At 61.4% G+C, this 57,671-nt stretch carries 48 protein-coding genes (1 of these 48 cut by a window edge); 39 read left to right on the top strand and 9 right to left on the bottom strand.

From position 1 onward, the window contains the following. Positions 1–156 precede the first annotated feature (156 nt). The 4 genes from yajC (at position 157) to ACP7B9_RS06005 (ending at position 5,982) form a co-directional block, all read left to right on the top strand. A complete protein-coding gene (gene yajC / locus ACP7B9_RS06020; protein WP_425861652.1) occupies positions 157–591 on the top strand; it encodes a preprotein translocase subunit YajC in 435 nt (144 codons plus the stop codon). A 100-nt stretch (positions 592–691) separates the two neighbouring features. Then, positions 692–2,461, top strand: a complete 1,770-nt coding sequence (secD, locus tag ACP7B9_RS06015) for a protein translocase subunit SecD (RefSeq protein WP_425861650.1) — start codon at positions 692–694, stop codon at positions 2,459–2,461. After that, positions 2,461–3,468: a protein translocase subunit SecF gene (gene secF, locus ACP7B9_RS06010; RefSeq protein ID WP_425861648.1), complete on the top strand. Its 1,008-nt coding sequence runs from the start codon at positions 2,461–2,463 to the stop codon at positions 3,466–3,468. Before secD ends, secF begins: the two co-directional genes overlap by 1 nt. Positions 3,469–3,720: 252 nt before the next feature. Further along, complete coding sequence (locus tag ACP7B9_RS06005) at positions 3,721–5,982, top strand: RelA/SpoT family protein (RefSeq protein ID WP_425861786.1); 2,262 nt, start codon at positions 3,721–3,723, stop codon at positions 5,980–5,982. Between the two features lie 20 nt (positions 5,983–6,002). On the opposite strand, the gene ACP7B9_RS06000 is transcribed toward ACP7B9_RS06005, so the two are convergent. From ACP7B9_RS06000 to ACP7B9_RS05990, 3 genes are all read right to left on the bottom strand, one after another. After that, positions 6,003–6,593 carry a hypothetical protein gene (locus ACP7B9_RS06000; RefSeq protein ID WP_425861647.1) on the bottom strand — a complete coding sequence of 197 codons (591 nt, stop codon included), beginning with the start codon at positions 6,591–6,593 and terminating at the stop codon, positions 6,003–6,005. A gap of 104 nt (positions 6,594–6,697) precedes the next feature. Next, positions 6,698–8,197: a DUF349 domain-containing protein gene (locus ACP7B9_RS05995; RefSeq protein WP_425861645.1), complete on the bottom strand. Its 1,500-nt coding sequence runs from the start codon at positions 8,195–8,197 to the stop codon at positions 6,698–6,700. Positions 8,198–8,319: 122 nt separating this feature from the next. Then, positions 8,320–9,090, bottom strand: a complete 771-nt coding sequence (locus tag ACP7B9_RS05990; protein WP_425861643.1) for a peptidylprolyl isomerase — start codon at positions 9,088–9,090, stop codon at positions 8,320–8,322. Between the two features lie 234 nt (positions 9,091–9,324). Here ACP7B9_RS05990 and hisS point away from each other — a divergent pair, with 234 nt between their 5' ends. From hisS to ACP7B9_RS05975, 3 genes are all read left to right on the top strand, one after another. Continuing rightward, positions 9,325–10,671, top strand: a complete 1,347-nt coding sequence (hisS, locus tag ACP7B9_RS05985; protein WP_425861641.1) for a histidine--tRNA ligase — start codon at positions 9,325–9,327, stop codon at positions 10,669–10,671. Positions 10,672–10,929: 258 nt separating this feature from the next. Further along, positions 10,930–12,741, top strand: a complete 1,812-nt coding sequence (gene aspS / locus ACP7B9_RS05980; RefSeq protein ID WP_425861639.1) for an aspartate--tRNA ligase — start codon at positions 10,930–10,932, stop codon at positions 12,739–12,741. A gap of 93 nt (positions 12,742–12,834) precedes the next feature. After that, positions 12,835–13,632 carry a GNAT family N-acetyltransferase gene (locus tag ACP7B9_RS05975; RefSeq protein WP_425861637.1) on the top strand — a complete coding sequence of 266 codons (798 nt, stop codon included), beginning with the start codon at positions 12,835–12,837 and terminating at the stop codon, positions 13,630–13,632. 63 nt (positions 13,633–13,695) lie between these two features. On the opposite strand, the gene ACP7B9_RS05970 is transcribed toward ACP7B9_RS05975, so the two are convergent. Next, positions 13,696–14,295, bottom strand: coding sequence for a Vms1/Ankzf1 family peptidyl-tRNA hydrolase (locus ACP7B9_RS05970; protein WP_425861635.1), 600 nt, complete (start codon positions 14,293–14,295; stop codon positions 13,696–13,698). A 32-nt stretch (positions 14,296–14,327) separates the two neighbouring features. On the opposite strand from ACP7B9_RS05970, the gene ACP7B9_RS05965 reads away from it, so the two are divergent. The 14 genes from ACP7B9_RS05965 to nusB all read left to right on the top strand — a co-directional run bounded on the left by ACP7B9_RS05965 (position 14,328) and on the right by nusB (position 28,025). Next, the gene (locus ACP7B9_RS05965) at positions 14,328–15,776 is read left to right on the top strand and encodes a replication-associated recombination protein A (protein WP_425861633.1); all 1,449 of its coding nucleotides are present in this window, start codon (positions 14,328–14,330) and stop codon (positions 15,774–15,776) included. A gap of 255 nt (positions 15,777–16,031) precedes the next feature. Continuing rightward, a complete protein-coding gene (gene rpsD, locus ACP7B9_RS05960; protein ID WP_044575438.1) occupies positions 16,032–16,658 on the top strand; it encodes a 30S ribosomal protein S4 in 627 nt (208 codons plus the stop codon). 191 nt (positions 16,659–16,849) lie between these two features. Further along, a complete protein-coding gene (locus ACP7B9_RS05955) occupies positions 16,850–17,224 on the top strand; it encodes a DUF948 domain-containing protein (RefSeq protein WP_425861631.1) in 375 nt (124 codons plus the stop codon). 51 nt (positions 17,225–17,275) lie between these two features. After that, positions 17,276–17,536, top strand: coding sequence for a hypothetical protein (locus tag ACP7B9_RS05950; RefSeq protein ID WP_425861629.1), 261 nt, complete (start codon positions 17,276–17,278; stop codon positions 17,534–17,536). A 197-nt stretch (positions 17,537–17,733) separates the two neighbouring features. Next, positions 17,734–20,415, top strand: a complete 2,682-nt coding sequence (gene alaS, locus ACP7B9_RS05945; protein ID WP_425861628.1) for an alanine--tRNA ligase — start codon at positions 17,734–17,736, stop codon at positions 20,413–20,415. 7 nt (positions 20,416–20,422) lie between these two features. Then, positions 20,423–21,013 carry a Holliday junction resolvase RuvX gene (gene ruvX, locus ACP7B9_RS05940; RefSeq protein WP_425861626.1) on the top strand — a complete coding sequence of 197 codons (591 nt, stop codon included), beginning with the start codon at positions 20,423–20,425 and terminating at the stop codon, positions 21,011–21,013. Next, positions 21,010–22,332, top strand: a complete 1,323-nt coding sequence (gene mltG / locus ACP7B9_RS05935) for an endolytic transglycosylase MltG (protein WP_425861624.1) — start codon at positions 21,010–21,012, stop codon at positions 22,330–22,332. The genes ruvX and mltG overlap by 4 nt, the downstream gene beginning before the upstream one ends. Then, positions 22,333–23,241: a shikimate dehydrogenase gene (locus ACP7B9_RS05930; protein ID WP_425861622.1), complete on the top strand. Its 909-nt coding sequence runs from the start codon at positions 22,333–22,335 to the stop codon at positions 23,239–23,241. It abuts the gene before it with no gap. A 5-nt stretch (positions 23,242–23,246) separates the two neighbouring features. Beyond that, the gene (gene aroC, locus ACP7B9_RS05925; RefSeq protein ID WP_425861621.1) at positions 23,247–24,446 is read left to right on the top strand and encodes a chorismate synthase; all 1,200 of its coding nucleotides are present in this window, start codon (positions 23,247–23,249) and stop codon (positions 24,444–24,446) included. A gap of 52 nt (positions 24,447–24,498) precedes the next feature. Then, positions 24,499–25,068 carry a shikimate kinase gene (locus ACP7B9_RS05920; RefSeq protein ID WP_425861619.1) on the top strand — a complete coding sequence of 190 codons (570 nt, stop codon included), beginning with the start codon at positions 24,499–24,501 and terminating at the stop codon, positions 25,066–25,068. Between the two features lie 9 nt (positions 25,069–25,077). After that, complete coding sequence (aroB, locus tag ACP7B9_RS05915) at positions 25,078–26,181, top strand: 3-dehydroquinate synthase (RefSeq protein ID WP_425861785.1); 1,104 nt, start codon at positions 25,078–25,080, stop codon at positions 26,179–26,181. A gap of 1 nt (position 26,182) precedes the next feature. Then, positions 26,183–26,683, top strand: a complete 501-nt coding sequence (locus ACP7B9_RS05910) for a tetratricopeptide repeat protein (RefSeq protein ID WP_425861618.1) — start codon at positions 26,183–26,185, stop codon at positions 26,681–26,683. Positions 26,684–27,018: 335 nt separating this feature from the next. Then, entirely contained in the window at positions 27,019–27,582 is a 564-nt protein-coding gene (gene efp, locus ACP7B9_RS05905) for an elongation factor P (protein ID WP_425861617.1), read from the top strand. After that, positions 27,582–28,025: a transcription antitermination factor NusB gene (gene nusB / locus ACP7B9_RS05900; RefSeq protein ID WP_425861615.1), complete on the top strand. Its 444-nt coding sequence runs from the start codon at positions 27,582–27,584 to the stop codon at positions 28,023–28,025. The genes efp and nusB overlap by 1 nt, the downstream gene beginning before the upstream one ends. 69 nt (positions 28,026–28,094) lie before the next feature. Here the strand turns inward: nusB and ACP7B9_RS05895 are convergent, their stop codons facing one another. Continuing rightward, positions 28,095–29,525, bottom strand: coding sequence for a PrsW family intramembrane metalloprotease (locus tag ACP7B9_RS05895; RefSeq protein WP_425861613.1), 1,431 nt, complete (start codon positions 29,523–29,525; stop codon positions 28,095–28,097). 165 nt (positions 29,526–29,690) lie between these two features. On the opposite strand from ACP7B9_RS05895, the gene pyrR reads away from it, so the two are divergent. The 14 genes from pyrR to ACP7B9_RS05825 all read left to right on the top strand — a co-directional run bounded on the left by pyrR (position 29,691) and on the right by ACP7B9_RS05825 (position 47,223). Then, positions 29,691–30,302, top strand: coding sequence for a bifunctional pyr operon transcriptional regulator/uracil phosphoribosyltransferase PyrR (gene pyrR, locus ACP7B9_RS05890; protein ID WP_425861611.1), 612 nt, complete (start codon positions 29,691–29,693; stop codon positions 30,300–30,302). Continuing rightward, positions 30,299–31,333, top strand: coding sequence for an aspartate carbamoyltransferase catalytic subunit (locus tag ACP7B9_RS05885; RefSeq protein ID WP_425861609.1), 1,035 nt, complete (start codon positions 30,299–30,301; stop codon positions 31,331–31,333). The genes pyrR and ACP7B9_RS05885 overlap by 4 nt, the downstream gene beginning before the upstream one ends. Further along, complete coding sequence (locus tag ACP7B9_RS05880; RefSeq protein ID WP_425861607.1) at positions 31,330–32,658, top strand: dihydroorotase; 1,329 nt, start codon at positions 31,330–31,332, stop codon at positions 32,656–32,658. Before ACP7B9_RS05885 ends, ACP7B9_RS05880 begins: the two co-directional genes overlap by 4 nt. Then, positions 32,655–33,179 (top strand): hypothetical protein, encoded by a 525-nt coding sequence (locus ACP7B9_RS05875; RefSeq protein WP_425861605.1) that lies wholly within the window; start codon positions 32,655–32,657, stop codon positions 33,177–33,179. The genes ACP7B9_RS05880 and ACP7B9_RS05875 overlap by 4 nt, the downstream gene beginning before the upstream one ends. A 2-nt stretch (positions 33,180–33,181) precedes the next feature. Then, complete coding sequence (gene carA / locus ACP7B9_RS05870; RefSeq protein ID WP_425861603.1) at positions 33,182–34,372, top strand: glutamine-hydrolyzing carbamoyl-phosphate synthase small subunit; 1,191 nt, start codon at positions 33,182–33,184, stop codon at positions 34,370–34,372. Continuing rightward, on the top strand, positions 34,372–37,680 hold the full coding sequence (gene carB, locus ACP7B9_RS05865) for a carbamoyl-phosphate synthase large subunit (protein WP_425861601.1): 3,309 nt from the start codon (positions 34,372–34,374) through the stop codon (positions 37,678–37,680). The genes carA and carB overlap by 1 nt, the downstream gene beginning before the upstream one ends. Beyond that, positions 37,673–38,548: an orotidine-5'-phosphate decarboxylase gene (pyrF, locus tag ACP7B9_RS05860; RefSeq protein WP_425861599.1), complete on the top strand. Its 876-nt coding sequence runs from the start codon at positions 37,673–37,675 to the stop codon at positions 38,546–38,548. The genes carB and pyrF overlap by 8 nt, the downstream gene beginning before the upstream one ends. A 54-nt stretch (positions 38,549–38,602) precedes the next feature. After that, positions 38,603–38,995 (top strand): integration host factor, actinobacterial type, encoded by a 393-nt coding sequence (gene mihF / locus ACP7B9_RS05855; protein WP_425861597.1) that lies wholly within the window; start codon positions 38,603–38,605, stop codon positions 38,993–38,995. Next, positions 38,992–39,606, top strand: a complete 615-nt coding sequence (gene gmk, locus ACP7B9_RS05850; protein ID WP_425861595.1) for a guanylate kinase — start codon at positions 38,992–38,994, stop codon at positions 39,604–39,606. Before mihF ends, gmk begins: the two co-directional genes overlap by 4 nt. A 66-nt stretch (positions 39,607–39,672) precedes the next feature. Further along, a complete protein-coding gene (gene rpoZ / locus ACP7B9_RS05845; protein WP_044575390.1) occupies positions 39,673–39,930 on the top strand; it encodes a DNA-directed RNA polymerase subunit omega in 258 nt (85 codons plus the stop codon). Between the two features lie 31 nt (positions 39,931–39,961). After that, positions 39,962–41,335: a bifunctional phosphopantothenoylcysteine decarboxylase/phosphopantothenate synthase gene (locus tag ACP7B9_RS05840; protein ID WP_425861783.1), complete on the top strand. Its 1,374-nt coding sequence runs from the start codon at positions 39,962–39,964 to the stop codon at positions 41,333–41,335. An 87-nt stretch (positions 41,336–41,422) separates the two neighbouring features. Continuing rightward, positions 41,423–42,625: a methionine adenosyltransferase gene (gene metK / locus ACP7B9_RS05835; RefSeq protein ID WP_425861593.1), complete on the top strand. Its 1,203-nt coding sequence runs from the start codon at positions 41,423–41,425 to the stop codon at positions 42,623–42,625. Between the two features lie 129 nt (positions 42,626–42,754). After that, complete coding sequence (locus ACP7B9_RS05830; RefSeq protein ID WP_425861591.1) at positions 42,755–44,857, top strand: primosomal protein N'; 2,103 nt, start codon at positions 42,755–42,757, stop codon at positions 44,855–44,857. 134 nt (positions 44,858–44,991) lie between these two features. After that, positions 44,992–47,223 carry an HNH endonuclease gene (locus tag ACP7B9_RS05825; RefSeq protein WP_425861589.1) on the top strand — a complete coding sequence of 744 codons (2,232 nt, stop codon included), beginning with the start codon at positions 44,992–44,994 and terminating at the stop codon, positions 47,221–47,223. Positions 47,224–47,280: 57 nt separating this feature from the next. Here ACP7B9_RS05825 and ACP7B9_RS05820 read toward each other — a convergent pair whose 3' ends face one another. The 4 genes from ACP7B9_RS05820 to ACP7B9_RS05805 form a co-directional block, all read right to left on the bottom strand. Continuing rightward, complete coding sequence (locus ACP7B9_RS05820; protein WP_425861781.1) at positions 47,281–48,372, bottom strand: glycosyltransferase family 4 protein; 1,092 nt, start codon at positions 48,370–48,372, stop codon at positions 47,281–47,283. A 14-nt stretch (positions 48,373–48,386) separates the two neighbouring features. Next, positions 48,387–49,364 (bottom strand): alpha/beta fold hydrolase, encoded by a 978-nt coding sequence (locus ACP7B9_RS05815; RefSeq protein ID WP_425861587.1) that lies wholly within the window; start codon positions 49,362–49,364, stop codon positions 48,387–48,389. A 2-nt stretch (positions 49,365–49,366) separates the two neighbouring features. Further along, the gene (locus tag ACP7B9_RS05810) at positions 49,367–50,200 is read right to left on the bottom strand and encodes an aldo/keto reductase (RefSeq protein WP_425861585.1); all 834 of its coding nucleotides are present in this window, start codon (positions 50,198–50,200) and stop codon (positions 49,367–49,369) included. 69 nt (positions 50,201–50,269) lie between these two features. Next, positions 50,270–51,208 (bottom strand): sugar-binding transcriptional regulator, encoded by a 939-nt coding sequence (locus tag ACP7B9_RS05805; RefSeq protein WP_425861583.1) that lies wholly within the window; start codon positions 51,206–51,208, stop codon positions 50,270–50,272. A gap of 191 nt (positions 51,209–51,399) precedes the next feature. Here ACP7B9_RS05805 and ACP7B9_RS05800 point away from each other — a divergent pair, with 191 nt between their 5' ends. The 4 genes from ACP7B9_RS05800 to leuS all read left to right on the top strand — a co-directional run. Then, complete coding sequence (locus tag ACP7B9_RS05800; RefSeq protein WP_425861581.1) at positions 51,400–53,199, top strand: glycerol-3-phosphate dehydrogenase/oxidase; 1,800 nt, start codon at positions 51,400–51,402, stop codon at positions 53,197–53,199. 86 nt (positions 53,200–53,285) lie between these two features. Continuing rightward, entirely contained in the window at positions 53,286–54,035 is a 750-nt protein-coding gene (locus ACP7B9_RS05795; protein ID WP_425861579.1) for an MIP/aquaporin family protein, read from the top strand. A gap of 41 nt (positions 54,036–54,076) precedes the next feature. Beyond that, the gene (glpK, locus tag ACP7B9_RS05790) at positions 54,077–55,591 is read left to right on the top strand and encodes a glycerol kinase GlpK (RefSeq protein WP_425861577.1); all 1,515 of its coding nucleotides are present in this window, start codon (positions 54,077–54,079) and stop codon (positions 55,589–55,591) included. Between the two features lie 279 nt (positions 55,592–55,870). Continuing rightward, positions 55,871–57,671 carry the 5' portion of a leucine--tRNA ligase gene (gene leuS / locus ACP7B9_RS05785; RefSeq protein ID WP_425861779.1) on the top strand. Its footprint extends 704 nt past the window's final position, so 1,801 of the gene's 2,505 nt are visible here — the first part of the coding sequence; it begins with the start codon at positions 55,871–55,873; its stop codon lies beyond the right edge, outside the window.

Raw genomic sequence — 57,671 nt, 5'->3', positions numbered from 1 at the left:
GTTTCCGCCGTCCTACGCTCCTTTGTGTGTATTTATGGGCGGTTGTGCGCGGTTTCCCACCTTGTCCCCAGCTTTACCCTCTAGACTGGTATGACGCCCGGCACGTTTGCTCCGTTGTCTGGCTCCATATTCTCCTTAACGAACGGATTTTCCGCTGTGTTCTCCAGCAGTATCTTAGCCGCAGACCCCGCCGCATCGGCCGGTCTCTTGAGCCCCATGAACCTTGTCTTGTTCGCCATGTTTGCCCTCCTGATCTTCATGATGGTCCGCAAGCAGAAGAAGACCAAGGCTGCCGCAGAGGAGCAGCGCGCGAAGTTGGCTCCGGGCGTTGAGATGATGACCAACTTTGGCCTGTTCGGCAAGGTCCTGTCCATCGACGAGGACGAGAACAAGATTGTTTTGGAAATCTCACCCGGGACCACCGCGACGGTTCACCGCCAGACCGTTGCAAAGATCATTGCCCCTGAAGAAGCAGCAGCCGTCGTGCCTGACGATGCTTCCTCGCTCACCTTGGGCAAGTTGGACCAGGCCGAGGAAACCGCTGAGGAATCCATTGAGCGCTTGAAGAACGAAAACAACAAAGACAACTAGCCTTATTCGGGTTGGCAGCTGCTGTGTCAGAACATCATGTTCCATGGCACAGCAGCCTTGCCATGTTCTCACTACCCGTGACCAATAGAAGGATCCCTTGATGGCACGAACCGGTCCGACGTCCACAGCCCGCAGAACTCTTCTGTGGCTTGCGGCGATCATCATTGCATGCACCTTGGCAGTAGGCGGCGGCGTCATTGCCGGTGCCGCCACTTGGGCGCCAAAACTTGGCCTGGATCTCGAGGGCGGCACCCAGATGATTCTGGCGCCAAAGGTCGAGGGCGCCGGCAGCATCACCTCCGAACAGCTGGATCAGGCTGTTTCCATCATTCGCCAGCGCGTTGATGGTTCGGGTGTTTCTGAGGCCCAGATCGCCACCGAGGGTGGCCGCAATGTTGTTGTGAGCATGCCGGGCAAGCCCACGGACGAAGAGCGTGAGCTCATCAAGGCGTCGGCCAATATGAGCTTCCGCCCCGTGATTGCCACGTCTGGGAATCCAGCCGGTGCTGTCGCCGAGGCGGATCGAACCGCCGAGGCTGATCTGCCCGTACCAACGGCGGCTCCCGTCGATGCAAGCGACAGCAACTGGGTCGATGCCGCACTCTACAAAGAGTACGAGGCCACCAGCTGCATCGCCCCGCTCACCGAACGTCCCACCACCTCGGATGCCACGAAGCCCATTGTGAGCTGTGAACCCGACACAGGTGTCAAGTACATCCTCGGCCCGGTGGAAATCCCCGGTAAGTGGATCAAGGACGCGAGCTACGGTCTCGCCCAGGGTGCACAGGGTGCCACCACCAATCAGTGGTCGGTAAACCTGACCCTGACAAAGCCCGAGGGTGCTGAGGCTTTCAAGGCGGTCACGCAACGCATGAATGCGAAGTACCTGGTCAACGCCAATGATCCGCAGGCCCGGTTCGCCATCGTCTTGGACGACAGCGTCATCTCTGCTCCCTCATCCATGGCTGTCATCACGGACGGCCAGTCTTCCATCACCGGTCAGTTCACCGAGGCCGGCGCCAAGTCCCTCTCGGACAAGCTGAAGTTCGGTTCCCTGCCCATTAGCTTTGAAATTCAAAGCGAAGTCCAGATTTCTGCCACCCTTGGTTTGCAGCAGCTGCAGATGGGTCTGATGGCCGGATTGATCGGCCTTCTTCTGGTGGTCATCTACTCGCTGTTCCAGTACCGGGCCCTCGGCTTCGTCACGATCATCTCGCTGGTTATTGCTGGTGTGCTGACATATCTGGCGATTGTCTTGCTGGGCTGGGCCGAAAACTACCGCCTCTCCCTGGCCGGTGTGGCAGGTATCATCGTGGCCATCGGTCAGACCGCCGACTCGTTCATTGTGTACTTTGAACGGGTCAGGGATGAACTGCGAGACGGCAGGGGCCTGGTGGCCGCCGTCGAAAATGGTTGGGGCCGTGCCAAGCGCACCATCCTAGCTTCCAAGGCCGTGAACATTCTGGCCTCCTTGGTCCTGTACTTCGTCTCCGTTGGCAGCGTCAAGGGCTTCGCATTCACCCTGGGTCTTACCGCGGTAGCTGACCTCATTGTGGTCTTCATGTTCACGCACCCGACCCTGCAGCTGTTGGCACGCACCAAGTTCTTTGGTGAAGGCCACGCGTTCTCCGGTTTGGACCCGAAGCAACTCGGAGCCATTCCGTTGTACCGCGGTGCCGGGCGCATCCGCACTCCGCAGGAGTCTCTGGAGGTTGTGAAGGGCAAGAATGCCCGCGCCGCAGGTGAAGCCGAACGCCGCCAGACCATTGCCGAACGGCGGCTGGCAGCCAAGGAAGGCCAAATGGTTGGCAGCAGCGCTGCCGGGGCTGCAAAGCCAGAGTCCAGTGACGACTCCAAGGAGAACAACTAATGAAGAGTTTCGCCACTTTCGGCAACGAACTGTACACCGGAGAACGGTCCTACGCGTTCGTTGGAAAACGTAAGATCTGGTTCGGCATCACGGGCATCCTGGTGCTCCTTTCCATTCTGTTCCCCCTCCTTGGTGGCGGGTTCAACTTTGGTATTGATTTCCGCGGAGGCTCGCAGTTCACCATCTCCGAGGTCGCACACACCGATGCTGCCATTGGTGAAAAGGCCGTGTCCGATGCCGCGCCCGGAACGGCCGCCGTTGTCACCAACGTCGCAGGAAACACCATGCAGGTCCAGACGGACAGGCTCAGCGATGACGACACCCTGAAGGTCAAGGATGCGTTGAAGGAAGCTTACGGAGTGACCGAGGACCACATCACCTCAACCTTCGTTGGCCCTAGCTGGGGCCAGGATGTATCGCGCCAAGCCATCATCGGCTTTATCGTGTTCGTGCTGCTGGCAACTGTCCTGATGGCTCTCTATTTCCGGACGTGGCGCATGTCCATCGCCGCCGTCGTGGGTCTGATGGTTGTCATGGTGGTCACCGCCGGAGTTTACGGGGCCTCCAATTTCGAGGTGACTCCCTCTGCCATCATCGGCTTCCTGACCATCCTGAGCTATTCCCTCTACGACACAGTGGTGGTCTTCGACAAGATTCGCGAGAACACCGCCGAAGTCACCAAGACAACGCGACGCACCTTCGCCGAGGAAGTTAACCTCGCCGTAAACCAAACGCTGGTGCGTTCCATCAACACCATGATGGTCGCGGTACTCCCGGTGGCATCGATCTTGTTCATCGGAGCCCTGCTGCTTGGTGCAGGCACCCTGCGTGACCTGTCCTTGGCATTGTTTATCGGCATTATTGTCAGCACCTTCTCCACCATCTTCGTCGCAGCCCCCCTGTACTCATGGCTGCGCGAACGGGAGCCGGAGCTTGCTAAGCAGGCCAAGAAAGTTCATCAGCTCCGTGCCACACAGGCCGCTGCTGCAAAGGTCGACGCCGTCTAGGCGTTTTGCGCCAACCTCGCCATGGCGGGTGGAGGGCCGGGTTCGAAAGTAAAGCTTTCGAACCCGGCTTTCTTTTGGTCAAAATTGACCGCAACGCACCTTAGACTGGACTAATGCCCCGTAGAGGGGGCGCATGGTGTGCAAGTGCGTGAGGGAGGTAATGCGTTGAATGGTGAATCACCCTCGCATGAGATTTTGACCCAGAACAGTGGCACGCCAGCGTCAGGTGCCGATGCCGGTACCCCGCGCCCGGTGGAGCCAAGGCCCACATTTCCTGGGCGTCGAGAGCGCACAAGATCACGGCTGGCCCGGCTGACAGGGTGGTCAACGGAGAGCTATTCGCCCATCCTAGAACCGCTGTTGCGCATTGTCCGCGCCAGAAACCCCAAAGAAGACTTCGAGCTGATTCAGCGCGCATTCTCCGTGGCGGAAAAATACCACGAAGGACAAAAGCGCAAGAGCGGCGATCCTTACATCACGCACCCCGTGGCCGTGGCTACGATCCTCGCCGAAATGGGAATGACCGGCAGCACCCTTGCCGCTGCCCTGCTTCACGACACTGTTGAAGACACCTCTTACACCCTCGCCGAGCTGGAACGCGACTTCGGTCCGGAGATTACTGTCCTCGTTGACGGTGTAACCAAGCTGGACAAGGTGGAGTTCGGCGACGCCGCGCAGGCCGAAACTGTGCGCAAGATGGTCATCGCCATGGCCAAGGACATCCGCGTGCTGGTCATTAAACTGGCAGACCGGTTGCATAACGCGCGGACCTGGCGCTTTGTCTCAGCCGCATCCTCTGGCAAGAAGGCCAGGGAAACCCTGGACATTTTTGCCCCGCTGGCGCACCGCCTCGGCATGAACGCCGTGAAATGGGAGCTCGAGGAGCTCTCCTTCGCCGCCCTGTACCCCAAGGTGTATGAAGAAATTGTCCGGATGGTCCAGGACCGATCCCCGGAACGTGAAAAGCAACTAAGCATCATCCGGCGCGAAATCGTCGAGGTCATGCGTGTCTCCAAGCTCAAGGCAGACGTCACCGGACGGCCGAAACACTACTACTCCATCTACCAAAAGATGGTTGTCCGCAACAAGGACTTCGATGACATCAACGATCTCCTTGGCGTGCGCGTCGTTGTGGATACCGTGGGTGATTGCTACGCCGCACTGGGCCAGATTCACGCGCTGTGGAGTCCGCTGGTGGGCCGGTTCAAGGACTACATCGCCCTGCCGAAGTTCAACATGTACCAGTCGCTGCACACCACAGTCGTTGGCCCCGGTGGCAAGCTCGTTGAAATTCAGATCCGTACCCTGGAAATGCATCAGCGGGCGGAATATGGCGTCGCCGCACACTGGAAGTACAAGTCGGGCAATAAGGCACCCGTCAGCCTCCAGGAGGACATGAACTGGCTGCGTTCCCTGTTGGATTGGCAGCAGGAAACCAGCGATTCAAATGAGTTCCTGGAGTCATTGCGCTATGAAATGAACTCCAAGGAAGTGTACGTATACACTCCCAAGGGCAAGATCATTGCCCTCCCGGAGGGTGCAACCCCCGTGGACTTTGCCTACTCTGTGCACACTGAGGTGGGAAACCGGACCATCGGTGCCCGCGTGAATGGCAAGCTGGTGCCGCTGAACAGTGAGCTCTCCCACGGTGACACCGTGGAGGTGTTCACCAATAAGGCCGAGGGCGCTGGCCCCAGCCAGGACTGGCAAAACTTTGTCAAGAGTGCCAGGGCCCGAAACAAGATCCGCCAGTGGTTCACCAAGGAACGCCGTGACGAGTCCATTGAAAAGGGCAAGGAACTACTGACCAAGGCCATGCGGAAGGCCAACCTGCCGCTTCAAAAAATGATGACGCACGACGGACTCCTTGCCGTCACGGAACATTTCCACTACGTCGACATTGAAGGTCTCTATGCAGCAGTGGGAGACGGGCATACCTCGGCACAGTCCGTCGTCGAGCGCCTACGCGACGTCCTTGGATTTAGTGACTTCATTGAAGACGCGCCGGCTCCGCCGATCAGCCACGTCTCAAATGCCCGCTCCCGAATCTCAGAGTCCGGGGTCATCGTCCACGGCATGGCCGATGTCTTGGTTAAGCTGGCCAGATGTTGCACGCCGGTCCCGCCTGATCCCATCGCCGGATTTGTTACAAAGGGATCGGGAATTTCGGTACACCGGCAGGACTGTCCCAATCTGCAGCACATGCAGCAAGAACCCGACAGGCTCGTCGACGTCGAATGGGCACCTACCCAATCTGGCGTGTTCCTCGTAGAAATCCAGGTTGAGGCACTTGACCGCAAGAGCCTATTGGCCGATGTGACGCGCGTGCTGGCCGAGAACCACGTGAACATTCTTGCCGCCGGCGTCAGCACTACTCGAGACCGCGTCGCGATGTCCAAGTTCGCATTTGAGATGGGTGACCCCCAATACCTGGATCACGTGCTCAATGCGGTGCGCCGCATTGATGGGGTATTCGACGTTTACCGAGCAACGGGAACCCAGCGCCGGGCGTAGCTGTAGCTGGTGAGGGGTTGTCAGGACGCATGTCCTTCGATCAGTTCCGCCAACAGCGCCTGACCCCTGATCTTGCCGGGTACGTGGACGGCAATGCCTAGGGCCTGCCGAATACGGCCCAACGGGCAGTGCAATGAGGGCACGGAGCTCATGCGAAGCAGCACGTCCCGCGCAAGACCGTGCGGGGCGGTACGGGCAACGTCAAGGGCTGTTCGCAACGGGCTGGTAACGAGTACCTCGCCGATGGGCTGGACATCGAAGGTATTGAGGTACACCTCTCGAAGGGTGCAGCCACTGAATGGCGGCAGGCTGGTGCTCTTGCCCGAGCGATCCTGGACCAAGGCAATGACCTCGGGTGGGGGAGCACAGCCATAGACCCAAGCTGCGGATAGCTGGCTCAGCGCTGCTCGCTGAGCCAGCCCGGCAGGGACGTGATGGGCAAGTGCCGCGGCACGCAATTGAGCGGATTCCGCAACTGCCACGGAACGGAACGCGTCCCCAATAATGGGCCAGAGCACGCCGTCGATCTTCATGGCGTGAAGTTCTGCCAGCACAAAGAGATTACTTGGGACCAAAAGGGCATCGGATCCGGAGGTCGGAATTTCTGTCATGTTCCAAGACTGCACCTTGAAATGGGCAAGCAAAAGGCCCCCAAGCCGGATTGTGGACAACCCGGCCCGGAGGCCCTTCCAAGCTTTGTCAACGCTCCACGATGCTAGGAGAAGTCGGCCGCTGCCTTCTGGATCTGCTCGAGCCACAGCTCGCGCGCTGCGAGAGCCTCGGAGGCCTTGGCGACCTTGCGGGCGTCTCCGGCCTTCTCAGCCTTTGCGAGATCGTCCTTCAGGCCTGCGATGGTGGCCTCCAGCTGGCTCAGGGCGCTGCTGGTGCGGGCCTTGGCCTCCGGATCACTCCGACGCCAGTTGTCCTCGTCAGCGGAACGCACTGCGTCCTCAACCTTGCGCAGGCCAGCCTCAACACGCTGCATGTCGTTGCGGGGAACCTTGCCGGCTTCCTCCCAGCGATCACGGATGTTCTGCAGCGTCTTCTTCGTTGCGTTCAGGTCCTTGATGGGAAGCAATGCTTCTGCTTCGGCAATCAGGGCCTCCTTGACAACCAAGTTGGAGCCGAATTCCTCATCGAGGGCATTGTTGGCGTCCTGGCGAGCGGCGAAGAACTTGTCCTGAGCGCCGCGGAAGCGGGCCCACAGGGCGTCGTCGTCCTTGCGGCTGGCGCGGGGAGATGCCTTCCACTGGTCCATCAGGCGGCGGTATTCGCCAGCTGCGAAGCCCCACTCGGTGGACGTAGCCAAGGCCTCGGCGGCCTCGATCAAGGATTCCTTGGCCGTCTTTGCAGCGGCATTGTTGTTGTCCAGCTGCGAGAAGTACGCGCGGCGGTGACGATCGAAGACGGTGCGGGCGCTGCGGAACCGCTTCCACAGTCCTTCTTCCGTAGCCCGGCCGAGGCGCATGCCCGACTTCTGGGCTAGCTTCCAGGCCTCGAAGAGGTCATTCATGCGGGCGCTGCTGACTTTCCACTGAATCGCGGAGGGGTCTTCGGCGGCGATGACCTCGGCCTCGGCAACGATGGCTTCACGGGAGGCCAGCTCAACGGAGCGTGCTGCATCGTGTGAAGCGCGCTCAGCCGTGCCGAGCTCCTTGATGTTTTCTTCAAGGGCGACAAGCCGGGCAAGACCGGCGTTGACGTCGCCTACGCTGGTCCGCTCACCAAGCTGCTCGCGCAGGTGGGTCACGGCCTTATTCATGTCCGTGGTGGGTGCCTTGGCTTCTACGCGCTGCTCAAGTAGGGCAACCTGGGCGATGATGTCATCAAATTTGCGGACGAAGTACGTCAGCGCCTCTTCTTTGCTGGCGCCCGGGTACTGGCCCACGGGGAACTCTTCGCCATCAAGGATCAGGAAAACATGACCGTCTTCTTCGGCGCGGCCAAACTTGGCAGCCTCGGTCAGGTTGACTGCGGGGGCAACAGGGGCAGACGCAGCCGGAGACGGCGTGGGCGCTGCTGCGGGGGCCTTGGGGCGGGCAGCGAAGGCGGCCGGGGAAGGCGAGGCGGCCGGTGAAGGTGAGGGTGCCAGGACGGGAGCGGCGGGGGCCGGCTCCGGCGTCACGTCAGGCTGCGCAGGGCTTGCCTGCTCAGTGGTTGAGTCATGCCCTGTGGCAGAGGCAAGTGTTTCGTCGGATTCTTGACTGTGTGTCACCGCTAAAAGTCTTTCGCTTGATGGATGCTGACGGGTGCTGCAAAGCGGTATGGCCGGAACCGCGTGGTGCTTTTTCATAGGTGGGCACTAGTGTGCGGCACCCGGGAAGGCCTTTAAGAAAACTACTTGAGTTGGAACGAGTCTATCGTCACCTTGGTCGACGGCGCACCGTCGGTGGCGCCGTCGGCGATCCCGCCCTTGGCAATATCGGTGACAACGTCGATCCCGCTGGTGACCTTACCAACAATGGTGTAGCCACCCGTGTCCTGCGGCAGGATCGTGTCCTTGAAGGTGATGAAGAACTGTGTGCCATTGGAATACGTGGTGCTGGCACGGGCCACGGCAATGGTCCCGGCAGGGTACTTTCCGTCCGCCGGCGTGTTCTCGACCGGGCCCCACTGGTAGCTGGGATCGCCTTGGCCATCGCCGTTGAGTGAGCCGCACTGCAGCACACCGAAGTCGGTGGTGTCAGCTAGGCGGTGGCAGGTCTTTCCGGTCATGAAATCAGAATCGGCCAATGACTTGAACACGGCTGCGGCCTGTGGTGCGGCCGCGCCGTCGAGGCTCACGCCAAGTGGCTTGCCGTTGAGCGTCAGTGTCCCGGTAAAGGTTTTGCCTGCAGCCGTGTCAGCCAAGGGAACCGTGGGGCTGTTGGTCTGGGCCGCGGCGGTTGCGGAAGGCGTGCTCTCAGCGGCGACGTCGGTGCTGTCCTTGGCCGAAAAGACCGTCAAGGCCAGGACGACGGCAATCGCCAGCGCGGCGCAAATGGCAATTAAGGCAATCAGGTTATCGCGCTTGCGCCGGTGGATCTGCTCCGTATGCAGCGCCTGGTTGGCTTCCATACGTGCAACGCGGGCCTTGCCTTCGCGGCTGGACTTATTGCTGGTGACCAACTGGGCCTCTCCTTCAATTTGAGCGGTATGTTCGCCACGTTCGAGCCTGAGCCAAACGGGCGGGTTAGGGGTGGAGTGCCAAACCTTATAAAATGGCAGTCGGTGTCAGTTTACCCACGGATATGCCGCATGACGGCGTATATAGGTGCTCACATCGCATTGCATTGAATACCCGCCCCACCGCATCCCTGGGATTGATTCCCGGATCCGGTGCATGTTAGGAGAGCAACACCCATGGCACGCAACGCCTCCTTGTCAGGTTTTCCCGAGTGGCTCCCCGAGGAGCGGTTGGTGGAACAGCACGTGCTGGACACCCTGCGCCGCACCTTCGAACTGCACGGTTTCAGTTCCATTGAGACCCGCGCGGTGGAAACCGTGGGCCATCTGCTCCGCAAGGGTGAGATCGACAAAGAGGTGTACGGCCTCTCGCGCCTGCAGGACGACGACGGAAACACCGCCACGGCCACCAAGGATGATCCCAACGCGCTGGCCCTGCACTTCGACCTCACCGTGCCGTTTGCGCGCTACGTTGTGGAAAATGCTGGCTACCTCTCCTTCCCGTTCCGCCGCTACCAGATCCAGAAGGTGTGGCGCGGCGAGCGTCCGCAGGAAGGCCGTGCCCGCGAGTTCACCCAGGCAGATATTGACGTCGTGGCCGACGGCGTACTGCCGTTCCGCTATGACGTGGAACTTGCGCTGGTCATCGCAGAGGCGCTCTCCGCTCTTCCCATCCCGGCTTTCAAATTGCGGATCAACAACCGCAAGCTCGCCGAGGGTTTCTACCGGGGTATCGGCTTGAGCGACACCGCGGGCGTGTTGCGCAGCATCGACAAGCTGGAAAAAATTGGCGCCGAGAAGGTTGCCGAATTGCTCATGAACGAGCTCGGCGCAACACAGGAGCAGGCAGATAAGGCATTGGCCCTGGCCTCCATCCGCACCGAGGACACCTCCTTCGTTGAAAAGGTGCGTGCCCTCGGCGTCACCGACGAGCTCATGGAAGAAGGCCTCAACGAGCTTGAGCAGGTCATCTCGGCTGCGGTAAAGAGCGCGCCCGGCTCCGTTGTGGCCGATCTCTCCATTGCCCGTGGCCTTGATTACTACACGGGCACCGTTTACGAGACGGTCTTAGTGGGCCACGAGCAGCTGGGTTCCATCTGCTCGGGTGGTCGCTACGACGCGCTGGCTTCAAAGGGCAACCGCAAGTTCCCCGGCGTCGGACTCTCCATTGGCGTTACGCGCCTGGTGGCCCGCATCCTCAGCCAGGAATTCGCCAAGGCAAGCCGCAGCGTCCCCACAGCCGTTCTCGTAACACTGGTCGATGAGGACAGCTGGTCTGACGCCCAGGACGTGGCCGCCGCCCTGCGCGCCCGCGGAATCTCCACCGAAGTTGCCGCCAAGGCTGACAAGTTCGGCAAGCAGATCAAGTACGCCGACAAGCGCGGCATCCCGTATGTGTGGTTCACGGATGAGACCGGCGCCCACCAGGTCAAGGACATCCGCTCCGGCGATCAGCTCGCAGCTGACCCCATCACCTGGATGCCGCCAGCCGAAGACCTCACGCCGCAAATCGTCATGGCCTAGGACCGTGCCTCGGGCGCTTGCGGGGCGGACCCGCGGCGTCAGGTGACGCGCCCATCGAGGCACAGGAGCCGACATTTTTTGTAGGCGACGTAAAGGAGACGCCAAAGGCCGCCCGCGGCCGACGCGTCGGATAGTCGCCGGAAAAATGCCGGGCCTGGGCCGGGAGTGATGATCGCCTGTGCTCCCACGGTAAACTTCTAGACAAACCCTTATTTTGCGACCCGGATAGGGCCGTTCATCACCATTGAAAGGAATGCTGTGCTGCGCACACATGACCTAGGCTCCTTGCGGGCTGAACATATTGGCCAAACCGTCACTCTCTCGGGGTGGGTTGCCCGCCGTCGAGATCATGGTGGAGTGGCCTTCTTGGACCTGCGTGACGCATCGGGCGTGGCTCAGATTGTTGTTCGTGAGGAAGAAGTTTTCCACGCCCTCCGCAACGAATTTGTCTTGTCGATCACCGGAACGGTCTCGCGCCGTCCAGAGGGTAATGAAAACCCCGCCCTCGCCACCGGTGAGATCGAAGTTCTGGCTGATGAGGTTGTGGTTCTCAACGAGGCCGCGCCGTTGCCGTTCCAGGTTGACGAGCACGTTGAAGTTGGTGAGGAAGCACGCCTGAAGCACCGCTACCTTGACCTGCGCCGTCCGAGCATGCAGCGCAACATGCGCCTGCGCTCCGAGGCCAACCGGGTTGCCCGCAACCTGCTGCACGATCAGGGTTACATCGAAATTGAAACCCCCACGTTGACCCGCTCCACCCCTGAGGGTGCTCGCGACTTCGTGGTGCCGGCACGTTTGGCTCCGGGATCCTGGTACGCGTTGCCGCAGTCCCCGCAGCTGTTCAAGCAGCTTCTGCAGGTTGGCGGCTTCGAGAAGTACTACCAGATCGCTCGTTGCTACCGTGACGAAGATTTCCGTGCGGACCGCCAGCCGGAGTTCACGCAGTTGGACATCGAGGCCAGCTTCGTTGACCAGGACGACATCATCGCCTTGGGCGAAAAGGTTGTCTCCGAGCTGTGGAAGCTGATCGACGTCGAGATTCCGATGCCGATCCAGCGCATGACCTACTGGGATGCCATGGCCCGCTTCGGCTCGGACAAGCCTGATCTGCGTTTTGGCCTGGAATTGACCGAGATGACGGAGTTCTTCAAGGACACCGAATTTGGCGTTTTCAAGGCTCCCTATGTTGGTGCTGTTGTCATGCCCGGTGGTGCCTCACAGCCCCGCCGCCAGCTTGACGCATGGCAGGAATGGGCCAAGCAGCGCGGCGCCAAGGGCCTCGCGTACGTTTTGGTCAAGGACGAGGGCGAGCTGACCGGTCCGGTTGCCAAGAACCTTACCGACACCGAGCGTGCTGGCCTGGCCGAGGCCGTAGGCGCCAAGCCCGGCGACTGCATCTTCTTCGCCGCCGGTGAAGTTTCCACGTCACGCTCCCTCTTGGGTGCTGCCCGTGTTGAGATCGGTCACCGCACCGGCTTGATCAACCCGAATGATTGGGCGTTCGTGTGGGTTGTTGACGCACCCATGTTCGAACCCACCAGCGTTGCCGTTGGTTCCGGCGACGTGGCCCTGGGGCACAGTGCCTGGACGGCCGTGCACCACGCGTTCACATCGCCCAAGCCCGAGTTCATGGACAACTTCGACACCGATCCGGGCAACGCGCTGGCTTACGCCTACGACATTGTCTGCAACGGTAACGAAATCGGTGGCGGTTCCATCCGTATTCACCGCCGCGACGTGCAGGAGCGCGTGTTCGGTGTCATGGGCATCTCCGAGGCTGAGGCCGACGAGAAGTTCGGCTTCCTGCTGGACGGGTTCAAGTTCGGCGCCCCGCCTCATGGCGGCATCGCCATTGGTTGGGACCGCGCCGTGTCACTCCTGGCCGGTGTTGACTCGATCCGCGACGTCATCGCCTTCCCGAAGTCCGGCGGCGGTTACGATCCGATGACCGAGGCTCCGGCCCCGATCACGGCGCAGCAGCGCAAGGAAGCCGGCGTGGACTTCAAGCCTGAGGTCAAGGCTGAAGCTAAGGCTGAAGCCAAGCCCGACGCCGCGCCCGAGGCTAAGTAGTACCTGAGGCAGCGTGTATCCGTTCGAATAGAAAACCGGTCTTCCCCGTGGGAAGGCCGGTTTTTTGTTGCCTAGGACGTTTTAGAATATTCCATGACTATTGTCGAAACCGCGTCCATTGACCTTCTGGAAACGCTGATGGATGCGGCGTGGCCTGCTTTGGAACGTTCGACGGCGGATGGCTGGGTTTTGCGTTCGGCTGGCGGGGTGACGCAGCGAGCCAATTCCGTCTGGCCGGCCAGGGAGGCGGGCGATCCGCGAGCCGCCCTTGCTGAGGCGCTCGATTGGTACGCTTCCCGACGGCAACCTGTGATCTTTCAATTGACTCATCGGCCCGAGCACGCTGCACTGGGTGTTTTGCTGGATGGGCTGCGCTACTCACACCAGTCCGAGACACTCATCATGACGGCCCCGGCAGTAAACACTGCGACCACACTGGAATCCGCTCTCCACGTAGTAATCAGCAAGGCGCCATCGCCGGAGTGGCTGGAGCTGTGGTGGAGCGTGGATGGCCGGGGCGGGGCCGTCGAGAAAGCCATTGCGGAACGTATTCTGCTGGGTGCACCGGCCCTCTACGCCACGGCCCTGGATAACCAAGGGCAAGCCGTGGGCACAGGACGACTTGCGATTCCGGGTGTCGACGGTGGTGACGGTTGGGGTGGAATCTATGGCATGGCCGTTCATCCGGACGCACGGCGTCAAGGGATCGCGACGGCAGTCCTTGTAGCGCTCTTTGAAGCCGCTAAAGAGTCCGGAGTTGAGAACTACTGGCTGATGGTCACGGCCGCCAACCATGGTGCCCAGGCACTTTACGCCCGTGCTGGATTCGCCGAAGTAGGCCGCTACCACTATCGCCAAGCGCCTTTGCGGCGAGCCCTAGGGGCCTGCTAGCCCTGTCCGTCCCGGCAGTGGCAGTGGCAATGGCAGTGCGTGAGTGTTGGTTCGGTGGTGGTTTCAGGGATCGGTAATCTGAATCCGCAGTGAGCAGAAGTCGGCCGCGGCCTTTTGGAGCACGGCCATATTGGGATCGGACACCGCCAAAGGCGCAAGCTGCGGCCTGCCCGCCACGGGTCTCATTGCAGGAGTAGACAACACCGCGGCTAGCAGCTTGGTGTCGCCGCCCGTGGCAAGGTATTCAAAGTTCTGACCGGAAAATACCTTGCCGGCCTCCGTCACGGCCTTCTCAACCACCGCGGCGCCCGGATCCCCGCCACGCGAACGGGCCGAGGCCGTACCCACCTTATGAGCCAGCAGTTTTCCGCCCACGGCAATGCCCACGGCATATCCGCCACGCCTGACCAGCACGATCCCCAGCCGACGTTCCTGCAAGGCCAGGGACGTTAGTCGTTCCACCACATCTCTACCGCGCCCGGGCCGCCCGTCGTCCGGCCAGGGAGGTGAGAGCAGCGCAACCGAGCCGTCGTGCATGCGCAACATCACGCCGTCGTCCGTGTCTTCGGTTGCGGTAAGACCCCCATGGGCGCCGCTGAATCGGGCCACCCAGCCGGGGAGGCGGTCGGCGGGGACAAAGGCGGTGCGGCGGGCTACGTTCACGCTGCCAGACTACCGGGCGCTAGCCTAGAGGGGTGAGTGACCTTTTTAGCAGTGCCCTTGATGGCGACGAGATGGACGACGACGGTTCCCTCACCTTTGGCGGCGGGCAGCAGCAGTCCTCGCGTCCACGCAGCCCCCTTGCTGTGCGCATGCGTCCGCGCAGCCTGCACGAGGTGGTTGGCCAGCAGCACCTCCTTGGTTCCGGATCGCCGCTGCAAATGTTGGCCGCCGGTGGCAACGCTGGGGGAGCGGCTGGCCCTGCTTCCGTCATGTTGTGGGGTCCTCCGGGAACTGGAAAGACCACGCTGGCGCATGTGATCGCCCGTGGGCCGGGACGAAAATTTGTCGAACTGTCCGCCATTACGGCCGGCGTCAAGGATGTTCGCCGGGTCATGGACCAGGCGTTGACAGACCGGGATCTGCATGGCCGGACAACTGTCTTGTTCCTCGATGAGATTCACCGCTTCAACAAGGCACAGCAGGATGCGCTGCTGCCCGGGGTGGAAAACCGCTGGGTGGTGCTGATCGCCGCGACCACTGAGAACCCGTCATTCTCCGTGGTGGCGCCCCTTCTTTCCCGTTCAATTCTGCTGACCCTGCAGCCCTTGACGAATGCTGATATTCAGGGGCTCCTTGAGCGGGCCATCACTGACCAACGAGGCCTGGACGGGTTGGTGACGGTTACCGACGACGCCATGGACCACCTGGTCAGGCTTGCAAGCGGCGATGCCCGTCGCGCCCTCACAACGCTGGAGGCGGCTGCTGGTGTTGCACTTTCAGAAGTCGAAGCTGGCAAGAGCAGTGGTGATGCGGAGGTCGATGCGGATGCGCCCGTGGTCGTGGACCTGGCCGTGGCCGAACGGGCCATCGATGCCGCAGCCGTCCGCTATGACCGCGCCGGGGATCAGCACTATGACATCATCAGCGCCTTCATCAAATCCGTGCGCGGCTCCGACGTCGACGCCGCACTGCACTACCTAGCCAGGATGCTGGAGGCGGGGGAGGACCCGCGCTTTATCAGCCGACGCATCATGATCTCGGCCTCTGAAGATGTGGGCATGGCAGATCCCACCGCCCTCCAGACAGCCGTTGCGGCGGCTCAGGCCGTGGCCCTCATTGGCATGCCGGAAGCTCGGATTATCCTTGCCCAGGCCGTGGTCCATGTGGCTACGGCACCAAAATCCAACGCGTCTTACAACGGCATCAACTCGGCCGTGGCGGACGTCCGGGCCGGCAAGGGAACTACCGTGCCTCCACCGCTGCGCGATGCCCACTATGCCGGCTCCGCCGGGTTGGGTCACGGCAAGGGCTACATTTACGCCCACGACGCCCCCCATTCCATCGCCGTCCAGCAATATCCGCCGGACGATCTGGTGGGGAAGAACTACTACACGCCCACCGGCAATGGTGTGGAACGCGATCTTGGGGTTCGGGTGGAACGGCTGCGCGCCATCATCCGCGGCACAGGCGGCGGAAAATAGCGCCACCCGTGCCTACCCAACGGCCTGTACTCGCGCGATGGCGGCCGTTGCGGTGATAGACTTGGTGGCGCACTGGCAAGCTCTGGCTCCATGCACAACCTCACTTGTTGAAGAAGCGGGTATTCCCGTGCTTTTCACGTGACTTTACGTGAGTTGTTGTTCATGCCCAGGTGCTGTAGCAATGGGCCGCAATAGCCCCAACTCTCCACAATGGAGGCCAGCCAAACACGTATTGCAAATATTGGAAGGACACAAGTGGCTAACAACACACGTGCCCGCCGTCAGGCTCGCCTTTCGCGAGCCCTCGGCATTGCTTTGACCCCGAAGGCAGCCAAGTACCTCGAGCGCCGCCCGTACGGCCCCGGTGAGCACGGCCGCGCCCGCAAGAAGCAGGACAGCGACTACGCGGTACGCTTGCGCGAAAAGCAGCGTCTGCGCGCCCAGTACGGCATCCGCGAAGCACAGCTGACGCGTGCATTCGAAGAAGCCAAGCGCACCAAGGGCATGACCGGTGAAAACCTGGTTGAGCTGTTGGAAACCCGCTTGGACGCCTTGGTTCTGCGTGCAGGCTTCGCCCGCACCACCGCCCAGGCACGCCAGCTGGTTGTTCACCGCCACATCATGGTTGATGGCGCCCGCGTGGACCGCCCGTCGTTCCGCGTTGCCGAGGGTCAGCTGATCCACGTGCACCCGCGCAGCGAGACCATGGCTCCGTTGCAGCTTGCTGCAGCCGGCGCACACCGCGACGTGCTTCCCGCCGTCCCGGCTTACTTGGACGTGAAGCTGGAGAGCCTTCAGGCTCGCCTGGTTCGCAAGCCCAAGCGCGTTGAGGTTCCCGTAACCTGTGAAGAGCAGCTCGTCGTGGAATTCTACTCACGCTAATAATCATTAGCGAAGTAGAGCTCCGAGCGATCGAAGCTTGAAACACAAAACAGCCCGTGGCAACCGCCGCGGGCTGTTTTGTAGCCAAAACACCCCACTATGTGGACTAAGGTGTTTTGGGGAAAGAAGTTGCGCGCAGGAAGTGGACGGCGCGCAGCATTCAATGAACGAGGAATTGAGGCGGCGCGCATATGAGTGGTGGCGACATTGCAGGATTGATTGCGGCAGGGGTCTTTGCTGTCCTCGTGGCGATATTGGCCGTTCCGATCTTCAAGCTCGGCCGGGTCTTCGATGAAATCCGCACCACCATCAGGCAAATTGGAGACGGCACTACACCGCTCATTGACGAGGTTACGGCCACAGTTGCCACCACCAACACCCAGCTGGGCAAGGTCGATGGCATCTCTAACAACGTCTCGGATGCAACCGCGAACATCTCTGCTCTTTCGGCGCTTATCGCGGCAACCATCGGTTCACCGCTGATCAAGGTGGCGGCCTTCTCCTACGGCGTCCGCCAAGCATTTGAGGGCCGCGGGAAACCAACCCGCGCCAAGCGCAGTCGATAACGGATTCCAGCCGGTATTCCAGAACCTGGAATCCACAGAAGGACACAACTGATGAAGAAGATCTTTTGGCTCGGGGTGGGCATCACCCTTGGCGTAATCGCGGCCCGCAAGATTGCCGCCGCTCAGGGAGCCATCGGCCCCGACGGCCTGAACAGGGCTGTGGGCCGGGTCAGCGACGCCGTGCATGACTTCGCTGATGCCCTGCGTGAGAACATGGATGAGCGCGAAACAGACTTACGATTGGCACTGGGGATCGATCAGACGCCTCCGGCAGCGTCCCGGGCGCCGCGCCACGAAAAGCTGACGCAGTAATCAAATGCAGTAATCAAACGCGCTAATCCAACGCAGTAGTCAGACGCAGGGGCCACGGGCAAAAATGCTTGGCGCCGTCTTGAAGACTGCAACAGGCAAGCACGCATGCAACAAGTAAGCATTGACCAAGCACCGAACATTTAAGCGTTTTACCAGCTAGAACTATTGCTAGAACTATTGAAGGAGCCACCAGGCTAATGAAATCGCACGAAATCGCACGCCGCTGGGTAGATTTTTTCGCCAGCAAGTCACACACCCCCGTGCCCTCGGCCTCCCTGGTGTCCTCCGACCCGTCACTGCTCTTCACGGTGGCCGGCATGGTTCCCTTCATCCCTTATTTGACCGCCCGGGAAGTGCCGCCCTTTGAGCGTGCCACCAGCGTGCAGAAGTGCATCCGCACCGGAGATATCGAAGAAGTCGGCAAGACGGTCCGTCACGGCACCTTCTTCCAGATGTGCGGCAACTTCTCCTTCGGCGATTACTTCAAAGAAGGCGCCATCTCCTACGCCTGGGAGCTGCTGACCAGCCCCATCGAGCAAGGTGGCTTCGGCCTGCCCGCAGAGAAGCTGTGGGTCACGGTGTACCTCGACGACGAGGAAGCACTTGAGATCTGGCGCGACAAGATCGGCATCCCGGCCGATCGCATTCAGAAACTGGGCAAGGCAGATAACTACTGGTCCACCGGCCAGCCCGGCCCGGCCGGCCCCTGCTCGGAAATCTTCTACGACCGCGGCCCGGAATACGGCATCGACGGTGGCCCCGCCGTAGATGACACCCGCTACATTGAAATCTGGAACCTCGTGTTCATGCAGTTCCAGCGTGGCGAGGGTACCGGCAAGGACAACTTCGAGATTCTGGGCGAACTGCCCAAGAAGAACATTGACACGGGCCTTGGCCTGGAGCGCCTGGCCATGATTCTCCAGGGTGTGGAGAACATGTACGAAACCGATCAGGTTCGTCCGGTCCTTGACAAGGCTGCCGAACTGGCCGGCAAGGACTACACCTCCACCGAGGATCCCGCGGATCCGCACCACGTGGACGATGTTCGTCTGCGCGTCGTGGCTGACCACGTCCGGTCGGCTCTCATGTTGATTTCCGACGGCGTATCCCCGTCTAACGAGGGCCGCGGTTACGTACTGCGTCGCCTCATCCGCCGTGCGGTTCGTTCCATGCGCCTCCTGGGCGTTGAAACGGCCGTGCTGCCCGAGCTGCTGCCGGTCTCCCGCGACGCCATGAAGGGCGCCTACCCCGAGGTCGAGAAGGACTTCGCCCGTATTGGCCGCATCGCTTACGCCGAGGAGCGCGCGTTCCTGCGCACCATCGCCAGTGGTACCGCTCGTCTGGAAGAAGCCGTCAAGGAATCCAAGGCAGCGAGCACCTCACTCTCCGGCGCCGAGGCCTTCGCCCTGCACGACACCTACGGTTTCCCGATTGACCTGACCCTGGAAATGGCCGGAGAAGCCGGACTGGCCGTGGATGAGCCCGGTTTCCGTGCTCTCATGCTCGAACAGCGTCAGCGCGCCCAGAAGGACGCCAAGTCCAAGAAGGGCGGTCACGCAGACCTTTCCGTCTTCCACGAACTGCTGGCCAAGGGTGAAACGGTCTTCACGGGCTACACCGAGCTGGAAGGTGAGGGACGCGTGCGTTCCATCCTCTCCAACGGTGCTCCCGTAGCGCACGCCACCACGGGAGATGAAATCTCCCTGATCCTCGACGCCACCCCGTTCTACGCTGAAGCCGGTGGCCAGTCCGCTGATACCGGTTTCATCACCGGTGACGGCTTCGTCGTCGAGGTATTGGATGTTCAGAAGCCCATCAAGGGCCTGAGCGTCCACAAGGCGATTGTGCGCGAAGGTGAACTGCCGGCTGACGCTTTGGTGCGTGCCGCCGTCGACCGCGAACGCCGCCACGCAGCCGAGCAGGCGCACACCGGTACGCACATTGTGCACGCCGCCCTGCACCAGATCCTTGGCCCGGAAGCCACCCAGCGTGGTTCCTTCAACAAGGCCGGTTACCTGCGCTTCGACTTCGCCTGGGGCGAAGGCCTGAGCACGGCAACCCGCTCGGAAATTGAAGAGGTGGCCAATATCGCCATCCGCAACAACTACCGCGTAGACACCAAGGTCATGGACCTGGACGCGGCCAAGGCCCTCGGCGCCATGGCCCTGTTCGGCGAAAACTACGGCTCCGAGGTGCGCGTCGTGGAGATCGACGGCGCCTGGTCCCGCGAGCTGTGTGGTGGTACCCACGTGGACAGCACCTCCCGCATTGGCTCCCTGACCCTGTTGGGTGAGCAGTCGGTTGGCTCGGGAAACCGTCGCGTTGAAGCTTTCGTTGGTCTGGACTCCTTCCGCCACCTGGCCGCAGAGCGCGCCCTCGTCAGCTCGCTGACGGACATGCTCAAGGTTCCCGCGAACCTGCTGCAGGAACGTGTCTCCGCAACCTTGACGAAGCTCAAGAACGCGGAAAAGGAACTGGACCGGCTCCGCAAGGAACAGCTCAGTGCCGCCGCCGGAAACCTGCTCGGCACCGCCGTTGACGCCAACGGGGTGCGGGTCATTGCGCACGACGCCGGTGACGTCAGTAGCGCCGATGACCTCCGCGGCCTGGCCCTAGATCTGCGTGAACGCCTCGGCTCGGTCGCGGCAACCATCGCCGTTGCCGGTGCCAGCAATGGCCGCCCCATCATCCTGGTGGTCACGAACGAGGCCGCCCGTGAGGCCGGCGTCAAAGCCGGTAACCTCGTCAAGCTCGCATCCGGCATTCTCGGTGGTGGCGGCGGCGGCAAGCCCGACATGGCTCAGGGTGGTGGCACGGACATCAGCGCTATTGGCGCTGCTCTGACGGCCATCAGCGATGCCGTGAAGAATCGACCGTAAGGTAAGCGTGACGGAGCGTAATTTCCCGCAGGGGGTTAAGCTGGGCGTGGACGTTGGAATGGTTCGCGTCGGCTTGGCCACCTGTGACCCTGATGGCATCTTGGCCACCCCGGTCAAGACTCTCAGCCGGGACCTGAAGAAGAACAGCGACGTCAAGGTCGTTGTCAAGGAAGCCGCCGCCCGTGGTGCCGTCCAGATCTTCGTTGGCCTGCCCAGAACCATGAAGGGTGAGGAAAAAGCCTCCGCAGAAATGGCACGCAGCTATGCTGGCATTCTAGTTTCTGCGCTCGAGCAGGCGTCCATGGACGTCCCCGTGCATCTCATCGATGAGCGTCTGACAACTGTCAGCGCCCATCAGGCGTTGCATAAAGCTGGGGTTAGCAGCCGTGAACACCGTAAAGTAGTAGATCAAGTGGCAGCTGTAGAAATATTGCAGCACGCCATAGACATGCAAAAGGCGCGCAATGCCAATGTTGGCCAAGCCGTGCGTACCACTGGGCCGGGCGTTGTGGGGACTGCCGGAACACCTGAACACGAAGAGGATTCCACCATTTCCACGCAAATTGGCGTGCCTGAAGAATCGACTCAGGCACCATGAGTGAACGGTACCGCGGCCAAGGGCACGTCTCCCAGGAACATGGCGCCCATAGTTACGAGCCACAGGAACATGCCCAGACGGCAGGGGAGCACAGCGAGGGTCTGCACGCTGGGCAGTACGCCGAGTACTACGAGGCTGAGCACCACGACGTAGAGCCCCACGAGCTAGAAGATCACGAAGTAGAGCATCACGAAGCAGAGCACCAGGAGGTCGGGTTTGCCCCGTTGCCTTCGCGGCGCAGCAGCCGAGTGTCAAAGCGTGTTCGCAAGCGCCGTCGTAGTCTGGCCTTCTTTGTCGTCTTGATCTTGTTTGCCGTTGTCGTCTTCTTCGCCGTTCAGGCAGTCAGGCCCATGCTTGGTGGCTTGAAAGCGGCCGACTACCCGGGCCCAGGAACCGGCACAGTGGAATTTGTGGTCCCGGACGGGGCTACGGGCATGACAGTTGCCACAGACCTCAAGGAGAAGGATGTTGTTGCCAGCGAACAAGCCTTCCTTGATGCCTTGACGGCCGCCGAAGGTACCGCAGCCCTGCAGCCCGGCACCTTCAGCATGAAGTCTCAGATGAAGGCCTCTGACGCCGTCGCAGTTCTGCTTGCCGTCAGCAACGACAAGGTCCACTACGCGGCCGTGGCGCAGAACCTGCGCATCGGAGACACCCTGGCGGTCCTTGCCGAAGGAACCGGCATTGCCGAAAGTGAATTCGAGTCATTGGCCAACCAGCCAGCGCTCTTTGATTTGCCATCGCAGGCCAAAAACCTCGAAGGTTACCTTTCACCCGGAGAATACCGTTTCCCGATCGAGCTGGACGCCAAGGGCATTCTGTCCCAAATGGTGGCATCCACCAAGAAGGCATTGACGGATACCGGCATCACCGATCCGGCCGAGCAGTACCGCGTGCTGAACATTGCCAGCATCATTGAGTTTGAAGGTAACAAGGCCAACTATGCCAAGATTTCCGGTGCAATTGAGAACCGTATCAATAACGCCAACGGTGAAACCGGCGGTCGCCTTGAATCCGATGCCACGGTTGCTTATGGCCTGGGCCTGAAGACTTACAACATTACGGCTGAGCAGAAGGCTGACAAGTCCAACCTTTACAACACGTTCGCGAATCCGGGACTTCCCGTGGGTCCTATCGGATCTCCTGGGCTCGAGGCCATCGAGGCGGCGGCGCACCCTGAAAGCAACCCGTATTACTTCTGGGTCACGGTTGATTTGAAGACCGGTGAGACGCTGTACGCGGCCACTTTCGCCGAGCACCTGGCTAATGTTGCCAAGTACACGGCTTGGTGCGAGGCCAATGCGGGAGAGTGCACGTAGGTGCTCACTTCCCGCCAGGGCGCGGTTCTGGGGCACCCTATCGGGCACTCCCAATCTCCCGCCCTCCACAACGCCGCATACAAGGCTCTCGGTGTAAATTTCAGCTACCGCGCCATCGACGTTGAGGCCCCTGACCTTGCGGCGCTCATGGCACAGGTGCGTTCGGACGGCGACTGGTACGGCCTGTCCGTCACGATGCCGCTGAAGAATGCTGCCGTTGATCTTGTCGATGAACTTACCCCGGTGGCCCGAACCTTGGGTGCCGTCAATACGATCATTGCCACAACGGACGACGCCGGAGCCACCTTCCTGCGCGGCGATAACACGGATGTGGCCGGCATTGTGAACGCACTCCGCCATGCTGGTGTGGGGGAGCGTCCGCGCGCCGCCATTCTCGGCGGTGGCGGTACGGCCGTCTCGGCCATCGCCGCACTCGTGGATTTGGACGCCACCGAAATTGTGGTGTTCGTTCGCGACCCTGCTAAGGCTGCCGGAACCCTGGAGGTAGCCGTGGCGCTGGACGCCCCTGCCTCTTTGGCGTCCTTCGATGGTGCGGCAACCAACCTAGGCGGGTTCGACGTCGTAATTTCCACTCTGCCGCCCCGTGCAGCAGACGGCCTGGCCGCAGAATTTGCCGCAAGCGCCGAGGAGACAGACGGGATCCTGCTGGACGTGGCCTACGATCCATGGCCCAGTGCGCTGGCGCAGGCGTGGGAGTCGCGCGGGGGCACAGTAGTTGCCGGGATTGAAATGCTTTTGTACCAGGGTGTGGAACAAGTAAAGCTGTTCGCGGAGGCCGGAGGATACGGCACGATCGCAACAGACAAGCAAGGGGACGTCATCAATGTGATGTGCGACGCAATTGGCGTCCACAGGCGGAAACCCTACGAGCAGAACATGGCAGGATAGAGAGTATGTTGCGTTGGTTGACCGCCGGAGAATCACATGGCCCGGCCCTTGTGGGAATTATTGAAGGCGTACCCGCCGGTGTGGAGCTTACGAGCGCCCACATCCAGGACGCCCTAGCTCGCCGCCGCCTCGGCTATGGCCGCGGCGCCAGAATGAAGTTTGAGCAGGACGTTGTCACCATTCTCGGTGGCGTCCGGCATGGGCTGACCCAGGGTGGCCCCGTTGCCATTCAGATTGCCAACTCCGAGTGGCCCAAGTGGGAGCAGATCATGTCTGCCGATCCCGTGGATGCCGCCGAACTGGACGGCCAGGCTCGCAACGCCCCGTTGACGCGACCGCGTCCCGGGCATGCAGATTTCACCGGTATGCAGAAGTACGCCTTCAGCGAGGCACGCCCCGTGTTGGAGCGCGCAAGCGCCCGCGAAACGGCAACCCGCGTTGCCCTTGGTGTCGTTGCCGCCCAGATCCTTGCCGCCGTCGGTGTTGAATTGGTGAGCCACACGGTGCAGATTGCCGGCGTTGCGTCTCCCGAAACCGCCGCGCTGCCCGTCTTTACCGATGTTGCTGCGCTGGACGCCGATCCGCTGCGTTGCTTTGATGCCGCAACCTCCGCCGCCATGGTGGAGGAAGTGGACACCGCCCAGAAGCAGGGCGAGACTCTCGGCGGCGTCGTCGAAGTTTTGGCCTACAACCTGCCTCCCGGCCTTGGTAGCTACGTGCACTGGGACCGTCGCCTGGATTCCCGACTTGCCGGTGCCCTCATGGGCATCCAGGCCATCAAGGGTGTTGAGGTTGGCGACGGCTTCGCCACGGCAGCACGCCGTGGATCGGCCGCACACGATGAGATCGTGCGCGACGAGGATGGCCGGATCATCCGCACCTCGAACCGCGCAGGCGGCATTGAGGGTGGCATGAGCATCGGTGACGTACTGCGCGTTCGTGCAGCCATGAAGCCCATCGCCACCGTGCCACGCGCGCTGAAGACCATTGACGTTGCCACGGGCGAGCCTGCCAAGGCTCACCACCAGCGCTCCGATGTGTGTGCAGTTCCGGCTGCCGGCGTCGTCGCGGAAGCTATGACAGCACTGGTTCTGGCCGAGGCCCTCGTAGAAAAGTTTGGCGGGGACTCCATCGCCGAGACCAAGCGCAACATGGACAGCTACCTGGCGGCCATTCCGGCCAACCTGGATACGCTGGCCCACTGATGATGCGGTGTCCGCTGATGGGGACCTGGCTACTGCTGAAGCTGGGGCAGTAATGGGACAGCGCAGGGAGCCAGGCTCAGCGGATTTCACGCCGGAGCGGCCCATCGTCATGGTGGGTCCCATGGCCGTGGGAAAGTCAGTGATCGGCGCCGAACTGGCTCGTGTGTTGGGGATCGACTTTATCGATTCCGATCACAAGATTGTTGCCAAGCACGGGCCCGTGCCGCGGATCTTCGCGGCCAAGGGGGAGCACCACTTCCGCCAACTGGAAGCCAGGGCCATTGCCGATGTCCTGGATGTGCCCAAGCCCAAAGTCGTGGTGCTGTCCCTAGGCGGCGGAGCCGTTCTGGATTCCGGGACTCAGCAACTTCTAGCCCGCGCCACGGTGGTGTTCCTGAGTGCCGATATTGAAACGGTCAGGGAACGCATCACCCGCAATACCGGCCGTCCCTTGCTTGCTTCGGACCCCGTAGCCACCTGGCAGCGTCTGTCGGCCACCCGCGGCCCCGTGTACGCCCGCCTCGCCGACATCACGTTGGATGTTAGCAATTCAAATGTGCCGCAGCTCGTTGAGCGGCTGATCCACCTGCTGGAAACAGAATCAAGGAAAGAGAATTCTTAAACCGTGAACATCCAGAACACCCCCGCAGTCCCGAACACAGTCATCAAGGTCACCGGCGTTTTGCCGCAGGAAAACTACGACGTCGTAGTGGGCCGCGGGCTCTTGTCCCAGCTTCCAGCATTGCTGGGTGAGCGAGTCAAAAAGGTTTTGGTCATCCACCCCCGTGCACTGCGCATGACCGGCGACGCCGTGAGGGATGATCTCGAGGCGGCAGGGTTTACTGCGCTCACGGCCGAGATTCCCGATGCCGAAGAGGGAAAGCACATTCAGGTTGCCTCCTTCTGCTGGGAAGTCCTCGGAAAGAATGATTTCACCCGATCTGACGCGGTCGTGGCTGTGGGCGGTGGCGCCGTCACCGACCTCGCCGGCTTCGTGGCAGCCACCTGGTTGCGTGGCGTCAAGGTAGTCCACATCCCCACCTCCTTGCTCGGAATGGTGGATGCGTCCGTTGGCGGCAAAACCGGCATCAACACGGCCGAAGGCAAGAACCTTGTTGGCGCCTTCCACCCGCCGGCCGGGGTCCTGGTTGACCTTGACACCCTGGCGACCCTGCCACCGAATGAACTCATTTCCGGCATGGCCGAGGTCATCAAGTGCGGCTTCATTGCCGATCCCGTGATCCTTGACCTCATTGAGGCGAACCCGGAGGCCGTCAAGGACCCCACCTCGCCGGTCCTGCGCGAACTGATTGAGCGGGCCATCACGGTCAAGGCAAAAGTGGTCTCCGAAGACCTCAAGGAAGCCGGCCTGCGGGAAATCCTGAACTACGGGCACACCCTCGGACACGCCATTGAGCTGACCGAACGCTACTCCTGGCGCCATGGTGCCGCCGTCTCGGTTGGCATGATGTTCGCCGCCGAGCTTGCCCGCAGCGTCGGCCGCCTCAGCGATGAAGATGCCGATCGCCACCGCTCCATCCTTAACTTGCTGGGACTTCCCCTCAGCTACCGCCGTGACCGCTGGCAGGCCCTGCTGGATGCCATGCGCCGCGACAAGAAGACCCGCGGTGACCTGCTGCGCTTCGTAGTGCTGGACGGCATTGGGCGCCCTCGCATCCTTGATGTGCCGGATCAATCGTTGCTCTTTGCCGCCTACCAAGAGATTGCGTCCTAGGATGAGCCTGAAAGACTGGCCTTCTGCAGGCTTCCCCGGCACCGCAGTGAATCCCGAAACCCTCTTGCCCGAGGTTGTCGACGAGGAAGCCTGTGCGGCGGCACTCGAGGAGTCCTCGGACGCCGGCGATCACATCTTTGTGCTCCTGGCCCGCGGCCTGACGGCAGAAGCCGCAGAGGCGGCCGCCGACGCGCGCCTTGCCGATCCATCATCTCTGCGTCTGCAGGTCTTGGACGCCGAGGTTCTGCGCGCCAGTAGGAGCTACGACCGGGCCGAAGGAATCCTGCGCTCAGTTCTGCCAGAGGTTACGGGCACTCCGATGGAGCCCTGGGTCTTCCAGCAATTGGGCAAGGTTCACTTCAGTAACGGGCAATTCGGCGCAGCGGCAAAAGATTTTGCCTCATCACTGGACCTGCGTGTCGCCTCCGGATCGGATGCGACGGCCATCTACTCGGCCACGGTCTCGCTCAAGCGCGCACTGGACCTGGCCGAACGGGAATAGTCCCCACGCCCTCCCCAACCTCGTTCCTCGGCCGGGGCCCCTCGGGCGCGGGGCCCCATCCACGCCCTCCCACGATTTAGCCGCTGGCGCGTCTGCGTCGCGGGGCCCTCGGGCGTGTGGGCCCAGGCTAGTAGTTGACGGGCCCCAGCCATGCCCTCCCTGCCACGCCCTTGGTGGGCCGAAAAGCGCACGGCGGCAGGCCGACGTCGTACTGGCCGACAGATATGTGACGCGGTCGACGCGCCTTGATGGCGGGGATCATGCGGTGCGGGTCGGTGGGGTGCGGTAGTATGGTCAATGGATTTTTGATAATACTTATACGCTAAGAGGCAACTGTGGCAACGACTAACGACATTAAGAACGGAACCGTCCTCAAGCTCGAGGGCCAATTGTGGAACATCATTGAGTTCCAGCACGTCAAGCCGGGCAAGGGCGGAGCTTTTGTTCGCACCAAGATGCGCAACATCCTCTCCGGCAAGGTAGTCGATAAGACCTTCAACGCCGGTCTGAAGATCGAAACCGCCACGGTTGACCGCTCTGACTTCCAGTACCTGTACAAGGACGGCGAAGACTACGTATTCATGGACAACGCCAACTACGATCAGCTCACAGTTTCGGCGAAGACCGTTGGCGACGCCACGAACTACATGTTGGAAAACATCAACGTGACCATCGCGCTGCACGAAGGCAACCCGCTCTACATCGAGCTGCCGCCGTCGGTCCAGCTGCGCATCACGTACACCGAGCCGGGCCTCCAGGGCGACCGCTCCTCCGCCGGCACCAAGCCCGCAACCGTTGAAACCGGTCTCGAAATCCAGGTTCCCTTGTTCGTTGAGAACAACACCCTGGTCAAGGTTGACACCCGCGACGGTAGCTACTTGGGACGTGTCAGCGAGTAGTGAGCAGTCAAAACAACCCCGAGGGAAAACCGAACTCGGCCCGTAGCAAGGCTCGTCGCCGCGCACTGGACATCCTGTTCGAAGCAGAACAGCGCGAGGTCAGCGCCATGTCGGCCCTGACTGCGCGCCGCGAAAAAATCGATCAGATCATCAACCCGTACACGGTTGACCTGGTCGAGGGTGTTACGGCCATGGCCGAGCACATCGACGAATTCCTGCAGACCTACTCGCAGGGGTGGACGCTGGAGCGCATGCCCGCCGTCGACCGCATCATCTTGCGTATTGGTACCTGGGAACTCCTGTACAACGACGACGTCCCCGACGGTGTTGCCGTCAGCGAGGCCGTCGAGATGGCGAAGATTCTCTCCACGGATGAGTCTCCCCAGTTCGTCAACGGCCTGCTGGGCCGGTTGCAGCAGATCAAGCCGACGCTTCTGGCGTAGCGTCAACTTCAGCGTAGCCACATCAGATAGCCCCAGGTTTATGAACCTGGGGCTATCTGCATTTAACGGCTAGTACGGGGGTTGCTGGTTCTGCGTCTGCTGGAGTTGGGCTTGCTGATAGTGCAGCTGCTGGGCCTGTAATTGCTGGGCCTGTTGTTGCTGGGCTTGCCAGACCGCAGCGGCGTGCCTGCCCAGCAGATCACTTCGCACCGCTGTGATCTTGTTCAGCAGCATCAATTCACGTTCCTGCCCGGAGGCAAATCGCGTGGCAGCGGGGCTTCCCGCCGCCCCCTTGGAGTCCACCACGAGGCGCTGCCGGGTGAACGCCAGTCGCGTCGCCAATCGGATGAACTCCTTCATGGCGGCTCCTGCCGCAAACGTCCTGGACCATGCCAAGGCACGACGGCGGCCACCGCCTGTCGCAAGCATCGGCACCTCTTGCTCGGTGAACCAGCCGGACGGCACGTATTCGGCAAGCCGCCTGCGGGTCAGCTTCGCCTCCGAGCGGCGCAGCAGGATGATGCCCACAATGAACAGTGCGAACAACGGCACCTGCAGCACGGCGTACACGCGGAAGAAGTTTCCACCTAGGAATGAAGAGGCATTCCACAGCCCATGCAGGAGCATTGCCGGGACCAGGCCCACCACCCAGGCGCCGAGAACCATCAAGTTTCCGCCGTTTCGGGCAGCAAAGCCAACGCAGATACCCAGTGCTGCGGTGAACATGACATGGGCAAAGGGTGACATCAACCCGCGCATCACGAAAATGCCGATGAGGCCCGTGGCGGCACCATCTGATTCCTCGAGGGCCTGTCCGAAGTACAGGATGTTCTCGGTGAAGGCAAAGCCCGCGGCGATCATGCCGGCGTAGACAACACCGTCGATTGGCCCGTCAAAGGTTCGTCGGCGCAGGAAAAACAGCAACAGCACCCCGGCGCCCTTGGACAATTCCTCTACGAGGGGCGCCTGGATAACGGCGCCCACCAAATCCGCATCAGCCGAGGCATTTCCGCTCATCAGTAGCGGTTGCACCCAGCTGCCCACCACCAAACTCGTGATGACTGCCATGCCGGCGCCCCAACAGAAACCGAGGATCAAGGCAGGAACCGGTTCCGGCTCCCATCGATCGATCCACCTAAGGGTTGTTACGCAGATGGCCAGCGGAATCAGGGCCAGTGCACCGCAAATCAGAAAGACGTTGGCGCCGATCGATATGGCAAAGAAGGCAAGGGTCAGCAATGTGACAAGACCGAGGACGCACAGCAGGATGATGTTGGTCACCTTCACAGCAGAGCTGCGGACCTTCTTTTGCGTTGGCGCAGGGGCTGGGTGCGCCCAGTAGTCCGGCGCGCCACTCTGTATGGTGCCCTGTCCCTGTGGTCGTCCCTGTCCCTGTCCCTGTGCTTGTCCCTGCGTCGGTGACAGCGGCGCCTGGGCGTAGTGCGGTTGTTGCTGTGGGGCGCCTGTGGTGGGGTCGCGCCAGTGTCCGGGTTCACTCATGTGTTCAAGACTAGGGCCCGGTGACGATGCCTCCTAGGAGCCGCGCGAGAGCCATCGCCAAGATCCCGCGCGAAGCGGGGGAGTAGGGCCCACTGTGGTATTTTGAGGTGTACGCAATCAACCTTTTAATTCCGTCCTGTGAGGCGGGGAAAGGGGACGCGAGAAATGACTAATTCCTCTGAAGTGTTTGGGAATGTTCAGCAAACCTCTGCTCCTGCCGCTGTGTCCCGGGTAGTTTTAACGGCCGCGGACATCGAGCGGGCGCTGACTCGTATCGCCTATGAAATTCTGGAAGCCAACAAGGGCTCGGCCAACCTGCTGCTGTTAGGCATTCCGCGCCGCGGGTACCCGCTGGCTCAGCGCTTGGCCGCCAAATTAGCCGCCACCGATCCTTCCGTGGATCCTGCCGCGATCGTCGGCCAGCTTGACGTCACCATGTTCCGTGACGACCTGGCCCACCAGCCCACCCGGGCTCCCCAAAGTACTAAACTTCCCGTCTCCGGCATCGATGGCAAAACCATTGTGCTCGTCGATGACGTTCTGTATTCCGGACGCACCATCCGCGCAGCATTGGATGCCTTGGTAGACATAGGCCGGCCCCGCGCCGTCCGTCTGGCAGTCCTGGTTGACCGCGGTCACCGTGAATTGCCCATCCGCGCCGATCATGTGGGCAAGAACCTGCCCACGTCCTCCACCGAAAAAGTGCGCGTCCATCTTTCGGAGATCGACGGCGGCCTCGCCGCCAATGACGAAGTAGTTATCGAGGCCGGCGCATGAGGCACCTGCTTGATACCGAAAGTCTTAGCCGGAACAACGCTATCCAGATCCTCGATACGGCCCAGGAAATGTCTGCCGTGGGGGAGCGGGAGATCAAGAAGCTTCCCGCCCTGCGCGGACGCACCGTGGTGAACCTGTTCTTTGAGGATTCCACCCGCACCAGGATCTCCTTTGAGGCCGCAGCAAAGCGCCTTTCGGCAGATGTCATCAACTTCAGCGCCAAGGGTTCCTCGGTCTCCAAGGGCGAATCACTCAAGGACACCGCCCAAACCCTTGAAGCTATGAGCGCCGACGCCGTGGTCATCAGGCACTGGGCCTCCGGCGCACCGGCTCGTTTGGCCAACTCGGGCTGGATCGATGCTGCTGTCATCAACGCCGGCGATGGCACCCACGCCCACCCCACGCAGGCGCTCCTTGATGCGTTCACCATGCGCGCTCACTGGGCCAAGCTCAGCGGCACCCCATCAGTGGGTGCCGACCTGGCCGGGATGCGCGTCGTGATCGCCGGAGACGTGCTCCACTCCCGTGTGGCCCGATCCAACGTCTGGTTGCTGCGCACCCTCGGCGCCCACGTGACACTGGTGGCCCCGCCCACCTTGCTGCCCATCGGCGTCGAACATTGGCCTTGCGAGGTCAGCTATGACCTCGACGCGGCGCTGGAAGCCGGAGTAGACGCCATCATGATGCTGCGCGTCCAGGCCGAACGCATGAACGCGTCCTTCTTCCCCTCGACTCGCGAATACGCGCGGCGCTGGGGGTTCGACGACGCCCGACTCGCCAAACTTGATGCGCTGAACCTCAAGGACACCATCATCATGCACCCGGGCCCCATGAACCGCGGCCTGGAGATTTCCTCCGCCGCGGCAGATTCACCCCGATCCACCGTGTTGGCGCAGGTCCGCAACGGTGTCTCGGTGCGCATGGCCGCCCTCTACCTCCTGCTGTCAGGGGACATGCGCGAGCCCGCAGCAACCTCAGCTTTCCCGCCCGTTGTGGCGTCTTCCGTACCGTCAGTAAAGGACTTTTCATGACTTCCGTAAGTTACTTGATTCGCTCGGCGTCCCTGCTGGGCGAAACCACCGCTGACGTGCTGGTCCGTGACGGCTTCATCGCGGCCGTGGGAACCGACCTTGGCGCAGACGTGGTGGGCGATGCCACCGTCATCGACGCCGCCGGCCTGGTTGCCCTACCCGGCATGGTCGACCTGCACACCCACTTGCGGGAACCCGGCCGCGAGGACGCCGAGACCGTTGAAACAGGCACCCGTGCCGCTGCGCTGGGTGGCTTCACGGCCGTCCACGCCATGGCCAATAGCTCGCCCGTCGCCGATACTGCCGGTGTTGTGGAGCAGGTCTTCACCCTTGGCCGCGAATCCGGCTGGGTTGACGTACGCCCCGTTGGCGCCGTCACTGTTGGATTGGCTGGCACGCAGCTGGCAGAGCTGGGCGCCATGGCCGATTCCCGTGCCCGCGTCCGCGTCTTCTCCGACGACGGCATCTGCGTCAGCGATCCGGTCATGATGCGCCGGGCGCTGGAATACGTCAAGGCGTTCGACGGCGTGATCGCCCAGCATGCGCAGGAGCCCCGCCTGACCGAGGGTGCCCAGATGAATGAGGGCGTTGTCTCGGCAGACCTCGGCCTGGCCGGCTGGCCCGCCGTTGCCGAGGAATCCATCATTGCCCGCGATGTCCTGCTGGCCCAGCATGTTGGCTCGCGCCTGCACGTATGCCACGTCTCGACGGTGGGTTCGGTGGAGATCATCCGCTGGGCCAAGGAACGCGGCATCTCCGTCACGGCCGAGGTCACCCCGCACCACTTGCTGCTGACCGAGGAACTCGTGCGCAGCTACAACCCTGTGTACAAGGTGAACCCGCCCCTGCGGGCCGACGCCGACGTCCACGCCCTGCGTGCGGCCCTGGCCGACGGAACCATCGACATTGTCGGCACCGACCATGCGCCCCACCCCAGCGAAGCCAAGGAATGTGAGTGGGCCTCCGCCGCCATGGGCATGACGGGACTGGAAACAGCGCTCTCCGTGGTGCAGGAAACCATGATTGAAACAGGACTCATGACCTGGGCAGACTTTGCCCGCGTCACCTCGACCACGCCGGCGCAGATCGGTCAGCTTGCCGATCAGGGCCGTCCGCTGGAAGTGGGGGAGCCGGCCAACATTGTGCTGGTTGACCCCGCAGCCCGCTGGAACGTTGATCCCAGCGCCATGGCCACGAAGGGTCGCAACTCGCCCTTCGCCAACATGGAACTCCCGGGCAAGGTAGTTGCCACGTTGTTCCACGGCCACCCCACGGTGCTCAACGGCGCGTTGAACACCCCCTACCGGGCAGTAACCGCATCATGAGCAAAGAGATATTGATCACCATCTCGGCCGGTGTGCCGATGCTGATCATCTTTGGCCTCATGGGCTGGGGGTGGCGCAACAAGCTCAAACGGCAGGGAGCACTTGCCGCGTTGCCCGCCCGCCCGGAGGATCTTGGTGACGCCGTGATCAGCGTTCCGGGGCAATATGTGGTCACCACCGCCGCCGGCGACTGGCTCGATCGTGTGGCCGTCCATGGCCTGGGAATCCGTACTCCCGCAGTGGTCCACGTCCATCTCGGAGGCGTGGTCATTGAGCGAAAAGGCGGCCAGGACATCTTCATCGACAAACATGCACTGACCCAAGTGGAAACACAAGCGGGAATGGCCGGTAAATTTGTAGAGAAGGACGGGCTGGTGGTCATCAGCTGGAATCTAGAGGACACCGAGGTGGACACCGGATTCCGCACCACCGAAGCAGGCGCCAAGCGTCCATTGATTGAAGCATTGCAGGCATTGCTGCCCAATGACAGCGAAACAGACAGCAACGGAAAGAACAATTGAGAATGAGTGATGCAACTATGCCTGCACAGGCACTTTTGGTCTTGGAAGACGGCCGCACTTTCCGTGGCACCAGCTACGGAGCACAGGGCACGGCCCTGGGCGAGGCAGTCTTCACCACCGGCATGACCGGTTACCAGGAAACCCTCACGGACCCCTCCTACGCCCGCCAGCTGATCGTCCAGACGGCTCCTCACATCGGTAACACCGGCGTGAACAAGGCTGACAACGAGTCAACCCGGATTTGGGCCGCTGGCTACGTTGTCCGCGACGCAGCCCGCCGCCCCTCCAACTGGCGCAGCGAAGGAACGCTCGACGACGAGCTCACCAACCAGGGCATCGTCGGCATCCAGGGTGTAGACACCCGTGCCATCACCCGCCACCTGCGCGAACGTGGCGCCATGAAGGCCGGCATCTTCTCCGGCGCCGAGGCTGCCCGCCCCGAAGCAGAGCTGCTGGCCGAGGTTCTGGCTCAGCCGTCCATGGCTGGCCTGCGCCTGGCTGAAGAGGTCAGCGTGAAGGAAGCGTACGTCGTCGAGCCTTCCGCCCACGGTTGGGAGGGTGAGCCGCTGTTCACCATCGCCGCCCTAGACCTTGGCATCAAGGCCATGACGCCCACCCGCTTCGCCGAGCGCGGCGTGCGCGTGCACGTCCTGCCCGCGGCAACAACCTTCGAGGAAGCCTCTGCGCTGAACCCGGATGGCGTGTTCATCTCCAACGGCCCGGGTGACCCGGCCACGGCCGACCGCCAGGTTGGTTTTGTCCGCAGCTTCCTTGACGCCGGCGTTCCGTACTTCGGTATCTGCTTCGGCAACCAGATCCTGGGCCGCGCCCTAGGTTACGGCACCTACAAGCTGCGCTACGGCCACCGCGGCATCAACCAGCCGGTCATGGACCGCAGCACCGGCAAGGTTGAAATCACCAGCCAGAACCACGGCTTCGCCGTAGACGCACCGCTGGACGGGCCCACCCAGGCCCCTGAGGAGCGCTTCGGCCGCGTTGAGGTCAGCCACATCAGCCTCAACGACCAGGTTGTTGAAGGCCTCTCCTGCCTGGACATCCCGGCCTTCTCGGTGCAGTACCACCCCGAAGCCGCGGCCGGCCCGCACGACGCCGCCTACCTGTTTGACAGGTTCATCACCCTCATGACCGAATTCAAGACCAGCAACACCGCACAGAGCCAGGAAAACAAGTAATGCCAAAGAGGGAAGATCTCAAATCAGTTCTGGTCATTGGCTCCGGCCCGATCGTGATCGGCCAGGCCGCCGAGTTTGACTACTCCGGCACCCAGGCCCTGCGCGTCTTGAAGGAGGAGGGCCTGCGGGTCATCCTCGTCAACTCCAACCCGGCCACCATCATGACCGACCCCGAGTTCGCCGACGCCACCTACGTTGAGCCGATCACCCCCGAGGTTATCGAGAAGATCATCGCCAAGGAGCGCCCCGACGCCATCCTGCCCACCCTCGGTGGCCAGACCGCGTTGAACGCCGCCATCGCCCTGGACAAGAACGGCGTCCTGGCCAAGTACAACGTCGAGCTGATCGGCGCCAATATCGCGGCCATCGAGCTCGGCGAAGACCGCGAAAAGTTCAAGGGCGTCGTCGAGCGCTGCGGTGCCGAGTCGGCCCGCAGCCACATCATCCACACCATGGATGAGGCTTTCGCAGCCGCTGAAGACCTGGGCTACCCCATGGTCGTGCGCCCGTCCTTCACCATGGGCGGGCTGGGCTCCGGCCTGGCTTACACGCCGTCGGACCTCACCCGCATTGTGGGCCAGGGCCTGCAGTACAGCCCCACCACCGAGGTTTTGCTTGAAGAGAGCATCCTTGGCTGGAAGGAATACGAGCTGGAGATGATGCGCGACAAGAACGACAACGTTGTTGTTGTTTGCTCCATCGAAAACTTTGACCCGGTAGGCGTCCACACGGGCGACTCCATCACCGTGGCCCCGGCCATGACGCTGACGGACCGCGAATACCAGAACCTACGCGACATCTCCATCGCCGTCATCCGCGAGGTTGGCGTTGACACCGGTGGTTGCAACATCCAGTTCGCGATCGAGCCCGACACCGGCCGCGTCGTCGTCATTGAGATGAACCCGCGCGTGTCCCGTTCCTCGGCACTGGCCTCCAAGGCAACCGGCTTCGCCATTGCCAAGATCGCCACGAAGCTCTCCTTGGGTTACACGCTGGATGAAATCCCGAACGACATCACGCAGAAGACGCCGGCCTCCTTCGAGCCGTCCTTGGACTACGTGGTTGTCAAGGTTCCCCGCTTCGCCTTCGAGAAGTTCCCGGCAGCGGATCCCACGCTGACCACCACCATGAAGAGCGTCGGCGAGGCCATGGCCATCGGCCGTAACTTCACCGAGGCCCTGCAGAAGGCGCTGCGTTCCTTGGAGCAGAAGGGCGCCAGCCTTGACTTCTCCTCTGTCAACGCCCTTGACGTGCCCGATCTGATCGAGGCCGCCAAGCGCCCCACCACAGATCGCCTCGCCCAGGTCCAGCGCGCCCTGCTCGGCGGCGGAACCATTGAAGAGCTGTACGCAGCCACCGGAATCGACCCCTGGTACCTGGATCAGCTGGTGCTCCTCAATGAGGTTTCGGCAACCATCCGCAAGTCCACCGCCCTGACACCGGAGATGCTGAAGCTGGCCAAGCGCCACGGTTTCTCCGACGCTCAGATCGGTGCCCTGACGAACAACTCCGAGGCTGTGGTGCGCGGCGTCCGCCAGGCACTCAGCATCCGCCCCGTCTACAAGACCGTGGACACCTGTGCCGCCGAGTTCAACGCGTACACGCCGTACCACTACTCCTCTTACGACGAGGAGGACGAGATTGCGCTGCACGAAAAGCCCTCTGTCATCATCTTGGGCTCAGGCCCCAACCGCATCGGCCAGGGTATCGAGTTCGACTACTCCTGCGTCCACGCCTCCATGGCGCTGCGCAAGGCGGGTTACGAGACCGTCATGGTCAACTGCAACCCGGAAACCGTCTCCACCGACTACGACGTCTCCACGCGCCTCTACTTTGAGCCGCTGACCCTTGAGGACGTCCTCGAGGTCATCGCTGCCGAAGAGCGCACCGGTGGCGTCTTGGGCGTGTTTGTTCAGCTCGGCGGCCAGACCCCGCTGAAGCTGGCACAGGAACTGGCCGACGCCGGTGTGCCCATCTTGGGTACGTCCCCGGAAGCCATCGACCTGGCCGAGCACCGCGGTATGTTCTCGCGTGTGCTTGACGACGCCGGCCTGATCGCGCCGAAGAATGGCACGGCAGTGTCCTTCAACGATGCCAAGAAGATTGCCGATGAGATTGGCTACCCCGTTCTGGTTCGTCCGTCCTACGTCTTGGGCGGCCGCGGCATGGAGATCGTCTACGACGAGGCCAACCTCTCGCGCTACATCAAGAACGCCACCGAGATCACCGAGGCTCACCCGGTCTTGATCGACAGGTTCCTAGAAGACGCCATCGAGATTGACGTTGACGCACTCTTCGACGGCACCGACATGTACCTCGGTGGCATCATGGAGCACATCGAGGAGGCTGGTATTCACTCCGGTGACTCCGCCTGTGTGCTGCCTCCCATCACCTTGGGCAAAGATGTGCAGGAGCGGGTCCGCAAGGCCACCCGCGCCATCGCCGAGGGCGTTGGCGTCCGCGGTTTGATCAACATCCAGTTCGCCCTGGCCGCCGACATCCTGTACGTGCTCGAGGCCAACCCACGTGCCTCACGCACCGTCCCGTTCGTCTCCAAGGCAACGGGCGTGCAGATGGCCAAGGCCGCCGCGCTGATCGGTGTTGGCGTGTCCATCGCCCACCTGCGCAGCGTTCACCACATCCTCCCTGAAGTGGGCGACGGCGGAACTCTCCCGGACAGCGCTCCGGTTGCCGTCAAGGAAGCCGTTATGCCGTTCGCACGCTTCCGCACGGTAGAGGGCCACGTTGTTGACTCCCTGCTGGGCCCGGAAATGCGTTCCACGGGTGAGGTCATGGGCATCGACAAGCACTTTGACACGGCCTTCGCCAAGAGCCAGGCTGGCGCGAACAACGCCCTGCCGATCGAAGGCAAGATCTTTGTCTCCGTCGCCAACCGCGACAAGCGCTCCATCATCATGGCCGTCAAGCGCCTCTCCGATCTCGGCTACGAGATTGTCTCCACGGGCGGCACGGCAGATGTCTTGCGCCGCAACGGCATCGCGTCCACCATTGTTCGCAAGATCGGTGAAGGCACCTCCGAATCCGGCGAGGGCACCATTGTTGACCTGATCAACAATGGCGAGATCGACATGATCTTCAACACGCCCACCGGCGGCGAGGCACGCGGCGACGGCTACGAAATCCGTGCAGCAGCCGTCTCCATCGGCAAGCCCTGCATCACCACGGTTGCCGAGTTCAACGTGGCTGTCCAGGCCATGGAGGCACTGCGCACCTACGAGTGGGACGTCACGAGCCTGCAGGAACACGCAAAGGTTCTCGCGGCAGGTCAGGCAGCGCAGAATGCCTAGCCAGAACGCTGGTCGAGCAGGGGGAAACCACGACGGCGGACGCGCACCTTTCGGTGCGCGGCTCGCCGCGGCGATGCTCGCCAGGGGTCCGTTGTGTGTTGGTATCGATCCCCATCCGGCGCTGTTGGCAGCCTGGGGCCTGGATGATTCCATCCAGGGTCTGCGCACCTTTTCGCAGACAGTGCTCGAAGCCGTTGAGCCGTTGGCTGCAGCTATTAAGCCGCAGGTGGCGCTCTATGAGCGTCACGGTTCGGCCGGTTTGGCTGTGCTCGAGGAACTCCTCGCCGCAGCCGCACAGACTGAGGTCTTGACCATTGCCGACGCCAAGCGCGGAGACATAGGCTCCACCATGGCCGGCTATGCCGATGCGTGGCTGCGTGACGGATCTGCGCTGGCCGCCGATTCCGTGACCCTGAGCCCGTACCTTGGCTTCGAGTCGCTGCGACCGGCCCTGGATCTGGCATCAGCCACTGGCAGGGGAGTGTTCGTTTTGGCACTGACCTCCAACCCTGAGGGTGCCTCGGTGCAGCATGTCGGAGGCTCGGAATCCGTGGCCAAGCGCATCGTGCAGGCGGCGGCAGCCGAAAATCAGCGGTATGCCGCTGACGCCCTTGGCTCCGTCGGTCTTGTTGTTGGGGCCACGGTTGGCACCGCCTTGACCGATCTGGAGATCGATCTTGCAGCCGTCCACGGACCCCTGCTGGCACCGGGTCTTGGCGCCCAAGGAGCCACCGGTGCCGATATGCGGGCAACCTTTGGTGCGGCCTACCCGGCCGTATTGGCAACCTCGAGTCGCGGCATTCTTGCTGCGGGTCCCAGTGTTGATGCGTTGCGTGCGGCAACTCGGGAGACTCTGCAGGGACTGTAACTGACGCTGCATAGCACTCGGGCTGGAATTTGGCTACATTGATTTGCTTCCCCGGTGCGGATAAGTTCGAAGAAATACTGTGTTCGAGCCCCGTACCGGGGACAGTCATTGCCAGGGGGCTTCTTTGTGAATTTGCCACAACTGTCCCATCAGGAACGAGCGGACGCACGGATCAAGGCTCTTGCGGCAAGGGCTATTCGATCCCAGGCAAAGCAAGAATTGAAAACAGGGCAGACCAGTGTGGCCGCCGTGCTTGGCGCGGCTCCACGCGAACCTGCCCTGGACAGACTTAAAGTATGTGAACTATTGGAAGCCCTTCCGGGCATTGGAAAGGTACGTGCAACTGTGATCATGAGCGAGCTGGGGATAGCCCCAACCCGCAGGGTGCGTGGCTTGGGCGTGCACCAACGCCGGGCCTTGGTTGACTACCTGGGAGAACAGCCATGACCGCCGTTGAGGTACCTACGGAGTGCACCAAGCGCATCAAGCCATTGAGCGGCGTTACAGTGCTGGCGGGCCCCACGGCCGTTGGCAAGGGCACCGTCTCAACCTTCATCCGGGATAACTACCCCGATGTGTGGCTGTCGGTTTCGGCCACCACGCGTCCGGCCCGTCCGGGCGAGCATGAAGGTGTCCACTACTTCTTCAAGGACCCTGACGATTTTGACGCCCTCGTGGCCGACGGCGAACTCCTTGAGTGGGCTGTAGTACATGGCGTCAACCGCTACGGGACCCTGCGCAGCACCGTCAACGCGGCAGTTGAACAAGGCAAGTCCGTCCTGCTTGAGATTGATCTCCAGGGTGCGCGCCAAGTTAAAGAAGCCATGCCGGAAGCAGATTTTGTCTTCCTGGCACCGCCCAGCTGGGAAGAATTAGTCCGCCGTTTGGTGGGACGCGGCACAGAAACTGCCGAAGAACAGCAGCGGCGGCTGGAAACAGCTAAACTGGAACTTGCTGCCGCGCCGGAATTTGATTACATCATCGTCAATGACGATGTCAGCCGTGCTGCAGCCGCGCTGGTTGACCTGATGGGGCTCACGCCCCACCACCTAGTTTAGTCGGACAGTTTTCTTTCAGAACTGCCCGATTCGCAAGACACCCTTTCGATTTTTTTGGAGAAGTAATTGACTACACAACCCGAAGGCATCATCAATCCCTCGATCGATTCGCTGCTTGAAGCTGCAGACTCGAAGTACGGACTGGTCATCTTTGGTGCCAAGCGCGCACGCCAGATCAACGCTTACTACGCACAGCTCCACGAGGGCCTGTTTGAGTACGTTGGCCCGTTGGTCGACACCAAGCTGAACGAGAAGTCACTCTCGATCGCTTTCCGTGAAATCGACGAGGGCCTGTTGGTTTCCACGCCTGTCGAGACTGCGTAACTGCAGTTTGACCACACCCACGGTGTCTAAGTTGAACATTGTCCTGGGGGTAGGCGGCGGAATCGCCGCCTACAAGTCCGCGTTGTTGCTGCGCCTCTTCACAGAGGCCGGCCACACTGTCACCGTCATACCCACTGACGCGTCCACGAAGTTTGTGGGCGTTGCCACGTGGGAGGCGCTGAGCGGGCATCCCGTCACGAACGATGTTTTTGACTCCGTGGATCAGGTCAACCATGTCCGGATTGGGCATGAGGCCGACCTGATCGTGGTGGCCCCGGCGACCGCTGACCTGTTGGCCAAGGCCGCTGGGGGCCACGCCAACGATCTTTTGACCACAACGCTGTTGATGGCTCGCGGACCGGTGCTCTTTGCCCCGGCCATGCACACCGAAATGTGGCAGCACGCCTCGACAGTGGCCAATGTGGCTACCCTGCGCTCCCGTGGCGTCCATGTCCTGGACCCCGCGGTTGGCCGGCTGACGGGTCCGGACACAGGTCCTGGCCGGTTGCCTGAACCGGAAGCGATCTTCGCAGCCGCCATGGCACTTGTTGCAGGTGACACCCTGGCGGAGCACGACGCCGCGTCCCCGGCGCCCCTGCCAACGGAACCCGCCGCGGTTGCTCTAGAAGCGGTTGTTCCCGAAGCGGTTGCCCCTGTTGCTCCCACCGAGCCGGTCGCCGCGGAGCCTGCTACTTCACTGGCAACCACCGATCTGCTGGCAGGCGTCCGCGTGCTCATCACGGCCGGTGGCACCCGGGAACCCCTGGACCCCGTCCGGTACCTTGGCAACAAATCCTCTGGCAAGCAGGGTGTGGCCTTGGCCGAGGCCGCCTTGGCTGCTGGCGCTATTGTCACCTTGATCCACGCACCCATGGAGGTGCCGGCGCCTGCCGGTGCCACGATCCAACGGATCGAGACGGCGTTGGAGCTGCGCTCGGCCACGCTCGCCGCAGCCGCAACGGCCGACGTCGTGATTATGGCCGCGGCCGTTGCCGATTTCCGGCCTGCCAACATCTCCACCGGCAAGATCAAAAAGCGCGACAACGCCGACGATCCCGTCATTACCCTTGTTCGCAATCCGGATATTTTGGTTGAGGTCGTTGCCCATCGGGCGGCCCAGAATCAGAAGCAACTGATTGTGGGCTTTGCGGCCGAGACCGGCGATGACGAAGGTGACGCCCAGACGTATGCACAGCAAAAACTTGTCCGGAAGGGTTGCGATCTATTGGTCGTCAACGAGGTTGGTCCGGGGGAGTCTGGCGGTGAGCGGGTCTTTGGCCAAGACACGAACCAGGTCGAGATTTTGGCTTTGGACGGTGCCAGCCCCGTGCAGTCAGGCGGCAGCAAGCGAGAGGTGGCGGACGACGTCGTACATCTCATTGCACAGCGCCTGGCCGCTGGTTGAAACTAAGGCCGCCCACCACTGCAAACTGTGTGACATTTCAAGTCCGACGCCCCCGTGGCCCGGCACGATCCCAAGTAAAGTAGAACAGTGACTTCAGCAAACCCCCTGCGCCTATTCACCTCTGAATCCGTGACGGCAGGACACCCCGATAAGATTTGTGACCAGATCAGCGATGCCATCCTCGATGCGCTGTTGGCCGAGGACCCGGATTCCCGCGTCGCCGTGGAGACCATGGCCACCACCGGCCTGGTCCACGTTGCCGGCGAGGTGACAACCAATGCCTACGTTGAGATCCCGCAGATCGTGCGCAACACCATCCTCGACATTGGCTACGATTCCTCCGCCAACGGCTTCGACGGCGCCCGGTGTGGCGTGTCGGTCTCGATCGGGCAGCAGTCACAGGACATTTCCGACGGCGTGTTCAACGCTTTCGAGGTCCGCGAAGGCACCGCTGTCGATAAGTATGACAGCCAGGGAGCAGGGGACCAGGGCTTGATGTTTGGCTATGCCAGCAACGAGACCGCCTCCTACATGCCCACCCCCATTTACCTAGCGCACCGGCTGTCCGAGCGCCTCACCGATGTGCGCAAGTCCGGCCTGCTGGAATACCTGCGCCCGGACGGCAAGACCCAGGTGACCATCGGGTACGACGGCGAAAAGCCCGTCTCCGTTGACACCGTCGTCATCTCAAGCCAGCACGCCGAAGGCACCATGCTGGACAAGCTGCGCGCCGACCTGCAGGAATTCGTCATTGCCCCCGTCATGGATGCCTCCGGGCTGGATGTTTCGGCGATCAAGACGTACCTGAACCCGGCCGGCCCGTTTGTTGTTGGTGGCCCCGTGGGAGATGCCGGCCTGACCGGTCGCAAGATCATCGTTGACACCTACGGTGGCATGGCCCGCCACGGTGGCGGAGCATTCTCCGGCAAGGATCCGTCAAAGGTTGACCGTTCGGCCGCCTACGCCATGCGTTGGGTTGCTAAGAACGTTGTTGCCGCCGGTCTTGCTGCGCGTGCCGAGATTCAGGTTGGCTACGCCATTGGTGTTGCCCGTCCCGTCGGCGTGTACGTTGAAACCTTTGGCACCGAAACGGTTGATCCGCGTCGCATCGAGGATGCCATTGCGGCGATTTTCGATCTGCGCCCGGCGGCCATCATCGACAGCCTTGACCTCAAGCGTCCCATCTATGCCAAGACGGCCGCCCACGGTCACTTTGGCCGCGACGACGCCGATTTCACGTGGGAAAACCTCGATCGTGTTGACGCTTTGAAGGCATACTTCAACGCTTAACTGCTCGCTAGTTATCCCGTTAGTTATCCACAGCTAAGCATGGCCCGCCGGCGACTTTGTCAGTGTGCTGTGCTTAGCTGGCTTAAGGGATCATTCCCCGATTGACCACAACGAATCTAGGAGGACACCGTGGATGATGAGCTCAGCCACGGTGTGCAGTTAAGCCTCCTGAGCGGCTTTGTGACCAAGGAGCGTGTGCCCGATCCTCATAGTGGCGTGGTGCTTGCGCCGCATTTGCCCGTGGCACAGGTGGTTATTGAGTCACCGCTGCCGCACCTGGACCGAATCTTTGACTACTCCGTACCGCTAGAGCTCGACGCCGAGGCCCAGCCGGGCGTGCGGGTGCGGGTGAAGTTCTCGGGCCAAGACCTCAACGGCTTCCTCGTGGGCAGGGTGGCCGAGTCGGAGAGCTCGCGGTTGGTTCCGCTGGCACGAGTGTATTCGGCCGTGCCAGTGCTGGCCCCGCAGGTCCTGGAGCTGGCACGAAAGGTTGCGGCCCGGTATGCGGGAACCGTGGCGGACGTCCTTCGCGTTGCCGTCCCGCCCAGGGTTGCCAGCCTGGAAAAGGTGTTCCTGAAGAAGGACGCCGAGCGCGCTGCTGAAACCGCTCCGGCCGCGGAAGAGCCGGCGAAGCCCGGCCATTCACTCTTTGGCGAGTACCCGCACGCGGAGGACTTCCTGACCCAGCTGGCCATGGGCGCCAGCCCCAAGGGTGTTTTTGGGGCCCTCCACGGATGGGGGCCGCAGTCGTGGCACCATCAGTTGGCCCAGGTTGTGGCCTACTGTCAGCTGTCCGGACGCGGCGCCATCGTGGTTGTTCCGGACTTGCGTGACCTTGAGCTTCTTGAGCAAGCATTTTCCACCGTGCTTCCGGCCGACAGTTTCGTCAAGCTGACGGCCGACGACGGTCCCAGCCTCCGCTACGCCAATTTCCTCCGTGTCCTCTCCGGGGATGTTCGGATCGTCATCGGGACACGTTCTGCCGCCTATGCCCCCGTGGCCGATCTTGGCCTAGTTTGTTGCTGGGACGATGGCGACGAGCTTCACGTCGAGCGCCGAGCCCCGTACCAGCACAGCCGCGACGTCTTGTTGCTCCGCTCGGAGGTGGAGGGGGCTGCGGTTCTCATGGCTGGCCACAGCCGCAGTAGCGAATCCCAGCGTCTGGTTGCCACAGGTTGGGCTCAGGAACTTGTTGCGGGGCGTCCAGAGGTTCGAAAGGCTACGGCGAGGGTAATTAGCACCTCCGATTCCTTTGAGCAGGAACGCGATCCCGCCGCGGCGATGGCCAGGCTGCCGCACCGGGCCTGGGAAACAGCAAAAGCAGCGCTGAAATTTGGCCCGGTACTGGTCCAGGTGGCCCGCACCGGGTATGCGCCCGCACTGGCCTGCCAGCGTTGCCGCGAGGTGGCCCGATGCCGGCACTGCACAGGGCCCTTGATGCAGACGCGTGCGCCCGGTTCTGCCTCGTCCATGGTTATCTGCAAATGGTGCGGGCAGGCGGAGACAGCCTTTAGCTGCAGCACGTGCGGAAACCATGAGCTGCGCGCCATCTCCGTCGGTGCACTGCGAACCGCCGAGGAACTCGGGCGGGCCTTCCCCTCTGTTCCGGTGATTTCTTCTTCGGGTGACCACATCAAGACCACGGTGCCTGACCGGCCCGCTATTGTTGTGGCCACCATTGGGGCTGAACCTGTCGCGAGCCACGGCTATTCGGCTGCCTTGCTGCTCGACGGTGATTCCATGCTGCGACGTGAATCGTTGCGGGCGGGCGAGGAGACGTTGCGGCGGTGGATGAATGCTGCGGCGCTCGTCCGGTCTGCCAAGGACGGTGGCGTCGTTGTGGTGACGGCCGAGGAATCTGTAGAGGTGGCATCGCTCGTGCGCTGGGACCCAGCTGGTCACGCGGAACGAGAGTTCGCGCTGCGGCACGAACTGGGATTGCCACCTGCCATGCGGCTCGCCTCGCTAACGGGCGCCGAGGCTGATGTCGCGGCATTTCAAACTGCACTAAAACTGCCGGAGGAGGTGCGCAGCATTGGCCCGGCGCCGGTACTGTTCGGACGGACTGGGGCACCAGGTGAGGATGCCCCTGACTATAGAACCATCCTCTTGTTCCCGTACTCCATGGCCGCTTCCGTAACGGCCGATATGCGGGCTCTGAAGGCGTCTAACGCCGCGCGCAGAGTGGGCTCGCCCGTACAAGTCAGGTGCGACGGGCTAGACGTCCTCTAGCGCCGCCCCGTCGGTCGAGCTTGTCGCCGTTGGTCGAGCCTGTCGAAACCCCTTGGCCTGCCCTTGTACTAGTTCTTAGAATATTTATTCTATTATCTATTGCGGTGTGGTTACGGTGCCGGTAGTGTTGTTGTATGAGTAGTCGGGAGTGTTTCCCCGGGGACCGGGGTAATGAAGCCACACAGGATGTGGCTGCACTGCTTGCTGGGATTACTCTTCCTTCCATTGAACCCTTTGGCTCTGACAATCCTGCTTTGGTGGGGTTGGAGGGGCATTTTCCTTTTCCGGTGCCGGTTCCTGAGCCGTTGACCCGGCTGGTCGTGGCCCGGGGTGTGTATGACGCCGGGATCGCTGCGTTATCGGTGGTGAAGGGTTTGGAGGATGCTCTTGCTGCGTGTAAGGCGGCGTTGATGGATCGCATCCTGGGTGCAGCCTCGGTGGAGGCTATGGCGATGGAGTTGGATCCTTGGCAGTCAGGGATCGCGGAGTCCAGTGCGGTGACGAATATGGCGTTGGTTTTACGGATCCCTGAGGTCACGGCCGCGGCGTTGGCTCATCACAGTGTTGATCTTTTACGACACCACCCGGACACCTATGCGGCGTTGGGGTTGGGTGTGTTGTCGTGGCGGCATGCGTGCATCGTGCTGAACGAAATCACGACGCTGCAGGAGACTGCGGGGGTTGCTGGGGAGGATGTGGCCGGGTTCGAGGCGAGGTTGTTGGTGTTAGCGGTCGGTTCCACGGCGGCCGGGTTCGCCTCTAAAGCACGCCGGGCTAGGGAGTCTTTGTTTCCGGGATCGATCAGTGTCCGGGTGAAGAAAGCGTTCGCTCAGCGCAGGTTGAGTTGTGAGTCGGGTCGGGATGGGATGTCGTGGATGACGTTTTATCTCCCGACGGTCGCGGCGGAACCGATTATGACCCGGTGTACCAGGATCGCTAGGGCGATCAAGGACGACGCCCGCCGCGAACACCGCGCCGCCAACCATGCCCACCGGGGTGGAGAGGGTGCCGGTGAGGATTTGCTCGAGCACCGGACCCTGGCTCAGCTGCGTGTTGATGTCGCGGCGCAGTTACTGATGGGCCAGGACCTCCCGACTAATAGCTACACCAACCCCACCACCACCCCCGGCCCCAGCTCTTTCACCGCGGGTACTTCTAGGCCATCGAGCGGTGCCGGTGGTGGGAGTTTCTTCCGCAGCGGTAGCCCCAACGGCGCCGGTCAGGATCCCAGTGGTCAAGACTCCTTTGGGCAGAGCCCTAGAGATCAGGGTTTTGGTGGGGTGAGGTTGATTGATGAAGAGCCTGTGTGGGCGCACAGGGACCCAGAGCAACCTACCGGGCGGATTCCGACCCCAGGTGACGGTACCGAGGTGAACACTAACCCTGCCAGTGAGTGTGGTGCCGCGAATCTGGCCAACCCTGCTGCTGATCCACTCGAACCACCGGCCGAACCGCTCGTACAGCCTGATGAGCCGGAGCCACCCGAGGTTCTGTGCGGTCAACTCCTGGACGGGTTGCCCGAGGAACCATCCACCGAGGAACCACCCACGGGTGAGCTGCCTGCCGATGAAGATGTCGATGAGGAGGGGGTGGTGTTGTTGGTGGGTGAGGTGGTGGGGGATGGGTCTGGGTATGTGGACGGGGTTGTTGATGGGGTGGTGGAGGATCCGGGGCAGGAGTATCTGAATCAGCTCAAGGAGTTGCGGGGTGGTGGTGTGGTGGAGGGTCCGCCGTTGCCGCAAGCGATCGTGTTGGTCACGGTTCCGTTGATGGGGTTGTTGAACCTTACCGATGAGCCGGGAGAACTTGTGGGTCCTGGAGGCGGGCCGATCCCTGCCGATATTGCTAGGGAGCTGTTGGCTGGTTCCTCGACGTTCCTGCGGGTCTTCACGGATCCGGTGACGGGTGAGATGTTGCCGTTGAATCCGGAGCGGTACACGCTTCGAGAAGCGGAGCGGGAGGTGTTGCGGGCTATGGCGGGGAGTTGTTATTTCCCGAATTGTTCGAATCCGATCCTGGATACTGAATTTGATCACCTCGTGCCCTTTGAACGGGGTGGGAAGACGACCCGGGAGAACGCGCGTCCGGCGTGTAGGAAGCATCATGGGCTCAAGCACTTCAAGGATGACAAGGATAAACACGGTGTGTATCGCCGGTTCAAGGAACCACACCGTGAAGGGATTCGGATTCGTAGTTGGACACCGACATTGACTCAGGATGGGCGGGTCGGTTGGATCACCCCGACCGGAGCGTATGAACCACCACAAGAAGACCAAACCCGGCCCACGAGATACCCCAGATGGCTAAAGAAACGCATCACCTGGCAACGCATCACCAAGCTCCGCAAAGACCAAGAACGTGAATAGAGTTAGCCCGCTTCAATTGCATGACGCTCCGTCAGTGTCTTGCCACGGCGAGACAGCCTAGTCTCGAAGCTCCCGCGCCATGGCCAACAGTTCCCGTGCGGAGGCATCCCAGGCGAAGGTCGCTGCTTGGGCAACGGATGCGGTGGAGCTGGCAGCCCATTTAGCCCTGTCGGCCAACCCGCGCACGGCAGCAGCGAATTCGGTGGGTGAATCGGCAGGAACATAATGAGCGGCTGTTCCGCCAACCTCCCGGAAAATATCGGTATCGGCAACCACCACGGGGGTGCCTAAGGCCATTGCCTCCACCAGCGGCAGACCGTAACCCTCGGCCTTGCTCAGCGTGACCAGGGCCGTTGTTCGCAAGAGCAGCTCGTCGTACTCAGCGTCTGTGACACCGTTATGGAATACCACTGTGGCTCCCGACGGGACAAGAGCTTCCAGTTCGGCGCGGCGTTCCGGGGTGATCCGGCTGAGCAGATTAAGGGTGAAATCAGGCAGCCCGGCCATGCCGCGGATCAACGTTTCGACATTCTTATAGGGCATGAACGAACCCATATATGTCAGTGACTTCTCCGGCTCACCAGCAGGATCGCGAGGCATCCGGTCACCTTGGGGCGCGTTTCCAATAATCTTGATAGGCCGCTTGGTCAACGTGTGCTTGCGCATGAGACCCAGCGTTGTTTGGCTGATGGTTGCCACCGCATCGGCGCGGTTTAGAAGCAAGCGCTGGGGCCAGAATGCCTTGTGATACAGACGCCAGAGAACTCGAACAGGGGCAGGTAGGAATCCGGGCGGTGCCGGGTGCTCGTAATAAATGAGGTCGTGCAGGGTGAGCACCAACGGGTATTTTCGGCCCCAACTGCCCATGGTTTGCATGGGGCAAAACACGAGGTCGGCGCCGAGCTTGTTTACCTCTCGGGCAACGAACAATTCCATGGGAGACAGGGGCGAATTGATTTTCACCCACGGAAGATCCGGCAACAGGGCCAATTGACGCTCATCGTGAATCAACATGGTGACATCGGCATAGGGGGCGACGGCGGCAATGAGGCTTGCGCCGTAGCGACTGATGCCGTCGTGGTGGTCTATGCGAGTAAAACGGGCGTCCATGACAATCTTGGGCTTACCAACTGAAGGTGCCTGACTCATGGAATCTGAAGTGCTCAAAGTGCGGGGTGCCTTTCGAGGAAAGCGGTGATGGCGGCTGCGGCAGGCTCCGGGGTTTCGTAGTGGATCAGGTGGCCCACATTGTCGATTACCACGAGTTCCGCGTCAGGCAGCAGCTCCAGCAGCCTGTGTTGGTTGGGCAGCGTGGCGATTTCATCCTCGGCACCGGCGATGAGGAGCGTCGGCAGGGTAAGGCGGCCGGCAACTTCACGCACCGTGCCGCCGACAGAAGCCTGGAAAGATTCCAACAGCATGTCCCGATTGGCGAATCCGCTGAAATAGGCATGGTGCTGGCCATGGATGAATTCCAGCAGATCCTTGTCACGAGTCTTGGCCATCGTCACGCTCATGACGCGGACAATGAGTTTACTGCGCAGCAGCGCATTGCCCAGCGAAGCAGGCAGTTTCGCCGAAGCCCAGTAGTAAAACACTGCCAGCTTCGTCATGATCCCCTTGGGGCCCTCCAACGCGGGCGACGCGATGGGATTCACCAGGATCAGCGGAAAAACCCGGCCAGGGTTGGTGGCGACGAAGTGGCTTGTGATGATCGAGCCGAAGGAGTGGCCCAGCAGCACCGTCTCGGGCCCGAGTCCAAGGGCATCAAGGAATGATCCAAGGAAGGCAACGTAGCCGGGAACGTCATGGTGACCAGCTGAAAATGCAGGCGATGCACCAAATCCCGGCAGGTCAGCCATGATGATGCGGTAGTCAGGCAGCAGCTCGACAACACGTTCAAGGCCGTGGTGATCCCCACGGAAGCCATGCACCATGACAAGTGTTCTGGTGGGCCGGTCCGGTCCATCAGCCAGAGCCGCGTACTCCCAGTAATGCACCGGGGTGCCGGCCACGGTCAGAATGTGATCGCTTTCCCGGTTCGCCAGCTTGACCGCCAACGGTGAGTCGGGCGCCGTCGGCCGCTGCCCCGAAGGTGAGACTGCAGTTGGCTTGCGGGAAGCAAGAAATTTCAGGACCATGTCTAGTTGACCTTGTTGGGATCGGAACCGGAACGCAGGCCCCTGTCCAAGGCATCTATCCGGGCCATCTCGGTATCGGTAAGCGCAAAGCCAAACACGGCCAAGTTCTCGGCAATACGCGCCTCGGAGCTCGCCTTCGGGATGACCAAGTGACCCGACTGCACGTGCCAACGAAGCGTTATCTGGGCCACGGAGCGATTATGTAGTGCGGCAAGTTCAAGCAAAACTGGATCCGTCAGGATGCCGCCGCGGGCCAGCGGGCTCCATGCCTGCGTGGCAATTCCCAACTCCGCATGCAGCGCGCGTAACTCGGTCTGTGCCAGCCAGGGGTGGAGCTCAATTTGATTGACGGCAGGCACAACGTCACAGGCATCCAGGAGCTGGCGCAAATGTGACTCCTCAAAATTGCTGACCCCAATGGCCCGGACCCGCCCGGTGTGGTACAGGCTTTCGAGGGCCTTGTAAGTGGGGATGAAAAGGTCCTGCTCGGGGCACGGCCAATGGATGAGGTACATGTCGAGGTAGTCGAGCCCCAACTTGTCCATGCTCGTGTCAAAGGCAGCTAGCGTGGCGTCGTAGCCCTGATCCGTGTTCCACACCTTTGAGGTGACAAAGATATCCTCACGCGAGGTTCCAGCTGCGACCGCACGGGAAACCGCAGCGCCGACGCCTTCCTCGTTGCCATATAACGCGGCCGTATCCACGGTGCGGTAGCCGGTGTCCAGGGCGGTGGAGACCAAATCGGCGCAGTCCTCGGCCGGAACCTTGTAGACACCGAAGCCCAGCACGTCAATGCTGGCGCCGTTGTTCAAAATGTGTTTGGGGGAGCGTTGCATACTCACGACTTTACCCATCCCAATCGCCTTCGGAACATTGCCGCGCGGCTCCGATGTACTTTAGCCACCCTAGATACCGTCGAGGCTGTTGAGGAAACCGAAGATCGGGTCCGAGGCGAGGCTGTCCTGCTCAACCAATTCCCGTGCCGTCGTCTCATCCAGGATCAGGTCCGTGACAAGGCCAGCCGCGAGCGCGCCGCGCAGCCCCGTGATCTTCTTCCGCCCCGACACAACACATATACGACGCCGGACCTTGCGCAGGCTGTCAAGGCTTGGCCCGCTGGAGCGTGAGTTGAGCACAATACCGTCGTAGCTTCCATCTGATCGGAAGAAGACGGTGGCAACATCCCCGGCCACACCGCTTGCTTCCAGTGCATCCAGATCCGTCGAGTCAAGATAGCCGCCGGAGTAGACATGGCTGGGAATTTCGGCATCCATGGAACCCACACCGAAGATGGCGATGGTCATGCGTTCCTGTAGGTCCAGGATGCGCCGCACACTGCGTTCCTGCCACATCATCGATTTTGTCTCGGCGTGGTCAAAGAATGCCGGTACCGGAAATTGTTCAACCTTTGCACCATAAGCAGTGCCAAAGCGCCGGATGATCTCTGAAGCGTAGGTAATGCCGGATGTTTGAGTGTTGCCTGCTCCGTTGAGTTGGACAATCGTGGTGCCGTGGGTGATCTTGCGCGTCAGGTGTCGGCTGACCGTGCTGACAGTGGAACCCCAGGCAACGCCGATGACCGCATTGGAGTCAACCAAGGGGCCGATCGTGCGGGCCGCTTGCATGCTGACTCTTTCAAGTACCTCGATCTCCGTGAGTGTGTCGGAGATGGGGACAACGTGGACTTCTACTTTGTAGCGTTTTCTAATGACGCGTTCCAGCTCGGGCGCCCTGTCGGAGGGAGTCTTGATCTGAATCTGCACCAGACCGGTTTCCCTTGCAGTGGAGAGCAGCCTTGAAACGGTTGATCGGGAGGTCCTCAGCTCACGGGCAATGGCGTCCATGGTCTGATCCTGTAAGTAGTACATTTGTGCAGCCCTGAGCGCATCTTGCTGTTTTGTCCGCTTGGACGGCATGTGATCCAGACCCTTTCTGCACGTTTGTGCAGCCATGTTGACTATATTTTCCAATTATTCAAAGAATAGTGGGAACAGGCGCGTAATGCGCACATCAACGGGACTCGAATGAGGTCGAAGTGAGAATCCTAGGTAACACTGGCAAGAATCAAGATTCCGAGGACGTGCAGTTGGTCGTGCGGCCGCAGGTGGAGGCGTTAAAGGCGCGTCCGAACGCCAAGGTCTTGATCGTCGGTGGCGGAATCAACGGTGTGGGCACGTTCCGTGACCTTGCACTGCAGGGCATTGATGTGGCGCTCGTTGAGCGTGGCGACTACTGCCAGGGTGCGTCCGGCGCTTCTTCACACATGATCCACGGTGGCATTCGCTACCTGGAAAATGGCGAGTTCCGTCTCGTGAAGGAATCTGTTGTTGAGCGCAATGGGCTGCTGAAGATCGCACCCCACTACGTCAAGCCGTTGCAGACCACGATTCCCATCTTCAGCACTTTCTCGGGCATCCTCAGTGCCCCCATGCGTTTCCTGACCCACAAGCAGGGTAAGCCTCAGGAGCGCGGTGCGTTCTTGATCAAGGTCGGCCTGTCACTTTACGATGCCTTCTCGCGTGACGGCGGCACCGTACCCCGCCACGAGTTCAAGGGCCGCAAGAAGGCACTTGCCGAGCTTCCCCAGTTGCCCGCGAACATCAAGTACGCGGCCACCTACTATGACGCTTCCGTGCACAATCCCGAGCGCCTCACCCTTGATGTGCTGCAGGACGGTGAAAAGGCCGGTCTTTCGGGCGTGTCCAACGCCGCTGATTCCAACGCCGCTGACGCCAAGGCCCGTGCCACCAACTACCTCGCCATGACAGCAGTCAAGGACGACGGCGTTGAGCTCACCGACCAGCTGACGGGCGAAACGTTCACGTTCACGGCCGACGTCATCATCAACACCACAGGCGCCTGGGTCGATATGACCAACACCGCCATCGGTGCAGGCACTAGCTTCATGGGCGGCACCAAGGGTTCGCACATCGTCCTTGACCACCCCGAGCTGCTGGCAGCCTGCAAGGGTCGCGAAATCTTCTTCGAGCACACCGATGGCCGCATCGTCCTGATCTACCCCATGGGTGACCGCGTGCTGGTGGGGACCACCGACGTCAACGCCGACATGACCAAGGACGCCGTCTGCACCGACGAGGAAATCGATTACTTCTTCGACCTCGTTGGTCACGTGTTCCCGAATATCCTGGTCACCCGCGATGAAATCGTCTACAGCTTTGCCGGTGTACGCCCGCTGCCGCGCCACGACGCAACCGCTCCCGGTTTCGTTTCACGCGACTACCGGATTGAACGCGCAGACCGCACCATTGCCGGTTCCTCGGTTCCCGTGCTGAGCCTCGTTGGTGGCAAGTGGACCACGTTCCGCGCCTTGTCCGAGCACATGACGAATGACGTCCTTGCCATCCTGGGCGCATCGAGGAAAACCTCGACGGCGAAACTTCCCATTGGTGGTGGCGTCAACTTCCCGGCAACTCCTGCCGGTATCGAAGCCTGGATCGCGTCCCACACGAGCGATTCCGTTGATGCTGCCCGTGCCGGTGTACTCCTGACCCGCTATGGAACCCGCGCAGAGACCGTCCTTGGCTACCTGGCAGAAGGTACGGATACCGTCTTCGACTCCACCGCAGAACTGAGCGACCGCGAGGTCGCCTTCATGGTGGAGAACGAACAAATTGGCCACCTCATTGACGTCATGATCCGCCGCACCTCGCTGGCCTTCCGCGGCTTGGTCACCAGCGAATTGCTCGCCGAGACCGCTGCCGCCTTGGCCGGCCCGTTGGGTTGGAATGACGCAAAGGTGGCTGAGGAAATCAGCCACGCCATCGATATTCTGGACCGTTTCCACGGTGTCCAGGTACAAAGCTTGATTGCCTAGTTAGCCTCTGGGGGCAAAGGGGGCTCAAGAGAGTCACACACGGATGTGTGCCTCTAGTAAATAAATAAACAACTAAGGAGTCAAAGATGTCTCTTGGAATAGTGTTCCTGTCCGAAGTGATGGGAACCATGTTGCTGACCCTGCTGGGTTGCGGTGTCGTAGCAAACGTTGCTTTGAAGGGAACCAAAGGCAATGCTGGCGGATTCCTCCTCGTCAACTGGGGCTGGGGCCTGGCCGTCATGGCCGGTGTCTTCGTAGCTGCCAAGTCAGGTGCTCACCTGAACCCGGCCGTGACCGTTGGAATTCTTTCCAGTGGAGCCGACGAATATGCGCCCAACGTTGCAGTTTCATTCGCATCGACCTTGACGTACTTTGGTGCGGAATTGCTCGGTGCCTTCATCGGAGCTGTGGCATGTTGGTTGGCCTACAAGCAGCACTTCGATGATGAGCCGGTTGCCGCCAACAAGTTGGGCGTCTTCTCCACCGGTCCGGCCATCCGCAGCTATGGCTGGAACACGGTCACCGAGATCATCGGCACCTTTGTTCTGGTCTTCGTCATCCTCCACTTCGGTGGCGGAGTTGCCGGACTTGGCCCGTTGCCTGTTGCCCTGCTCGTTGTAGGTATTGGTGCATCTCTCGGTGGACCCACCGGTTACGCCATCAACCCGGCACGTGACCTCGGCCCGCGCATCGCCCACGCCTTGCTGCCTATCAAGGGCAAGGGTTCCAGCGACTGGAGCTACGCCTGGGTGCCGGTTGTAGGACCGTTGATTGGTGGTGCACTGGGTGGTTTGATGAGCCAGTGGATGCCTGACCTGCTAGCCGCCGTAGCCTAACCTCTGCCAGCTTCTGCAGTACCTAAGATAAGGAAACAATGATGTCTCAATATGTAATCGCGATTGATCAAGGCACCACCAGCAGCAGGGCAATTGTCTTTGACCACGATGGAAACATTGTTTCCACCGGTCAGCTGGAACACGAGCAGATTTTCCCGAAGGCCGGCTGGGTTGAGCATGACGCCGCTGAGATTTGGAACAACACCCGCGAGGTCATCGGTACCGCGCTGGCTCAGGCAAACCTGACCCGACATGACATCGTCGGCGTCGGCATCACCAATCAGCGCGAAACTGCTGTTGTTTGGGACAAGACCACGGGCGTTCCCGTCTACAACGCCATCGTGTGGCAGGACACTCGCACACAGGACATCGTTGACGAGCTAGCCGCCGATGGTGGCGTTGAACGCTTCAAGCAGACAGTCGGACTGCCGCTTGCAACGTACTTCTCGGGAACCAAGATTAAGTGGATCCTTGACAACGTTGAGGGTGCACGGGCCAAGGCTGAAGCCGGGGACCTGCTCTTCGGCAACACCGACAGCTGGGTCACCTGGAACCTTACGGGCGGAACGGACGGCGGTGTTCACATCACCGATGTCACCAACGCTTCCCGTACCTTGTTCATGGATCTGGAAACCCTTCAGTGGGATGAAGAGATCCTGGCCATCTTCGGTGTGCCGAAGTCCATGATGCCGGCCATCAAGTCCTCCTCCGAGGTCTACGGCCACGTGCACGGCAGCCAGCTGCTGCGCGAAGTTCCCGTTGCCGGTATTCTGGGCGATCAGCAGGCCGCAACGTTCGGTCAGGCTGCGTTCAACCAGGGCGAAGCCAAGAACACGTACGGCACCGGCTGCTTCCTGATCTTCAACACGGGCGAAGAAATCGTCCACTCGAAGAACGGGCTGCTCACCACGCTTGGCTACAAGCTTGGCGACGCCGCACCGCACTACGCGCTGGAAGGCTCCATCGCTGTGACCGGATCCTTGATCCAGTGGTTGCGCGATAACATCGGCATGATCAAGTCCGCCCCTGAGGTGGAGGAGCTTGCCGCTGCGGTGGAGGACAACGGTGGCGTTTACATCGTCCCCGCATTCTCCGGACTCTTCGCACCGTACTGGCGTGCAGATGCCCGCGGTGCGATTGTGGGTCTGACCCGCTTCGTCAACAAGAACCACATCGCCCGCGCAGCCTTGGAAGCCACGGCTTTCCAGACCCGCGAAGTTCTTGACGCCGTCAACGCTGATTCCGGCGTGGACCTGACGGAGTTGAAGGTCGACGGCGGCATGGTCGCCAACGATGCACTCATGCAGTTCCAGGCCGACATCCTCGGCGTGCCGGTGATCCGTCCGAAGGTCACCGAAACCACTGCATTGGGCGCTGCCTACGCGGCGGGTCTGGCCGTGGGCTTCTGGAAGGACCTCGGCGAGCTGTCCTCAAACTGGTCCGAGGACAAGCGCTGGGAACCGAACATGGAACCCGCCGAGCGCGATCGCCAGATGCGTCTCTGGAAGAAGGCCGTCACCAAGTCCATGGACTGGGTTGACGAGGACGTGAAGTAACACCAGTAACACCTGACGCCCGACGGCGGGAGCTCACCTTTCACACGAAAGGTGAGCTCCCGCCGTCGTGCTTTAACTTTGGAGCCGCGGCGGCGAGGATCACGAGGGTCCTGTGGTATTAAATTCGGCAAGTGCGATAAAGTACAGGAGTGCATACAAACCTTCTCCTTACATAGCCGCAACCTCCCGTTGCGGCCGCCCCTTGCTATGTCGAGGGGCTTTTGTGTGTAAAGGGTACGAAGGTGCAAGAAGCCATTGATGAATGAAAAGGCAGGGTACGTGAGCGTGCAGTCGCAGACTGAAGAGAACAGCGAAGAGGGCGTCTACAGTTTCGCCTCGATGGAAGCCAAATGGCCGGCCATCTGGGATGAATTGAAGGTCTTCACGCCCCTTGACGACGGGTCGAAGGAACGCCGCTACGTCCTTGACATGTTCCCCTACCCCTCAGGTGACCTGCACATGGGTCACGCCGAGGCGTTTGCCATGGGCGATGTGGTCTCGCGCTACTGGCGCCAGCTGGGCTATGACGTGCTGCACCCGATCGGCTGGGACTCCTTCGGACTGCCCGCCGAAAACGCCGCCATCAAGCGCAATACCCACCCCAGCGAGTGGACCTACGCCAACATCGACACCCAGGCGGAGTCGTTCAAGCGCTACGCCATCTCGGTTGACTGGTCGCGCCGCCTGCAGACCTCCGATCCCGAGTACTACCGGTGGACCCAGTGGCTCTTCAAGCGTTTCCACGAGCGTGGCTTGGCCTACCGCAAGAACTCACCCGTTAACTGGTGCCCCACTGACCAGACGGTGCTGGCGAACGAACAGGTAGTCAACGGCGCCTGCGAACGCTGCGGCACCATTGTTACCAAGAAGTCCCTGAACCAGTGGTACTTCAAGATCACCGATTACGCCGACCGCCTCCTGGATGACATGGACGCGCTCAAGGGCCACTGGCCTGACCGAGTGCTGGCCATGCAGAAGAACTGGATCGGCCGCTCCGAGGGTGCTCATGTCACATTCGTGATCGAAGCCGCCGGCGAGGAAAAGCCGCAGCAGGAACTGACAGTCTTCACCACCCGCCCGGACACCCTGTACGGGGCAACGTTCTTCGTTGTGGCCGCAGATGCCCCGTTGGCACTGGATCTGGTGACCGGCGAGCACGCCGAAGCATTGAGCGAATACCGCGAGCAGGTCAAGGCGCTCAGTGACATCGAACGCCAGGCAACTGACCGCCCCAAGACAGGTGTGTTCACGGGCCGTTACGCCATCAACCCGCTGACGGGTGAGAAGCTGCCCGTCTGGGCCGCCGACTACGTTCTGGCCGACTACGGAACGGGTGCCATCATGGCCGTTCCTGCCCACGACCAGCGCGACCTCGACTTCGCCAAGGCCTTTGACCTGCCCGTCCGCGCAGTATTGGACACCGGCATGGAAGATCCGGCCGAAACCGGCGTGGCCTCAACCGGTGAGGGCACGCTGATCAACTCCGGCGAGCTCGATGGTCTCTCCAAGTCCGAGGGTATCCCCGCAGCCATTGAGATCCTAGAAAAGCTGGGCACGGGTGAGAAGTTCGTGAACTTCCGCCTGCGTGACTGGCTGCTTTCCCGTCAGCGTTTCTGGGGCGCCCCCATTCCCATCATCCATTGCGCCGATTGCGGCGAGGTCCCCGTCCCTGACGATCAGCTGCCGGTTCGCCTGCCGGACAACCTCCGTGGCGAGGACCTTTCGCCGAAGGGCACCTCACCGCTGGCCGCCGTCGCTGATTGGGTCAACGTTGATTGCCCAACGTGTGGCAAGCCCGCCAAGCGCGACACCGACACCATGGACACGTTTGTTGACTCGTCCTGGTACTTCCTGCGCTTCGTCTCACCTGACTACACCGAGGGTCCCTTTGACCCGGCCAAGGTCAACGACTGGATGCCTGTTGGCCAGTACGTGGGCGGCGTCGAGCACGCAATTTTGCACCTGCTGTACGCCCGCTTCTTCACGAAGGTCATCCACGACATGGGCATGCTGGAGGCCACCGAGCCGTTCAGCGCGCTGTTGAACCAGGGTCAGGTACTCAACGGCGGCAAGGCCATGA

This window comes from Arthrobacter sp. TWP1-1, assembly GCF_049897845.1.
Taxonomy (GTDB): domain Bacteria; phylum Actinomycetota; class Actinomycetes; order Actinomycetales; family Micrococcaceae; genus Specibacter.
This window is presented reverse-complemented; position numbering and strand designations above follow the sequence as displayed.

Excerpts from the sequence above, each read along its gene's own strand:
- secD (WP_425861650.1), top strand. The coding sequence starts at position 692 with ATGGCACGAACCGGTCCGACGTCCACAGCCCGCAGAACTCTTCTGTGG.
- secF (WP_425861648.1), top strand. The coding sequence starts at position 2,461 with ATGAAGAGTTTCGCCACTTTCGGCAACGAACTGTACACCGGAGAACGG.
- ACP7B9_RS06000 (WP_425861647.1), bottom strand. The coding sequence starts at position 6,593 with ATGACAGAAATTCCGACCTCCGGATCCGATGCCCTTTTGGTCCCAAGT.
- hisS (WP_425861641.1), top strand. The coding sequence starts at position 9,325 with ATGGCACGCAACGCCTCCTTGTCAGGTTTTCCCGAGTGGCTCCCCGAG.
- ACP7B9_RS05975 (WP_425861637.1), top strand. The coding sequence starts at position 12,835 with ATGACTATTGTCGAAACCGCGTCCATTGACCTTCTGGAAACGCTGATG.
- ACP7B9_RS05955 (WP_425861631.1), top strand. The coding sequence starts at position 16,850 with ATGAGTGGTGGCGACATTGCAGGATTGATTGCGGCAGGGGTCTTTGCT.
- ACP7B9_RS05950 (WP_425861629.1), top strand. The coding sequence starts at position 17,276 with ATGAAGAAGATCTTTTGGCTCGGGGTGGGCATCACCCTTGGCGTAATC.
- alaS (WP_425861628.1), top strand. The coding sequence starts at position 17,734 with ATGAAATCGCACGAAATCGCACGCCGCTGGGTAGATTTTTTCGCCAGC.
- mltG (WP_425861624.1), top strand. The coding sequence starts at position 21,010 with ATGAGTGAACGGTACCGCGGCCAAGGGCACGTCTCCCAGGAACATGGC.
- aroC (WP_425861621.1), top strand. The coding sequence starts at position 23,247 with ATGTTGCGTTGGTTGACCGCCGGAGAATCACATGGCCCGGCCCTTGTG.
- ACP7B9_RS05920 (WP_425861619.1), top strand. The coding sequence starts at position 24,499 with ATGGGACAGCGCAGGGAGCCAGGCTCAGCGGATTTCACGCCGGAGCGG.
- ACP7B9_RS05910 (WP_425861618.1), top strand. The coding sequence starts at position 26,183 with ATGAGCCTGAAAGACTGGCCTTCTGCAGGCTTCCCCGGCACCGCAGTG.
- ACP7B9_RS05895 (WP_425861613.1), bottom strand. The coding sequence starts at position 29,525 with ATGAGTGAACCCGGACACTGGCGCGACCCCACCACAGGCGCCCCACAG.
- pyrR (WP_425861611.1), top strand. The coding sequence starts at position 29,691 with ATGACTAATTCCTCTGAAGTGTTTGGGAATGTTCAGCAAACCTCTGCT.
- ACP7B9_RS05885 (WP_425861609.1), top strand. The coding sequence starts at position 30,299 with ATGAGGCACCTGCTTGATACCGAAAGTCTTAGCCGGAACAACGCTATC.
- ACP7B9_RS05880 (WP_425861607.1), top strand. The coding sequence starts at position 31,330 with ATGACTTCCGTAAGTTACTTGATTCGCTCGGCGTCCCTGCTGGGCGAA.
- ACP7B9_RS05875 (WP_425861605.1), top strand. The coding sequence starts at position 32,655 with ATGAGCAAAGAGATATTGATCACCATCTCGGCCGGTGTGCCGATGCTG.
- carA (WP_425861603.1), top strand. The coding sequence starts at position 33,182 with ATGAGTGATGCAACTATGCCTGCACAGGCACTTTTGGTCTTGGAAGAC.
- carB (WP_425861601.1), top strand. The coding sequence starts at position 34,372 with ATGCCAAAGAGGGAAGATCTCAAATCAGTTCTGGTCATTGGCTCCGGC.
- pyrF (WP_425861599.1), top strand. The coding sequence starts at position 37,673 with ATGCCTAGCCAGAACGCTGGTCGAGCAGGGGGAAACCACGACGGCGGA.
- gmk (WP_425861595.1), top strand. The coding sequence starts at position 38,992 with ATGACCGCCGTTGAGGTACCTACGGAGTGCACCAAGCGCATCAAGCCA.
- ACP7B9_RS05825 (WP_425861589.1), top strand. The coding sequence starts at position 44,992 with ATGAGTAGTCGGGAGTGTTTCCCCGGGGACCGGGGTAATGAAGCCACA.
- ACP7B9_RS05820 (WP_425861781.1), bottom strand. The coding sequence starts at position 48,372 with ATGAGTCAGGCACCTTCAGTTGGTAAGCCCAAGATTGTCATGGACGCC.
- ACP7B9_RS05815 (WP_425861587.1), bottom strand. The coding sequence starts at position 49,364 with ATGGTCCTGAAATTTCTTGCTTCCCGCAAGCCAACTGCAGTCTCACCT.
- ACP7B9_RS05810 (WP_425861585.1), bottom strand. The coding sequence starts at position 50,200 with ATGCAACGCTCCCCCAAACACATTTTGAACAACGGCGCCAGCATTGAC.
- ACP7B9_RS05805 (WP_425861583.1), bottom strand. The coding sequence starts at position 51,208 with ATGGACGCCATTGCCCGTGAGCTGAGGACCTCCCGATCAACCGTTTCA.
- ACP7B9_RS05795 (WP_425861579.1), top strand. The coding sequence starts at position 53,286 with ATGTCTCTTGGAATAGTGTTCCTGTCCGAAGTGATGGGAACCATGTTG.
- glpK (WP_425861577.1), top strand. The coding sequence starts at position 54,077 with ATGTCTCAATATGTAATCGCGATTGATCAAGGCACCACCAGCAGCAGG.